Origin of the sequence: Streptomyces aidingensis, assembly GCF_900112355.1 — a bacterium.
GTDB lineage: Bacteria > Actinomycetota > Actinomycetes > Streptomycetales > Streptomycetaceae > Streptomyces > Streptomyces aidingensis.
This window is the reverse complement of record NZ_FOLM01000007.1, coordinates 171,797-229,467: the sequence shown is the minus strand read 5'-3', so window position 1 is coordinate 229,467 and position 57,671 is coordinate 171,797. Positions and strand designations below refer to the sequence as shown.

General features: G+C 73.3%; 45 protein-coding genes, 1 tRNA gene and 3 pseudogenes (2 of these 49 running past the window's edge). 22 read left to right on the top strand and 27 right to left on the bottom strand.

Annotation, left to right across the window (positions count from 1 at the left end; all coding sequences use genetic code 11):
• The 4 genes from BM242_RS14870 to BM242_RS14855 all read right to left on the bottom strand — a co-directional run.
• On the bottom strand, positions 1–1,275 hold the 5' portion of the coding sequence (locus BM242_RS14870; RefSeq protein WP_093839295.1) for an acyl-CoA dehydrogenase family protein. 573 nt of this gene lie to the left of the window's left edge; 1,275 of the gene's 1,848 nt are visible here — the first part of the coding sequence; the start codon lies at positions 1,273–1,275; the stop codon falls past the left edge of the window.
• A 95-nt stretch (positions 1,276–1,370) separates the two neighbouring features.
• On the bottom strand, positions 1,371–2,591 hold the full coding sequence (locus BM242_RS14865) for a beta-ketoacyl-[acyl-carrier-protein] synthase family protein (RefSeq protein ID WP_093839294.1): 1,221 nt from the start codon (positions 2,589–2,591) through the stop codon (positions 1,371–1,373).
• A complete protein-coding gene (locus tag BM242_RS14860) occupies positions 2,588–2,830 on the bottom strand; it encodes an acyl carrier protein (protein ID WP_093839293.1) in 243 nt (80 codons plus the stop codon). Before BM242_RS14860 ends, BM242_RS14865 begins: the two co-directional genes overlap by 4 nt.
• A gap of 74 nt (positions 2,831–2,904) precedes the next feature.
• Entirely contained in the window at positions 2,905–3,924 is a 1,020-nt protein-coding gene (locus tag BM242_RS14855) for a beta-ketoacyl-ACP synthase III (protein WP_175541422.1), read from the bottom strand.
• Between the two features lie 160 nt (positions 3,925–4,084).
• Here BM242_RS14855 and BM242_RS14850 point away from each other — a divergent pair, with 160 nt between their 5' ends.
• From BM242_RS14850 to BM242_RS30265, 8 genes and pseudogenes are all read left to right on the top strand, one after another.
• The gene (locus BM242_RS14850; protein ID WP_093839291.1) at positions 4,085–5,461 is read left to right on the top strand and encodes an FAD-binding oxidoreductase; all 1,377 of its coding nucleotides are present in this window, start codon (positions 4,085–4,087) and stop codon (positions 5,459–5,461) included.
• A gap of 479 nt (positions 5,462–5,940) precedes the next feature.
• Positions 5,941–6,803, top strand: a protein-coding gene (locus BM242_RS14845; RefSeq protein WP_175541436.1) for an IS5 family transposase whose coding sequence is annotated in 2 segments (ribosomal slippage) — positions 5,941–6,289 and positions 6,289–6,803 — 864 coding nt in all. Because the reading frame shifts where the segments join, the coding sequence is not laid out codon by codon here.
• A gap of 275 nt (positions 6,804–7,078) precedes the next feature.
• Positions 7,079–7,276: pseudogene (locus BM242_RS31170) on the top strand (hypothetical protein); the annotation flags it as partial.
• A gap of 2 nt (positions 7,277–7,278) precedes the next feature.
• Positions 7,279–7,659, top strand: coding sequence for a transposase (locus BM242_RS31165; protein ID WP_175541421.1), 381 nt, complete (start codon positions 7,279–7,281; stop codon positions 7,657–7,659).
• A gap of 185 nt (positions 7,660–7,844) precedes the next feature.
• Positions 7,845–8,579: pseudogene (locus tag BM242_RS14835) on the top strand (SDR family NAD(P)-dependent oxidoreductase); the annotation flags it as partial.
• Positions 8,580–8,789: 210 nt separating this feature from the next.
• Complete coding sequence (locus BM242_RS30830; protein WP_281254685.1) at positions 8,790–8,921, top strand: hypothetical protein; 132 nt, start codon at positions 8,790–8,792, stop codon at positions 8,919–8,921.
• A 466-nt stretch (positions 8,922–9,387) separates the two neighbouring features.
• A complete protein-coding gene (locus tag BM242_RS14825) occupies positions 9,388–10,632 on the top strand; it encodes a PQQ-binding-like beta-propeller repeat protein (RefSeq protein WP_175541420.1) in 1,245 nt (414 codons plus the stop codon).
• Positions 10,633–11,030: 398 nt separating this feature from the next.
• Entirely contained in the window at positions 11,031–11,423 is a 393-nt protein-coding gene (locus BM242_RS30265; protein WP_245834089.1) for a hypothetical protein, read from the top strand.
• A gap of 664 nt (positions 11,424–12,087) precedes the next feature.
• Here BM242_RS30265 and BM242_RS14815 read toward each other — a convergent pair.
• The 3 genes from BM242_RS14815 to BM242_RS14805 all read right to left on the bottom strand — a co-directional run bounded on the left by BM242_RS14815 (position 12,088) and on the right by BM242_RS14805 (position 15,094).
• Positions 12,088–12,161, bottom strand: a tRNA-Pro gene (locus BM242_RS14815).
• A gap of 99 nt (positions 12,162–12,260) precedes the next feature.
• Positions 12,261–13,667, bottom strand: coding sequence for a lipase maturation factor family protein (locus tag BM242_RS14810; RefSeq protein WP_093839288.1), 1,407 nt, complete (start codon positions 13,665–13,667; stop codon positions 12,261–12,263).
• Between the two features lie 155 nt (positions 13,668–13,822).
• Entirely contained in the window at positions 13,823–15,094 is a 1,272-nt protein-coding gene (locus BM242_RS14805; protein WP_245834087.1) for an extracellular solute-binding protein, read from the bottom strand.
• 213 nt (positions 15,095–15,307) lie between these two features.
• Here BM242_RS14805 and BM242_RS14800 point away from each other — a divergent pair, with 213 nt between their 5' ends.
• Positions 15,308–16,375, top strand: a complete 1,068-nt coding sequence (locus tag BM242_RS14800; protein WP_093839286.1) for a helix-turn-helix transcriptional regulator — start codon at positions 15,308–15,310, stop codon at positions 16,373–16,375.
• Here BM242_RS14800 and BM242_RS14795 read toward each other — a convergent pair.
• From BM242_RS14795 to xylB, 5 genes are all read right to left on the bottom strand, one after another.
• A complete protein-coding gene (locus tag BM242_RS14795) occupies positions 16,362–17,180 on the bottom strand; it encodes an alpha/beta fold hydrolase (protein WP_093839285.1) in 819 nt (272 codons plus the stop codon). The two genes, BM242_RS14800 and BM242_RS14795, sit on opposite strands and share 14 nt — an antisense overlap.
• A gap of 179 nt (positions 17,181–17,359) precedes the next feature.
• Positions 17,360–18,130: a bestrophin-like domain gene (locus tag BM242_RS14790; RefSeq protein WP_093839284.1), complete on the bottom strand. Its 771-nt coding sequence runs from the start codon at positions 18,128–18,130 to the stop codon at positions 17,360–17,362.
• Positions 18,131–18,140: 10 nt separating this feature from the next.
• Positions 18,141–18,899, bottom strand: a complete 759-nt coding sequence (locus tag BM242_RS29420; protein ID WP_175541419.1) for a hypothetical protein — start codon at positions 18,897–18,899, stop codon at positions 18,141–18,143.
• Positions 18,900–19,019: 120 nt separating this feature from the next.
• Positions 19,020–20,363 (bottom strand): ROK family transcriptional regulator, encoded by a 1,344-nt coding sequence (locus BM242_RS14780; protein ID WP_425443856.1) that lies wholly within the window; start codon positions 20,361–20,363, stop codon positions 19,020–19,022.
• Positions 20,364–20,577: 214 nt separating this feature from the next.
• Positions 20,578–22,011, bottom strand: a complete 1,434-nt coding sequence (gene xylB / locus BM242_RS14775) for a xylulokinase (RefSeq protein ID WP_093839282.1) — start codon at positions 22,009–22,011, stop codon at positions 20,578–20,580.
• A gap of 193 nt (positions 22,012–22,204) precedes the next feature.
• Between xylB and xylA the strand changes: the two genes are divergently transcribed.
• A complete protein-coding gene (xylA, locus tag BM242_RS14770) occupies positions 22,205–23,377 on the top strand; it encodes a xylose isomerase (protein WP_093839281.1) in 1,173 nt (390 codons plus the stop codon).
• A gap of 72 nt (positions 23,378–23,449) precedes the next feature.
• Here the strand turns inward: xylA and BM242_RS14765 are convergent, their stop codons facing one another.
• The 4 genes from BM242_RS14765 to BM242_RS14750 all read right to left on the bottom strand — a co-directional run bounded on the left by BM242_RS14765 (position 23,450) and on the right by BM242_RS14750 (position 28,559).
• Positions 23,450–24,649 carry a CapA family protein gene (locus BM242_RS14765; RefSeq protein WP_425443855.1) on the bottom strand — a complete coding sequence of 400 codons (1,200 nt, stop codon included), beginning with the start codon at positions 24,647–24,649 and terminating at the stop codon, positions 23,450–23,452.
• Between the two features lie 263 nt (positions 24,650–24,912).
• A complete protein-coding gene (locus tag BM242_RS14760) occupies positions 24,913–25,224 on the bottom strand; it encodes an SGM_3592 family protein (RefSeq protein WP_093839280.1) in 312 nt (103 codons plus the stop codon).
• Positions 25,225–25,502: 278 nt separating this feature from the next.
• Complete coding sequence (locus BM242_RS14755; protein ID WP_093839279.1) at positions 25,503–27,869, bottom strand: glycoside hydrolase family 95 protein; 2,367 nt, start codon at positions 27,867–27,869, stop codon at positions 25,503–25,505.
• A 234-nt stretch (positions 27,870–28,103) separates the two neighbouring features.
• Positions 28,104–28,559, bottom strand: a complete 456-nt coding sequence (locus BM242_RS14750; protein WP_245834086.1) for an ATP-binding protein — start codon at positions 28,557–28,559, stop codon at positions 28,104–28,106.
• Positions 28,560–28,698: 139 nt separating this feature from the next.
• Between BM242_RS14750 and BM242_RS14745 the strand changes: the two genes are divergently transcribed.
• The 5 genes from BM242_RS14745 to BM242_RS14725 all read left to right on the top strand — a co-directional run bounded on the left by BM242_RS14745 (position 28,699) and on the right by BM242_RS14725 (position 32,284).
• Positions 28,699–29,565: a helix-turn-helix domain-containing protein gene (locus BM242_RS14745; protein WP_093839278.1), complete on the top strand. Its 867-nt coding sequence runs from the start codon at positions 28,699–28,701 to the stop codon at positions 29,563–29,565.
• A gap of 3 nt (positions 29,566–29,568) precedes the next feature.
• Positions 29,569–29,805, top strand: coding sequence for a DUF397 domain-containing protein (locus BM242_RS14740; RefSeq protein ID WP_093839277.1), 237 nt, complete (start codon positions 29,569–29,571; stop codon positions 29,803–29,805).
• A gap of 97 nt (positions 29,806–29,902) precedes the next feature.
• The gene (locus tag BM242_RS14735; RefSeq protein ID WP_093839276.1) at positions 29,903–30,706 is read left to right on the top strand and encodes an SAM-dependent methyltransferase; all 804 of its coding nucleotides are present in this window, start codon (positions 29,903–29,905) and stop codon (positions 30,704–30,706) included.
• A 395-nt stretch (positions 30,707–31,101) separates the two neighbouring features.
• Positions 31,102–31,914, top strand: a complete 813-nt coding sequence (locus BM242_RS14730) for an SGNH/GDSL hydrolase family protein (protein ID WP_093839275.1) — start codon at positions 31,102–31,104, stop codon at positions 31,912–31,914.
• 184 nt (positions 31,915–32,098) lie between these two features.
• Positions 32,099–32,284 (top strand): hypothetical protein, encoded by a 186-nt coding sequence (locus BM242_RS14725; protein ID WP_093839274.1) that lies wholly within the window; start codon positions 32,099–32,101, stop codon positions 32,282–32,284.
• A gap of 80 nt (positions 32,285–32,364) precedes the next feature.
• Here the strand turns inward: BM242_RS14725 and BM242_RS14720 are convergent, their stop codons facing one another.
• Positions 32,365–33,165, bottom strand: a complete 801-nt coding sequence (locus BM242_RS14720) for a hypothetical protein (RefSeq protein WP_093839273.1) — start codon at positions 33,163–33,165, stop codon at positions 32,365–32,367.
• Between the two features lie 422 nt (positions 33,166–33,587).
• Between BM242_RS14720 and BM242_RS14715 the strand changes: the two genes are divergently transcribed.
• The gene (locus BM242_RS14715) at positions 33,588–35,588 is read left to right on the top strand and encodes a sensor histidine kinase (protein WP_093839272.1); all 2,001 of its coding nucleotides are present in this window, start codon (positions 33,588–33,590) and stop codon (positions 35,586–35,588) included.
• A 79-nt stretch (positions 35,589–35,667) separates the two neighbouring features.
• Positions 35,668–36,060: a roadblock/LC7 domain-containing protein gene (locus BM242_RS14710; protein ID WP_093839271.1), complete on the top strand. Its 393-nt coding sequence runs from the start codon at positions 35,668–35,670 to the stop codon at positions 36,058–36,060.
• Between the two features lie 191 nt (positions 36,061–36,251).
• Here the strand turns inward: BM242_RS14710 and BM242_RS14705 are convergent, their stop codons facing one another.
• Positions 36,252–38,768: a DEAD/DEAH box helicase gene (locus BM242_RS14705; RefSeq protein ID WP_093839390.1), complete on the bottom strand. Its 2,517-nt coding sequence runs from the start codon at positions 38,766–38,768 to the stop codon at positions 36,252–36,254.
• A 212-nt stretch (positions 38,769–38,980) separates the two neighbouring features.
• Between BM242_RS14705 and BM242_RS14700 the strand changes: the two genes are divergently transcribed.
• Entirely contained in the window at positions 38,981–39,769 is a 789-nt protein-coding gene (locus BM242_RS14700; RefSeq protein WP_093839270.1) for a metal-dependent hydrolase, read from the top strand.
• A 40-nt stretch (positions 39,770–39,809) separates the two neighbouring features.
• On the opposite strand, the gene BM242_RS14695 is transcribed toward BM242_RS14700, so the two are convergent.
• From BM242_RS14695 to BM242_RS14670, 6 genes are all read right to left on the bottom strand, one after another.
• Complete coding sequence (locus BM242_RS14695; RefSeq protein ID WP_093839269.1) at positions 39,810–40,046, bottom strand: hypothetical protein; 237 nt, start codon at positions 40,044–40,046, stop codon at positions 39,810–39,812.
• A 221-nt stretch (positions 40,047–40,267) separates the two neighbouring features.
• Complete coding sequence (locus tag BM242_RS14690; RefSeq protein WP_093839268.1) at positions 40,268–41,470, bottom strand: helix-turn-helix domain-containing protein; 1,203 nt, start codon at positions 41,468–41,470, stop codon at positions 40,268–40,270.
• A gap of 262 nt (positions 41,471–41,732) precedes the next feature.
• Positions 41,733–43,511: an ABC transporter ATP-binding protein gene (locus BM242_RS14685; protein ID WP_093839267.1), complete on the bottom strand. Its 1,779-nt coding sequence runs from the start codon at positions 43,509–43,511 to the stop codon at positions 41,733–41,735.
• Positions 43,512–43,531: 20 nt separating this feature from the next.
• On the bottom strand, positions 43,532–45,346 hold the full coding sequence (locus tag BM242_RS14680; RefSeq protein WP_093839266.1) for an ABC transporter transmembrane domain-containing protein: 1,815 nt from the start codon (positions 45,344–45,346) through the stop codon (positions 43,532–43,534).
• A gap of 176 nt (positions 45,347–45,522) precedes the next feature.
• Positions 45,523–47,526 (bottom strand): alpha/beta hydrolase, encoded by a 2,004-nt coding sequence (locus BM242_RS14675; RefSeq protein WP_093839265.1) that lies wholly within the window; start codon positions 47,524–47,526, stop codon positions 45,523–45,525.
• 185 nt (positions 47,527–47,711) lie between these two features.
• Positions 47,712–48,338 carry a TetR/AcrR family transcriptional regulator C-terminal domain-containing protein gene (locus BM242_RS14670; RefSeq protein ID WP_217652494.1) on the bottom strand — a complete coding sequence of 209 codons (627 nt, stop codon included), beginning with the start codon at positions 48,336–48,338 and terminating at the stop codon, positions 47,712–47,714.
• A 92-nt stretch (positions 48,339–48,430) separates the two neighbouring features.
• Between BM242_RS14670 and BM242_RS14665 the strand changes: the two genes are divergently transcribed.
• From BM242_RS14665 to BM242_RS14655, 3 genes are all read left to right on the top strand, one after another.
• Positions 48,431–49,018, top strand: a complete 588-nt coding sequence (locus tag BM242_RS14665) for an anthrone oxygenase family protein (protein WP_175541418.1) — start codon at positions 48,431–48,433, stop codon at positions 49,016–49,018.
• A gap of 126 nt (positions 49,019–49,144) precedes the next feature.
• Positions 49,145–49,534 carry an SSI family serine proteinase inhibitor gene (locus tag BM242_RS14660; RefSeq protein WP_175541417.1) on the top strand — a complete coding sequence of 130 codons (390 nt, stop codon included), beginning with the start codon at positions 49,145–49,147 and terminating at the stop codon, positions 49,532–49,534.
• A gap of 205 nt (positions 49,535–49,739) precedes the next feature.
• Positions 49,740–52,289, top strand: a complete 2,550-nt coding sequence (locus BM242_RS14655; protein ID WP_093839263.1) for a glycoside hydrolase family 9 protein — start codon at positions 49,740–49,742, stop codon at positions 52,287–52,289.
• Between the two features lie 161 nt (positions 52,290–52,450).
• Here the strand turns inward: BM242_RS14655 and BM242_RS14650 are convergent, their stop codons facing one another.
• Both BM242_RS14650 and BM242_RS14645 read right to left on the bottom strand, forming a co-directional pair.
• On the bottom strand, positions 52,451–54,064 hold the full coding sequence (locus BM242_RS14650; RefSeq protein ID WP_093839262.1) for a phytoene desaturase family protein: 1,614 nt from the start codon (positions 54,062–54,064) through the stop codon (positions 52,451–52,453).
• A 181-nt stretch (positions 54,065–54,245) separates the two neighbouring features.
• Positions 54,246–55,502: an MFS transporter gene (locus tag BM242_RS14645; RefSeq protein ID WP_093839261.1), complete on the bottom strand. Its 1,257-nt coding sequence runs from the start codon at positions 55,500–55,502 to the stop codon at positions 54,246–54,248.
• Positions 55,503–55,605: 103 nt separating this feature from the next.
• On the opposite strand from BM242_RS14645, the gene BM242_RS14640 reads away from it, so the two are divergent.
• Positions 55,606–56,847, top strand: coding sequence for an ROK family protein (locus BM242_RS14640; RefSeq protein ID WP_093839260.1), 1,242 nt, complete (start codon positions 55,606–55,608; stop codon positions 56,845–56,847).
• Between the two features lie 74 nt (positions 56,848–56,921).
• Here the strand turns inward: BM242_RS14640 and BM242_RS14635 are convergent.
• Positions 56,922–57,671, bottom strand: a pseudogene (locus BM242_RS14635) (chitinase C-terminal domain-containing protein); its annotated part runs 708 nt beyond the window's last position; the annotation flags it as partial.

The following is a 57,671-nucleotide window of genomic DNA, read 5'->3' as shown; positions in this document are numbered from 1 at the left end:
CTGCGCGATGATCTGCCCGGCGGTGGTGGCCAGCAGCACCTGGTTGTCGCCCTCCGCGGTCACCAGGCCCTGGAGCAGCGACCCGTAGTCCGCGATCCGGTTCGCGCTGAAGATGCCCTGCGCACCGCAGCGCTCACGGCAGGTGGCGACGACGTCGGTCATCTCCCAGGTGGACAGCGCCTTGGTGATCGACACCAGATGGTTCAGCCCGGCGGAGAGGGCGTCCTGCGGCGCCGCCGTGAACTCCCGCTTGGCATGGTTGAGCAGCAGCGTCATCGCGTACGTCCGGGACAGCGCGGTGTACAGCGCGAGCTGGTGACTGCGGTACTCGATGATCGGCAGGTCGTTGCGGCCGGGCGCGTTGGTGAGCCGCTGCGCCGCGAACCGCAGCGCGATGTACACGCTCGCCCGGCCCGCACCCGTCGCCGCGCTGGACACGCACAGCCGGCCGGGCAGAATGCGGTTCATCGCGCGCAGGAAGCGCTTGCGCCGATTGCCGGACGCCGGGCGGAACACGCCGTCGGCGTCGAAGCCGCCCATGTCGCCGTGGAGCAGCTGGCGGCGCGGGACGCGCACGTGGTCGAACCAGGTGAGGCCGTTGTCGAGGCCCTGCACCGGCTTCTCCGGGCACGGCGCGGCGTGCACACCCCTGCACAACTGCTTCCCGTCGCTGATCCGGACGAGGAACGGGTACACGCCGTGGTCCTTGCCGTCCGCCTTCAGCCGTGCCATCACCACGGCCAGCTTGGGGACGTCCTGGAACCCGCTGTAGGACATGTACTTCTGCGCGAGGGCGTCGGGCGTGTTCAGGACGAACGTCTCGGTGGCGGAATCGTAGACGGCCTCGGTGCGCAGGGCGGCCACATTGTTGCCGTAGCCCAGCTCGGTGGCCATGTACGGGCTGAAGGAATCCAGTCGGTCCAGTTCGTCGAACAGGTCCTTCAGGTCCTCGCGGTCGCCGTGCTCCACGACGGTTCCGAAGGCCAGGTTGTAGTGCACCATCAGCAGCGAGAACGTGGAGACGTCCACCAGTGACGGCCATTCGGCCAGCGCGAACAGCCGCCATGGATCGGCCAGGACATCCCGCGGACGTTCCAGTCCGGCGTGCACGGCTCGCGACCGTTCGTAGGCCAGCTTCCCGGCCTCGGTCATGGTCAGCCCTTCGCGGAAGTCGAAGACCGGGTCCAGCAGCAGCTCGTGCAGGTCCTGGTGCGTCTGCTCGTACCTGCCGTCGAAGAGCAGCCGGGACAGTTCGGCGGAGGCCGACGAGGTCATGTGTGGGTCCTTTCCCGCGGCTGTGACTCCCGCGGTGGGGTTGTGAGGCGACCGGCGGAGGGAGCCGCCGCGATCAGGCGGAGCTCAGGAAGGGGTCAGGCCGAGGCGATCAGCAGGGCCGCGTTCTGGCCGCCGAAGCCGAACGAATTGCTCAAGGCCACGTCGACCCGGGCGTGGCGCGCCGCGCCGTGCACGACGTCCACCTCCACCCGCGGATCGACCTCGGCGGTGCCCGCCGAAGGCGGGATCACACTGTGGTGCACCGTGAGCGCAGCGAACGCGGCCTCGATGGAACCGGCCGCTCCCAGCGGGTGCCCGGTGACGCCCTTGGTGGAGCTCACCCGCACTTCCGGGCCGGCCACCCGCTGGATCACTCCCGCCTCGATGACGTCGTTGAGCGGGGTCGAGGTGCCGTGCGCGTTGACGTAGCCGATGTCCCGGCCGGTCAGCCCGGCGTCCGCGAGAGCCGCACGGACCGCCAGCTCGGCGCCCCTGCCCTCCGGGTGCGGGGACGTCACATGATGCGCGTCCGCGGAGGCGCCGTACCCGATGACCCGGGCAACCGGCCGCACGCCCCTGGCCCGCGCATGCTCCTCGGACTCCAGCACGACGACTCCGGCGCCCTCGCCGAGCACGAACCCGTCGCGGGCCCTGTCGAAGGGACGCGACGCGGTCCCCGGGTCGTCGAGCCGCCGTGACAGCGCCCGCATCCTCGCGAACGAGGACAGGTACAGCGGCGTGATCGGCGCCTCGGCACCACCGGCCACGACGATGTCGGCCAGCCCCGAGCGGAGCAGCTCACGGCCCAGGCCGATCGCGCTGGCCCCGGCCGCGCACGCCGTGCAGGGGGCCGAGCACGGCCCGTTGGCCCCGATGTCGATCGCCACCTGGCCGGCGGCCATGTTGAGCAGCCCCATCGGGAGGGTCATGGCGGAGATCTCCTCCGGCCCCTCCTCCAGCAGTACGCGGTGCTGCGCCTCCAGCGTGGCGGTGCCCCCGGCGCCGGAGCCCAGGACCACCGCCACCCGTGAGCTGTCCGCCCACTCGCCCGGGACGAGCCCGGCCTGGTCCAGCGCCTCACGCGTGGCGGCGACGGCGAACTGGGAGTAGCGGTCCCACTGCCAGGCGGTGCGCCCCAGGGCGGCGGGGGCGAAGTCGGGCACCCTGCATGCCATGGACACCGGCAGGCCCTCCAGGTCGGCGTGGTGCGCCGCCGTCGGCCGGCCCTCGACCACACGGTCCCAGCTCTCCTTGACGCCGATACCGGCGGGAGTCACCAGGCCGATGCCGGTGACGGCGGTCGCGTAGCCGGTCATCGGACCGCAGCGCCCTTCTTCTCGACCAGGGCGACGATGTCGGAGACCGAGGAGATCTCGGACAGCTCTTCGTCGCTGATCGCGACGCCCAGGCGCTTCTTCAGGGCGGTGGCCAGTTCGAGCTGCGACAGGGAGTCGAGACCGAGGTCGTCGAAGGTGGCCTCGGGCACCACCGCCTCGGCATCCAGATCGAAACGGGCGACGAAGACCTCGACGACGGACTCGTGGGCGGCACTCATGATGTCTCCTCCTGGAAGGCTGTGGGGGTACGTCAGGTGAAGAGGGAACCGGGGGACGCGGAACCGGGAAGCCGTCAGTCGACGGACTCGGCCCGGATCTCCGGCCACACGAGCGTGGTCGAGCCCCAGGACAGACCGGCCCCGAAGGCGGACAGCAGCACCCGCTGGCCCGCCTTGAGGTCCCCGCGGGCGGCGTAGTCGTTCAGCAGCAGGGGCACGGACGCGGCCAGGGTGTTGCCGACCCTGTCGATGTTCACCGCAACCCGCTCCCCGGGAAGCTCCAGCTCCTCCGCGACCGCACGCACGATCCGGATGTTGGCCTGGTGGCCGACAAACCAGTCGACGTCCGCCGCGGACCACTCGGCGCGTTTGAGGGCCGCCTGCGCCGACTGCGTCATCCGCTCGACGGCCTGCGTGTAGAGAGGACGCCCCGCCATCCGCAGGTACCAGTCACCCGTCGGAACCGTGGCGTGCCCCAGGCCGCCGTCGGCGGAACGCTGCCGGGCACCGCCCGCCGGAATGGCCAGCAAGTCGGCCAGTGCGCCGTCGCTGCCGAGGTCGAACGGACCCAGCGCGCCGGGGGCGTCCGGTTCGCCCCTGCGCAGGACGACCGCGCCCGCGCCGTCGCCGAAGATCGGCGCCGTGGTCCGGTCCGCCGGGTCCACCAGCGTGGTGAACGCCTCCGACCCGATGAACAGCACGGTGTCGGCGGTGCCGGCGGCGATCAGGCCGGACGCGGTGGCGAGCCCGTACAGGAAACCGCTGCACGCCGAGGTCAAGTCGAACGCGGCCAGCGGTCCCAGACCCAGCCGCGACGCCACCTCCGGCGCCACCGCCGGGCAGAGACGCTCGGGCGAGGTGGTCGCCACGACCACGGCGTCCACCCCGGACACATCGGCCGACCGCAGGGCACGCTCACCGGCCGTCACGGCCATGCTCCCCGTCGAGATGCCCTCGGAGACGAACCGCCGCTCCCGGATGCCCGTCCTGGTACGGATCCACTCGTCCGTGGTGTCCAGGGTGCGGGAGAGGTCGTCGTTCGTGACCGTCACGGGCGGGAGAAAGCTCCCGATTCCCATCAGCACTGCCGTCATCGACTCACCCTCCCGAGGACCGCGGACACGGCCTTGACCTGACGTCAAGCAAGGCTGGCCCAAGGCTCGGGGGCCGGGCAATTGGCCGTTGGTACAGGCGCCATGGCCTGTACCAACGGCCAATTGAACGGCTGCTGCCCCGGATGCCAGCCTCACCGGGGTGACCACGACACCGAGTGATCTCGCAGGGCTCCTCCCGGCCGGACGGGTGATCACCGACCCGGCCCTGGTGGCGTCCTTCGCCCATGACGAAGCAGCGGGCGCCCCCTACGCGCTTCCGGCTGCCGTGGTGCAGCCCCATGGCACCGCCGAGGTGGCGGCCGTCGTGGCCCACTGCGCGGAGCACGGCGTGCCGGTCGTGGCCCGCGGGGCGGGCACCGGCCTGTCCGGCGGCGCCAACGCGGTCCGGGGCGCGGTGGTGGTGTCCTTCTCGGCGATGGACCGGGTCCTGCGCATCGACACGGAGGAACGGCTGGCCGTCGTACAGCCCGGCGTCGTCAACGAGGACCTGCGTGCCGCGTGTGCTGCCAAGGGCCTCTGGTACCCGCCGGATCCGGCCAGCGCCCCGTGGTCCACCATCGGCGGGAACGTTGCCACCAACGCGGGCGGACTGTGCTGCGTGAAGTACGGCGTCACCCGGGACTACGTGCTGGGCCTCGAGGTGGTCACCGGTCGCGGCGACGTGGTCCGGCTGGGGCGGCGCACCGCCAAGAGCTCGGCCGGTTTCGAACTCGCCGGTCTGCTGGTCGGTTCGGAGGGCACCCTGGGCCTGGTCACCGAGATCACGGTGCGGCTGCGGGGCGAGCGCGCCCAGGAGCACACCGTCGTGGGCTACTTCGCCGACCTGCCGAGCGCCGGCCGGGCCGTCGCCCGGGTGGTGGCCTCCGGTGTGGTCCCGAGCGCCCTGGAACTCGTCGACCGCTTCTCCCTGCGTGCCGTCGACGAGTGGAAGAACATGGGCCTCACCGACGGCGGCGACGTGCTGTTGCTGGCCCGCTGCGATGCGCCCGGCGCGGTGGGCGCCCAGGAGGCGGACACCGTGCTGGCCTGCTTTGAGGCGGCCGGCGCCACCTGGAGCGCGCGGTCCGGCGACCCGGCCGAGGCGGACGCCCTGTTCGCCGCCCGGCGCCTGGTCTACCCTGCGCTGGAACGCCTGGGCATGGTGCTCAGCGAGGACGTCTGCGTCCCCCGCACTCTCCTGCCCGAGATGCTCGCACGCCTCGCGGACGTCGCCGCGCGGCACGGCGTGCACATCGCCACCCTGGCGCACGCCGGGGACGGCAACCTGCACCCGATGCTGGTCGTGCCGCGCGGTGACGAGCGGGAACTCGCCCGCTGCCGCGGCGTGTTCGAAGAGGTCGTCGACCAGGCGCTCGCGCTGGGAGGCACGGTCACCGGCGAGCACGGCGTGGGCCTGCTGAAGATGCGCGGCCTGGCCGACGAACTGGGCCCGGCGGTGCTGGACCTGCACCGTGGCATCAAGCGGGCGTGGGACCCGGCGGGCATCCTCAACCCGGGCAAGGTCTTCACCGCCTGACACCGGCGCCGCGGCCCCGGCGAAGCGCCGGCTTTCCGTCGCTGGAACACGACCAGGTGAGGGGCCCGGGAGCGGATCGACGGGCCGGTGGCTGCTGCCCTGCGTGGAATCGATCCCGAAGCGCACACGCAGCCCGGCTGACGCCAGGATGGTGATCGACGGGATGCCGGTCCTCGCGGGCCGTGTTCGACAAGGGGCCGGCCGACGCCCCGGAGCAACTGGTCCGCAGCGGGCGGCTCGGAGCCACCGGGGCAGCCGAGGGACATCATGCTCACCGAGGCCTGCTGCACCGAAGGACGCTGCGGCGCCCTCTGTTGGGCACTGTCCGGCGGATCATGCGACTACTGGGATCCGGGGGTGCCCGGTCCCTGCTGGTCAGTGCTGGCGGATTGGGCGGATGCGGCAGTGACGAGCGGTGCGGATCCAGTGCTTGCCGCAGCGGACGGCGAACGGGCACTAGGCAGTTTCGTTTGGATCAGTTGGTCGTTGGTCCGGGTGTGCCGTTGACTGATGCGCAGTGGGCGCGGATCGGGCCGCTCCTTCCGGACCGGACGCCGAAGCGGGGTGGCCGCTGGCGGGACCATCGTGAGGTGATCGACGCGATCGCCCACAAGTTCCAGACCGGCACGCAGTGGGTCCGCCTGCCGGAGAAGTACGGCAACTGGCGAGGCGTCTACAACCGGCTGCGGATGTGGGCCGCCGACGGCACCTGGGAGCGGGTGTTCACCGGTCTGGTGGCCCAGGCCGACGCGGAGGAGGACCTCGGCTGGGCCGTCTCGGTGGACTCCACGATCGTGCGGGCCCACCAGCACGCGGCCGGGGCCCGCGAAAAGGGGCCGCGGCCGGCGAACCGGCCGACCACGCCATCGGCCGCTCCCGCGGCGGACTGACCACGAAGATCCGCCTCGCTGCCGACGGCCGCTGCCGGCCCCTCGCATTCGTTCTCACCGCCGGGCAGGCCGGCGACGCTCCCGCCTTCACCGAGGTCATGGCCCGTCTGCGCGTTCCCCGCGGCCGGGGACGCCCGCGCACCGGACCGGAGGTGGTCCTGGCCGGCAAGGCCTGCTCCTCACGCGAGATCCGCGAGCACCTGCGCAGGCGCGGTATCCGGGCAGTGATTCCCGTTCCCGCCGACCAGCGCAGCCACCGGCTGCGCCGCGGCAGCCGGGGCGGCAGGCCACCGGCCTTCGACCGCGAGTCCTGCAAGCAGCGCAACACCGTCGAGCGGTGCATCAACCGCCTCAAACACTGGCGGGGCATCGCCACCCGCTACGAGAAGACCGCCACCATCTACCTGGCAGGACTCCACATCGCCGGCATCTTCCTCTGGTCCGCCCGGTGATCCAAACGAAACTGCCTAGCCCTACGATCCGGATGCCCGCCGGGCCATCCGGGGCAACACCCGCTGGAACGGCTACCTGGTCCACGTCACCGAGACCTGCGACACCGACGCCCGCGTCAACTTGACAACGGACATCGCCACCACCAGCCCCATCCGGGACACCCAGGCCCTGCCCGGCATCCACACCCGGCCCCACACCCGCCAACTGCTGCCCGCCCAGCACCTGGTCGACGGCGGCTGCATCTCCACCGCCCTGCTGAACAACTCCGCACGCGATCACCGCGTCCAGCTCGTCGGACCGGTCAAGGCCAGGCGGAGCGTGGCAGAAGAAGGAACAGACCGGCTTCACCCGCGACGACTTCACCATCGACTTCGACCGGCGCCAGGTCACCTGCCCGAACGGCCAGACCAGTACCACCTGGCTCGAGGCCCCCGCCACGGCGCCCTGCACAGCCGCCCGGTTCGCCTCCCGTCAGTGCGACCCCTGCCCGGACCGTCCTGCCTGCACGAGGGAAAAATCCGCCCGCACCGCTGCTTCCTCCCTCGTCACCTGCACGAACTCCAGGCCGGCAACCGCACCGACCAGCAGGATCCCCGATGGAGGCGGCTCTGCGCCACCCGGTCCGGCGTCGAAGGCACCATCTGCGAACTCGTCAACGCCCACCAAGCCCGCCGCAGCCGCTACCACGGCCACCGCAAGACCCACGTCCAACACATCCTGACCGGTATCGCCATCAACCTCGAACGCCTCGCCTCACGAGCCCACCCCCACTACCCCAGAGGTCTCACAGCGTTCCAGCGCTACCTCGACTCACGAGACCTGACCTGGGAATGCTGGTGGCGGCAAGGCAAATGAACCAGGCCCTCAAGATCCCCGACAGAGTCACTCACCGGCTCCGCACGGGTTTCGGCAGTCGCCATGCCGCCCAGCCCAGGACTTGATCTAGACCTTGCTCTAGTTCATCGCGTCGTCGGCATGACATCACTGATCAGCAGCCACTCGGCTCGCCTTTCTCTGCCACCAGCACCGCCGAGGACGTCATGGCCGCCTTCGACCTTTCCGGTGCAACCGCCGTCGTAACCGGGGGCTGCTCCGGACTCGGTCTGGAAACCACCCGGGGCCTGGCGGCCGCCGGGGCCCGGGTCATCGTTCCGGCACGCCGACCCGGCCTCGCCCGCGCCGCTCTCAAGGAGGTAGATGCTTGCGACGTCATCCCCATGGACCTGGCGGACCTCGACAGCGTGCGCCCGCCGCCGTACAGATCAATGACTCCCTCAGTAAACTCGATCTCCTCATGGCCGTCGCCGGCGTCATGGCCACCCCTGAGCGGCGCTTCGGACCCGGCTGGGAAGGCCAGCTCGCCGTCAACCACTTCGGACACTTCACCCTCGCCTGCGAGCTCTACCCCCTCCTGGCCACCGCCGACGATGCGCGTCGTCGTCAACAGCTCCGCCGGGCGCACCCTGACCGACATCCGCTGGCACGACCCGCACTTTCGCACCGGCTACGACAAGTGGCTGGCCTACGGCCAGGCCAAGACCGCCAACGCCCTGTTCGCCGTGCAGCTCGACGCCCTCGGGCACATCGACGGCGTCCGGGCGTTCGCTCTCCACCCGGGCAAGATCATCACCGGCCTCCAGCGAGAGATGACTCTCCATGAGCAGATCGAACGTGGATGGGTGGACGAGCACGGCACCGTGATCGGCGCCGACTTCAAGACATCCTCCCAAGGCGCAGCCACCGGCTTGTGGGCAGCCACCTCTCCGCTCCTCGACCGCCCCTCGGCCCCCGCCGCAGCCCACGTACGACACCGGCGTGGGTGATCGAGAAGACCGAGGCCGAGGCCTGGCGACGGAAGGAGAAGTGGTCCGCGAGGCAGATCACTCAGCGCGGCCCTGCGCCTGCGCAACGGAGTCGTCGCGCGGCGCCTGGCGGCCCGGACGAAGCGCGTCGCGAGGATCGCGGAGCGGGAGGCCCCGGGCAGCATGGGGAACTACATCTCCTGGAAGATCGACAGCGTACCGTCCGGCCTCCAGGGCGTGATCGTGTGCGACCACCCCGCCACGCGGCTGGTGCTGGACTGCACCCGCCTGCACCTCATCCGGCCGGGGAGGTAGCGCGCATTGCGGTTCGAGGCCGGAAGCAGGGAGGTCTTTGCCGCCGTGGTCCGCCGCCCGGCACGAGGGCGAACAACTTCCTGGGCTGCGCTCCGGCAGGTCCGGCCGCTGAAGGCCGTCGAGTGACCTGTTCTGGGCAAGACCGGCGACACCCTGGCGGCCGTCCGCGGTCTGTGCGAGGTGTGGCCGGCTCTTCCTCTTGACTCGAACTCGAGGCCGCCCCGGTTGTGCCCTGTGCTCCGGTACGGAGGTCGTCCGGCCGACACCGTCAGTACCAAGTCGTGAGCCGTCACCGGTGTGCGTGCGCCTCGGGCCTTCGGAGAAGTTTTCCGCTTCTCCAGCGGACTCACTGCTTTCGCCCTAGTGTTGTGTGCGCTGTGTCAGCTCGCGCTGTGTCCTGGCTGTTGTCCTGTCGGAGGAACACGTTCCGATGCGCCGTTGCGCCATCTCTCCCGCCCGTAGTCGCTTGCGCTTCCTGGCAGCAGCGGTGCTGCTGGGCCTGATGGCGGTGGGATGCGGCTCCGGCACAGAGGAAGCATCGCCGAAGCCGGAGCCCGAGGCACCGCAGCAGTCCGCATCGGGCGCTCCCGGCGAAACCTCTCAGGCCGCACCCGGCTCCTGGCCTCTTGACGTCAGTCACGGGGAGCGGTTCTCCTCCGACGGGGAAGTGCTGCTGGTGACGGACGAGCTTCTGGAGAACGGCTTCACCGTCGGCGTGACTTACACTTCCTACAGCCTGGCCGACGGTGCGCAGCTCGCCGGTCCCACTGAACTCGATCCGCCCCCGCCGCGCTGCGGTACGGAGTCGGTCGTGCGCTCCGACGGCACCCACGTCGTGCTCGACACCTACACCGTGGAGACACCGGCCCAGGGCTTGGAACCAGCCTCCGAAGAGGTTTTTCTGCGTGCTGTCGACGCACACACACTGGACACGTTGTGGACCAGCCCCTACGAGGGGGGCTGGTGTCACGGAGTGGACGTTCTCGCCGGTCCCCGCTTCGCCGTCGAGAGCGGGTCGGATGGCGCGCAGCATGTCGTGCTCACCACCCCCGTCGGTGTGAACCAGTCCAGCAACGGCGTGATCGTGGATCTCGACAACGGCGAGATGACGCATCCGGACTCCGGTACCGAGCGCTTCCTGGGAGCGGCGGGAGCCTGGGTGTTGGCCGAGTTGCCCGGTGACACGCTGGGGGTCGTGGATCCGGCGACGCTGGAGGTGCACGGCCGGATCGAGAACTACTGCTGTCTGGATGCCATCGAGCGCCACCGTTATGCCGTGGCCGGTGGCCTCCTGGTCGCCCCAGGCGCTGACGAGGCCGTGATGCCTCTTGCCGCATGGTCCCTCCCGACCGCCGAGCCGGAGTGGTCCGGCACCGAGGTCGGTGCGGGTGTGGCCGCTGTCGAGCCGGAATCCGGGCTGGTGATTCGCGGTAGCGCGGCGCGCAACGAGCACGGTGACGCGCTCCTCTACCCCTCGGCGGCCTCAGCGGTGGACCCGTCCACCGGCTCTGAACTCTGGGGGCCGCTGGGCGACGAGTACTGCGGCGTGTTGAACGGTGAAGTCCTCGTCGAGGCGAACGACCAGTTGGTCGGTCTCGACCCGGCCACTGGAGAGCAACTGTGGTACGAGCCGGACCGTGACCGGTGCCCGACGGTTCTGCCTGGCCTGGTGATCCATTACGGCGGCGACGCCGTTGTCGAGCTGCCCTGAAGCAGGGTGGCAGCGCGGGCCGTATGTTAGTGTGACGCACCGGAAATTTCGGGCTTAAGACCGTGTCCTATGTGGTGAGTTGGCCGTTGCCGCGGCATGGGCAGTGGCGGGTGTGTCAATTTAACGGCTGATCTTTGTTGTTGAGTGTCAGTTGTTGGTCGGGGTGAGGCGGCCCTCGTAGGCGATCTGGAAAGCGTTCAAGGGGCCTTCCAGCGCATGTCCACCTCTTGTGAACCGACTCCACGAAAGTCAGGGCTCATCAGGGACTCCACAAAATTCAGAGCAGCTCACCCTACCGGGCACGGGTGCGCTGGACCTGCCCCCATACGAGGGAGCGCAAGGGGGTCTCGCGGTCCTGTCCGACGCAGGAGCGGGCCCAGGAGTGGATCGACGGGCTGGTGGCTGCTGCCCTGCGCGGAATCGATCCCGAAGCGCACACGCAGCCGCTGGCGGCCTACGGCAACGCCAACATGAGGCTGGCGCTGCGGGGGCTGGAGCCGAAGACCACCGACCCCTGTCTGGCGGGGTGGCCGCTGCGGGTGGTGCCGTCCCTCGGGCATCTGCCGGTAACCGGAATCAGCAATGGGGCGGTGGACCGGAGTGTCTATGGCTGGATTGCCGACGGGTACGGGCGCTCCACGGTGAAGAACAGTCTGGCTGTGCTGGTCCGTGTGATGGAGCAGGCCAGGCGGGACGGCCTGATCGAGACCAACCCCGCCTATGCCAGGGGCTGGCAGAGCGAGTACAGCAAGGCCGAGGACGAACTCGACGCCCCCGCTCCCTGGCGCTGAAGGACTGGAACGCGCTGACCGCCCTGGCCGCGGCCCTGGTGGCCCGCTCCTACGACCACTACCAGGGCTGGGGCGAGGTGGTGATCTTCGCCGCCTGCACCGCCGCCCGTATCGGCGAGGTCTCCGGCGTGCGGGTGGGGGACATCGACACCGTCAACTGGACATGGACGGTGCGGCGTCAGACCACCCCCTCCCCGGGCGGGCTGGCGGACAAGCGCACCAAGGGCAAGACCGCCCGCCGTGTCCCGCTGATCGAGGAAGTCCGGCCGATCGTCGCCGCGGATTCTCGCCGCAGGGCCAAACCCGGACGCCCGGCTGTTCACCGGCCACGGCTCCCTGACCACCACCCAGCGCTACCTCCACCCCGACCTGCGCTCGATCACCGCCGTCGGCCAGACCCTCAGCACCCACCTGCGCCCGCCGGGACCACCACTGGCACGCACCCTGCGGGCGCTGTAGGGCAGCGACAAAGCCGTGAGCGCAGCCGGTGCCGGCCGAGTTGCGGGGCGGTCTCGAGCAGGCGTTCCTACTGGTCGGTAATCCCCGAGTGTTCCCCAGTGTAGGGTGCAGTAATCGCCGGGGCGTCAGGTGATGAACCGTCAGGGGCGTGCAAAAAGGTCCGCTGACCTGGGATTTCTCCCAGGCCAGCGGACCTTCGCTCGTGTCGGGACGGCGGGATTTGAACCCACGACCCCTTGACCCCCAGTCAAGTGCGCTACCAAACTGCGCCACGTCCCGGTGTCGGTGTTGACCTGGGGGTTTGGGTGGCCCCGGGCGTGCCGACAGACAGAACCATACATCATGTGGGGGGATGATCGTTAACGTGCGGGGACGGGGTCAGCGGGGGAGCGGGGGGAGGTATTCGCGGACCGGGGTGCGGTGCCACCAGTCGCCGGTGGCGCGGCGTTCCTGGCGGGTGGTGAAGCGGTAGCGGTAGAGACGGGCGCGGACGTGGGCCGGGGGGCGGTCGGGGAAGGGGTTGGTGCGCAGCAGACGGAGGGTGGGCCGGTCGCCCGCCAGGAGGCGCTGGGCCAGGGGGCGCAGCCAGGTGCGGGCGTAGGCGGGGGAGAGGGCGGCGAACCACATCAGCCAGTCCAGGCGCAGGTGGTACGGGGCGAACTGGCGGGGCATGCGGCCGGGGTCGCCGGGTTTGCCGCGGAATTCGTACTCGCGCCAGCGGGTGTCCGGGGTGATCACCGGGTCGTCGGTGCCCTCCAGCACCACCTCGTGGCGCTGCCGGGTGACCGTGCCGAAGGCGCCGTAGGTGTTGACCAGGTGCAGGGAGTCGTAGGAGCGGTTCATCTGCTGGCGGGGGGAGAGCAGGTTGCGGACCGGGCGGTAGCTGAGGACGGCGACCAGCACGGCCAGGACGAGGGTGGCGATCGTGAACCAGGCCGGGGTGGCCGGTGCCGGGGCGGGCGGGGCGAGGAGGAAGGAGAGGTCGGCGGCGGCGAAGGCCAGGACGATGGTCAGCCAGTTCAGCCAGGCGAAATTGCCCGAGGCGATCAGCCAGAGCTGGGTGATGACGACGACGGCGGCGGCGAGGGTGGCGATGGGCTGCGGGAAGAAGAGCAGAAAGGGCACTCCGAGCTGGGTGACGTGGTTGGCGGCTGCCTCGATCCGGTGCAGCGGGGCCGGCAGACGGTGGAAGTACCAGCTCAGCGGGGAGGGCATGGGCTGTGTCTCGTGGTGGAAGTACAGGCAGGTCAGTTTCCGCCAGCAGGTGTCGCCGCGCCATTTGATCAGGCCGGCACCGAATTCCACCCGGAACAGCAGCCAGACGAACAGCAGCAGTGTGACACGGGGCGGGGAGGTCTCGTCGTTGCCCAGGAAGATCGCCAGGAAGCCGGCTTCGAGCAGGAGCGACTCCCAGCCGAAGGAGTACCAGATCTGGCCGATGTTGACGATGGAGAGGTAGAGGGCCCACAGCACGGCCCAGGCCGCCATGGCGGCGGGCAGCGGCACGAGGTCGGCCAGGCCGAGCAGCAGGGCCGCGGAGAGCGCGGCGCCGGTCCAGGCCACGGTCCCGAGGAAGCGGTCCGAGTAGTGCAAGTGGAAGAGGCTGGGGGAGCGGCGGAAGGGCACCCGGCGCAGATAGCCGGGCGCGGGGGTGAGGCCGCGCTCGCCGGCCAGTGGGCGGAACTGGAGGGCGGCGCCGAGGAAGCCCATCAGGTAGATCAGGGCGAGGCCGCGTTGCAGCAGCAGTCTGCCGAGCCAGGCGTCGGGGAGGTCGAACCACTCCATGCGGCATCTTTACCACCGGGGGCGGGGACCGGTGCGGTACCGGGCGGTGTGTCCGGGAGGGGCAGCGGCCCCGGGCCGGCCGAAGCCGGGCCGGCCGAAGCCGGGCCGGCCGTGGCGCGCCCGCCGGGCGGCGCCCGGCCCGGCGGCGGTGACCGTCAGCCGGTGGGGGTGGTGTAGGCGAGGAGGCGGGTGATGGCATCGGACGCCTTCTTGCCGGCCGCCAGGGGATCGGTGCCGGTGAGCACGGCGGTCTGGTAGGCCTTGATGGGGTTGTCGGCCTCCACCCGTCCCCAGCGCGGTGACTGCGGGGTGGCCCGGCCGTTGACCGCGCCGGCCACCATGGCGGCGGTGCCCGGGTCGTCCTGCACCGCGTCTGCGAGCGTGGTGCGGTTGGGCACCAGGCTGCGGCTGCGGGCGAGTTCGGTCTGCCACGTGTCGCCGGTGATGAGTTTGACGAAGTCGTAGGCCAGCAGCGGCTGTGCGGACTCCTCGGTGATGATCAGGTTGGAGCCTCCGGTGAAGACCGCGCCCGGCTTCCCGGCCTCCTTGCCCGGGACCGAGAAGAAGCCGATCACGTCCTCCAGCTCCGGATTGAGGTCGATGACGGTCTGCGCCGAGCCGGGGGTGGAGATGATCTGGGCCACCTCCCCGGAGGCGAAGACCTCCTCGTGGGGCGGATTGGCCTCGTCGGTGTCGACCGGGCCGTCGCCCAGTGCCTGGAGGCCGGCGTAGAAGTCCATGCCGGCGGCGGCCTCGGGGGTGTGCAGGGCGCCGGTCCACCGGCCGCCGCTCTCCACGGCCAGTTCGCCGCCCTCGTCCCAGATGAAGCCGGCCAGGACGTACCAGTTCTGCCCGGGGAGGTAGATGCCCTGCTGGCCGGGGACCTCGTCCAGGGTCCGGGTGATCTCCAGCCACTCCTCGCGGTCCGCGGGCGGCTCTTCGATGCCGGCCGCCTGGAACAGGTCCTTGCGGTAGATGACGACCCGGTTGGCGGCGTAGAAGGGGATGCCGAACTGGTGGCCGTAGACCTTGCCGGGTTCGGCCAGGCCCGGTACCCAGTAGTCGCCGTCCAGGTCGACGACCTGGTTGGTGAGGTCCTTGACGCCTCCGGTGTGCACGTACTGGGCGACCTGGGTGTTGCCGACCTCGATGACATCGGGCCCTTCGCCGGTGGTCAGCGCCTCGTTGACCTTGTCGCCGATGCCGACCCAGTCCTGGAACTCGACGCGGACCTCGACCTCCGGGTGCCGGGCCTCGAAGTCGTCGACGACCTGCCGGACGAAATCCTCCCCGGCGCTGTGGTTCATCATCCAGACCTCCAGCACGGTGGTCTCGTCCTCATCGGAGCCCAGCAGGGAGCAGCCGGTGAGCAGGGCGGTGGCGGAGACCAGGGCGGTGGCCCTGGTGATGCGGGACGGGTACGTCAAGTGAGGGTCCTTGGGAAACGGTTGAGCGAGGACGCGGTGGCGTCCCCATAAATTGGCGTAGACCTGTGCGAGGGTCAAGGCCAAATCCGGGGTGTAACACGATGGAGATGTGCAGGGGCCATCCGGTCGTGCGCGGACGGGCGGGGCCGGACGTCCTGCCCGGGGGCCGGAAAGCGGCCGGAAACTGTCCGCAATGAGGGGCATGCTGGGGACATGGCGAACACCAGCTCCCGGACCCTGCGGCTGCTGTCCCTGCTCCAGACCCATCGCTACTGGCCCGGACGGGAACTCGCCGACCGGCTCGGCGTCTCCCCGCGCACCCTGCGCCGCGATGTGGACCGGCTGCGTGCGCTCGGTTATCCGGTGAACGCCCACCGCGGGGTGGACGGCGGCTACCAGCTCGCGGCCGGCGCCGCGCTGCCCCCGCTGCTGGTGGACGACGAGGAGGCGGTCGCCCTGGCCATCGGCCTGCGGACCGCCGCCCAGGGCGGGGTGGCCGGCATCGAGGAGGCGGCGGTCCGGGCCCTGGCCAAGGTCGTCCAGGTGATGCCGCAGCGGCTGCGGCGCCGGGTGGACGCGCTGCGCCGGGTGACCGTGCCCGCGAGCTGGAACGGTGCCGGGCCCGTGGTGGACGGCGGTGTGCTCACCACGGTCGCCCAGGCCTGCCGGGACGAGGAGCGGCTGCGCTTCGGCTATCGGGCCCGCACCGGGGAGGAGAGTCTGCGGTATGTGGAGCCGCACCGGCTGGTGTCCATGGGGCAGCGCTGGTATCTGGTCGCCTACGACCTGCCGCGGCAGGACTGGCGGAGTTTCCGGCTGGACCGGGTGACCGGACCGGAGGCCACCAGGGAGCGGTTCCGGCCGCGTGAACTGCCCGCTGCCGACGCGGGGGAGTTCGTGCGCCGCAGCATCGGCGCGATCCAGGCCGAGTACACGGTGGAGATCCGGGTGCGGGCGGCGGCCGGCCCGGTGCGCGCGCAGGTCGGCCAGTGGGCGGAGGTGACCGAGGAAGGGCCCGGGGTGAGCGTGCTGCGGATGACCACGCACTCGCTGGACTGGCCGGTGCTGGCGGCCGGTTCGCTGGGCGCGGAGTTCGAGGTGCTGGGACCGCCGGAGCTGCTGGCCCGGGTGCGCGAGTGGTCGCGGCGGCTGGCCCGCGCCGCCGGGCACGGCGAGCCGGCGGACGCAGGCACGGAAACGGGCTCGGAAACGGACGCGGGCACGGAAACGGGTACGGACCCGGACCCGGACGGGCGGGCCGACGGGGTCAGGACGGGGTGAGACCCAGGTCGGCGGCGAACCCGGCCAGATCGGCGGTCACCCGGCCCGGCTCCTCCCAGTGCACGCAGTGCCCGGTGCCCTCGTAGACCACCAGCCGGGAGCCGTGCACGGCCTTGACCTGCTGCTCCTGGTCGGCACGCGGAACGAACGTGTCCCGGTCGCCCCACAGGACCATGGTCGGCACCAGGATGCCGCCCAGGGTGGCCGGCAGATCGGTCTCCAGCAGTCCCCGGAAACCCTGCTGCCACACCCCGGCCGGGGTGTGCACGGCGTCCTCGCGCAGCCGGTCCAGGAACTCCACGGCCACCGGCCGGACGGTCAGTCCGGAGACGAAGGGCTCCACCGCCTCCTGGTCCAGCGGATCGCGCAGCAGGGCGATCCGCTCGCCGAGTTCCGCGACCCCCGGCTTGCCCTCCAGGGTGGCCGGCACCCCGCAGAGCACCAGCCCGGCCACCCGGTCCGGATGGCTGCCCGCCACCATCCGGGCGGCCACCCCGCCGCTGGAGGCGCCCACCAGCACCGCCCGGCCGATGCCCGCGGCGTCCAGGAAGGACACCAGGTCGGCGGCGAAGTCCTCCGGCCGGTAGCCGTCGTCCGGGCGGCTCGCGTCGCGATGACCGCGCTGGGTGGGCGCCCAGCCGTGCAGCGTGGTGGGCAGCCGCCGCAGCACCTGCTCGAACGACGCCCATGATTCGCCGAGCCCGTGCACGAACACCACGGGGACGCCGCCGGGATAGCCGGCCTCGGCGTAGGGCAGCGTGAGCCCGTTGACGAGCCGGGCCTGTTTCATCGCGATGGTGCTCATGTCAGAACCTCCCGCAGCAAGAGTGCCGGATGCTAGTCGCTCCGGCGCGGAAAGGTCCCCCCTTCGGGCTACTCCGGGTAGGCGAGTCGCCCGATTCGTACACGCTCGGTCAGTTCCGTGGGGCGGCGGCCGGCCGGCGGCGAGGGGCCCCGGGCGGCGGCTTGCCGCGGCGGCCCCGGTCACCGGCCGGGGAACGCGTCCGGGAAGAGCGACGTGAACGCCTCGGTGGGTTCCCCGATGCCCCGGACGAGGGGTTCGTCGAAGTACCAGATGAGATAGAGCAGGAACGTGATCAGCGCGCTGAACAGCCCCGCCAGCAGCAGTTCCCGGGCGGAGCGCTGGATCTGCAGCGCGAAGACCATGCCCACCGCCACCGCGCCGCACAGCACCAGGCCGAACCAGACCAGGGTCGGCATGGTCGGCTCGGCCGACATGCCCCGGGCGGCACGGGCCTCCTCCACCGCGGCCAGCTTGTCCAGCATCCCCTGGTAGGCATAGCTTTCGGCGGTGGTCGCGGGTTCGTGACCGGTGACCGTGGTGCGGAGCCGGACCAGCAGTTCGCTGCCGCGGTCGGTGAGTTCGCCGTGGTCCGCCATGTGCGGCCATTCCCGCTCGACGGTGTGCACGACATAGTTCTCGGTCTGCTCCCGGATCCGGTCCCGGACCTCCTCGGGGAACACACCGGCACGGGCGCTGATCTCGTGCAGGGCCTGGGCCTCCCGCCGTACCCATTCGTCGGCGGCGCCGCGTTCCTCCCACACACCGGCGATGGCCAGGCCCAGCATGATGGCGTAGACCACGCCGATCATCATGGTCATGTACTCGATGACGTCCGGGGTTTCCGAGGGGTCGTCGTGGGTTCCGGCGCGACGACCGCGCAGAAGGGCCAGCAGCAGCACGACGCCGCAGGTGGCGGTGGTGATGAGGATCAGGACGAGCCAGTTCGGCACCGGGAACTCCTCAGGCAGAGCGGGTGGTTGCGCCGTTTCCGCGGCCGGCTCCGCCACCTCGTGGCCGCATCGCGGCGGCGGCCAGCACGGCGGGGGCGAGCAGCAGCAGCATGCGGCCGATCAAGGGGGTCCCGGTGTCCGGGGGTTCGCTGCCGGGGGCCGGCCGGGGCGGCACGATCAGGGACACGGCCTCGGTGGGGGAGGGGGCGGGCGCCGGGGATCCGGAGGGTGACGGCGAGGGCTCGGGGGCGGGGTCGCGGGACGGCGACGAGGAGGGGGAGGGGGACGGCGAGGGGGACGGCCCGGCCGGTGCCGGTGAGCGGGTCTCGTCCGGGGAGGGCGCGGGTGCCGGAGCGGCCGGAGCGGAGGGCTCGGGCTCGGGAGACGGCGATGGCGATGGCGAGGGCGATGGCGAGGGTGCGGGGGAGGGTGAGGCCGGAGGCGGATCGGGCTCGGGCTCCGGCTCCGGCTCCTCGGGGGAGGGCGAGGGGCAGCCCAGCCGCACCTCGGCCCGGGCGGTGCCGCCGGAAGCCACGGCGCCGGCGCTGAGGCAGTGGTCGCCGTGGCGCAGCTCCACGAAGGCGGCGGCGCCCCCGGGGCCGGTCCCGGGGCCGCCGGGCCAGGCGGTGGCCCCGGCCCGGGGCTCCGGCCCGGGCGAGGGCTGCGCGGCCTCCCCGGCACGGGCCGGGAGGGCCGGGAGGACGGTCGCGATCAGGACGGCGGAGGCCAGTGAGAGGCCCGCCCTGCGGGCACGCTGCCGGGCTGTCACGGGGGGATTGTGCGCGGCGCGGCCATGCCGCAGCACCGTGCGGCCAAGGGTTCGCCTGATCGGGTGAAGATGTGTTGAAAGGCGGTTGAAGGCAGGCCGATGGGGCGAAGGGCGGGCCGCTCAGGCGGCAGCCGGGCGGACGGGCATGTCCAGCAGGGCCCGCACGGAGGTGCGGGCCGCGCCGAGCAGCGGCCCGTCCGGACCGAGCCGGGACGCCCGCACCTCGACCGGCGTCGGCCGTCCGCCGGAGGCGACCGCGGTGCGCCGGGCCAGTTCGCGGTCGAGCGGCGGCAGCAGCCAGGGGCCCAGCCGGGCCAGCGCCCCGCCGATCACCACCCGGCCCGGGTCCAGCAGATTGACCGCGCCGGAGAGCGCGATGCCCAGTGCGGTGCCGGCCCGGCGCACCGCCCGCAGGGTGCGCTGGTCCCCGGCGGCGCACCGGGAGGCGAGATCGTCGATCCGCACCCCCGGGCCCGGCTCCAGGCCCGCCGCGCGCAGCACGGCCTCCTCACCGGCGTAGGTCTCCAGACAGCCCCGGCCGCCGCAGGTGCAGGGGCGGCCGTCCGGGCGCACCGGGACATGGCCCAGTTCGCCGGCGAAGCCGTGGGCGCCGCGCAGCAGTTGTCCGTCGATCACGACCGCGGCGCCGATGCCGATCTCGGCCGAGACATGGACGAAGCTGTCGCCGCCCGGGGCGTGCGGCACGGCCGGGCCGGTGCCGGCCGGGTCGGCCGCGGCGGTGGGCCCGGACCCCCCGGGCCCCCCGGGCCCCCCGGGCCCCCCGGACGTCGCGGCTCCCCGGACGTCCGGGGCCTGGTCCAGGGTGCTGCCCGGCAGTTCGGGACGGTCGGTCCACAGCTCGGCCAGGGCGCCCAGATTGGCCTCGTTGTCCACGGCCAGGACACCGAGCGCGGCGGGCAGCCGGGCCGCCAGGTCGGTGTCCCGCCAGCCCAGGTTGGGGGCCCGGACCACAGTGGTGCCGCCCCGGGTGACCAGGCCGGGGACGGCGACGGTCAGCCGTTCCGGACGCAGCCCCTGGTCCGCGGCCTCCCGCGCCACCTCCTCCAGCAGCGTGGTGAGCCGGCCCAGCACCGGGCCGGGCCCGCCGCTGCGGCCGTTGATGTCGCAGCGCCCGCGCGCCCGTATGGTGCCGCGCAGGTCCATGGCGCAGGCCGCGAGGTGGTCCACGCCGATCTCGGCGGCCAGGCCGCACGGGCCGCGGTCGGCGAGCTGGAGCACGGTGCCGGGGCGGCCCACCGTGCCGGACCTGCCGGGGCCCTGCTCGACCAGCAGCCCGGCCCGCATCAGCTCCTCCACCAGGGTGGACACCGCGGCCCGGGTGAGGCCGATGCGGGCGGCGGCCTCGGCGCGGGACTGCGGTCCGTGATCGGCCAGCGCATGCAGGACGCGGGCGAGATTCTGCCGGCGCATCTCGGACTGCGAGGGCGGGGCGGGCTGGGCCACTGGTGATCCTCGGGCTACTCGGGCCGGTCGGGGGACCGGCGGCTGGGCGGTGGGAACTCCTCGGGGCGCCGACCGGCTGCTGAGGTCTCCAGCAGGGTTGCCAGCAGGCTACTGGCCTGCGAAGACACCGGGGGGACCGGGCCGGGCGGCCGGGTCCGCCGGGGCGGATCCGGCCGCGGCGGCCCGCCGGCTCGGGGCGGTGGGTGGCCGGTGGTCAGGGGCGCAGCAGCGGGGCGGCATGCTCCAGGGTGGCGGCCAGGCGCTCCAGCGCGGCCTCGTCGCGCTCCACCGGTTCGTAGGACGGTCCCTCGGCGGTGTTCCAGCCCCGGGCGACCTCGGCCGGGTCCTGGCCGAGCAGCAGACCGGCCGCCTGGGCGGCGGCGCCCAGCGCCACCAGTTCCTGGGCGGCCGGGATGCGCACCGCCCGCCCGGACAGCCGGCGTACGGTCTCCCGCCAGGCGGTGCCCTTGGCGCCGCCGCCGATCAGCAGGATCGGCTCATCGCTGTCCGCCTCCTCGCCCAGCACCAGGTCCAGCGCCTGGAGCAGGGCGAAGACCGCGCCGTCGTAGGCGGCCTGGAGGACCTGGCCGCCGGTGGTGTCGCCGCGCAGGCCGTGCACCAGCCCGGTGGCGTAGGGCAGGTCCGGGGTCCGCTCGCCGTCCAGGAAGGGCAGCACCACGGCGCTTCCGCCGGGCTCCACCTGTTCCCGCTCCCGGCCCAGCAGCGCGGCGAGCCGGTCCACGGCCTGGGTGCAGTTCAGGGTGCAGGCCAGTGGCAGCCAGCCGTGCCGGGCGTCGGCGAAGCCGGCCACGATGCCGGAGGGGTCGGCCGGGCGGCGGCCGGTGACCGCGTACACCGTGCCGGAGGTGCCCAGGCTCATGGCGGGCTGTCCGGCGGTCAGGCCCAGGCCCAGCGCGCCCGCCATGTTGTCGCCGGTGCCGGCCGCCACCGGGATGCCCTCCGGCAGCGGCCCGCCGGCCCGCACCGTGCCGGCCTGCTCGCCCGCGCCGACCACCCGGGGCAGCAGCTCGGGGTCCAGCCCGGCCAGCTCCAGGATTTCCCGGTCGTAGCTCTCGGTGGCCGAGGACCACCAGCCGGTGCCGGAGACGTCGCCGCGGTCGGTGGTGCCCTCGCCGGTGCCGTGGCCGGCCAGGCGTCCGGTGAGGTAGTCGTGGGGCAGCCGCACGGCCCGCACCGCCGCGGCCCGCTCCGGCTCGTTCTCCCGCAGCCAGGCCCACTTGGTCACGGTGAAGGAGGCGGCCGGCACGCTGCCGGTGCGCTCGGCCCAGCCCGCCGGGCCGCCCAGCTCCCGGAGCAGCCGGTCGCGCTGCGGGGCGGAGCGGGTGTCGTTCCAGAGCAGGGCGTTGCGCACGGGACGGCCGCCGGCGTCCAGCGCCACCAGGCCGTGCTGCTGGCCGGCGACCGAGACGGCGGCGGCCTGCCGGACGGCCGGGCCGCATTCGGCGACCGCCCGGCACAGGGCGTCCCACCACTGCTCGGGGTCGCTGTCCCCCTCGGCGGTCACCACATGGGGGGCCTGGCCGCGGGCCACCACCGTGCCGGTGGCGCTGTCGACGACCAGGGCCTTGGTGGACTGCGTGGAGCTGTCCACGCCGATGACCAGGGGGCCTTCCGGGGCGGCGGTCATAGCGGTGTCCTCTCTGCTGCGGCTGGTGCGGGCGGCTCGTGCCGCTGTGCGGGGTGCCCCGGCGGAGCCGGCGGGCCGGCCGGGGGGGGGCCGGGCCCACATCATTCCGCGCCGGGTCTTCCGTACCGGGCCCTGGCATACTAATTTGTCAACGGCGATGACGAAATAGTCGGGCACAACCAAAGGAGCCGCCATGTCGTACCAGCCATCCCCCGCGGACAAATTCACCTTCGGCCTGTGGACCGTCGGCTGGCAGGGCCGCGACCCGTTCGGCGACGCCACCCGCGGCGCCCTCGACCCGGTGGAGTCGGTGCACCGCCTCGCCGAGCTCGGCGCGTACGGTGTCACCTTCCACGACGACGACCTGATCCCCTTCGGTTCGGCGCCCGCCGAGCGCGAGGCGCACATCAAGCGCTTCCGCGAGGCCCTGGAGGCCACCGGGCTCAAGGTGCCCATGGCCACCACCAACCTGTTCACCCACCCCGTCTTCAAGGACGGCGCCTTCACCGCCAACGACCGCGACGTGCGCCGCTACGCGCTGCGCAAGACCATGCGCAACATCGACCTGGCGGCCGAGCTCGGCGCCGAGGTCTATGTGGCCTGGGGCGGCCGGGAGGGCGCCGAGTCCGGCGCGGCCAAGGACGTGCGGGCCGCCCTGGACCGCTTCAAGGAGGCCTTCGACCTGCTCGCCTCCTACGTCCTGGAGCGCGGCTACAACCTGCGGTTCGCCCTGGAGCCCAAGCCCAACGAGCCCCGCGGCGACATCCTGCTGCCCACCGTCGGGCACGCCCTGGCCTTCATCGAGAAGCTGGAGCACCCGGAGCTGTTCGGCGTCAACCCGGAGGTCGGCCACGAGCAGATGGCCGGGCTGAACTTCCCGCACGGCATCGCCCAGGCGCTGTGGGCGGACAAGCTGTTCCACATCGACCTGAACGGGCAGTCCGGCATCAAGTACGACCAGGACCTCCGGTTCGGCGCGGGTGATCTGCGTTCCGCCTTCTGGCTGGTGGACCTGCTGGAGTCGGCCGGGTACGGCGGCCCGCGGCACTTCGACTTCAAGCCGCCGCGCACCGAGGACTTCTCCGGCGTGTGGGCCTCGGCGGCCGGCTGCATGCGCAACTATCTGATCCTCAAGGAGCGGGCCGCCGCCTTCCGCGCCGACCCGGAGGTGCAGGAGGCGCTGCGCGCCGCCCGGCTGGACGAGCTCGCCGCCCCCACCCTGAACGAGGGCGAGAGCGCCGCGGACCTGCTGGCCGACCGCTCCGCGTTCGAGGACTTCGACGTGGACGCGGCTGCCGCCCGGGGCATGGCCTTCGAGAAGCTGGACCAGCTCGCCATGGACCACCTGCTGGGCGCCCGCGGCTGAGACGGGGTGCGCCCCGGCCGCGGTCCACCCGGCCGGGGCGCCCGCCCCCTGCCGCCGCCGCGGCGGCAGGGCTCAGCGGCCCAGGGTCAGGCCGTCCTCGGCGGCGCCGCGGCCGAGCACGGCCCGGCCGATCCGGTCCAGGGTGGCGGAGCGGCCGGCGTCGTCCGGGTCGGCGGCAAGCGCCTCGGGCAGCGACACCACCCGGATCGGGTCGTTGTCCACCACGAACGGGATGTATTCGGCGCGTTCCACCGTCCAGCGCCCGTCCTCCCCGGCGGGCGGGGCGAAGGTGAAGCGGGCGGCCGAGCCCAGCTGGCCGCGCGGGTCGCTCATCACCCCGGCGAGCTGGTCGCCCATGCCGTACACCACCCAGGTTCCGTTGACCTTCTCGTATGCCTGGGGCACATGGGCGTGGGTGCCGATGATCAGGTCGATGTCCGGCCGGCCGCCGGAGGCGGAGGCGGTGAGCTCCCGGGCCAGGGAGAGCTGGAGGCTGTCCGGCTCCTCCTGCCATTCGGTGCCCCAGTGCATGCTGACCACGACGACATCGGCACCGGCCGCGCGGGCGGCCCGGGCGTCGGCGACGATCCGCTCCGGATCGATGAGATTGACCAGCCAGGGCTGGTCCTCGGGCACCGGGATGCCATTGGTGCCGTAGGCGTAGGCGAGCTGGGCCACCCGGGCGTCCCCGGCGGTGAGCAGCACGGGGGTGTCGCGTTCCGTGGCGGAGCGGGCCGAGCCGGCGTGCGCCAGGCCGGCCCGGTCCATGGCGTCCAGGGTGCGGATCACGCCCTCGGCGCCCGCGTCCAGGGTGTGATTGGAGGCGGTGGAGCAACTGTCGTAGCCGGTCTCCCGGACCGCTTCGGCGAGCTGCGGCGGGGTCCGGAACGCGGGGTATCCGGTGAACGGGCCGCCCTCCGGGCCGTAGACGGTCTCCATGTGGCAGATCGCCAGATCGGCCCCGGCGACGGTGTCCCGGGCCCCGGCCAGCATGGGGCCGAAGTCGTGTCCGGAACCGCCCGCGTCGGCCCGGGCCTGGCGGATGACCGAGTCGTGGATCAGCAGGTCACCGGTGGCGACCAGGGTGAAGCCGCGGGGGGTGTCGGCGGCGGCCCCGGTGGACTGGGGGCCGGCCGGCCCGGGCTCCGGCGTGCGGGGGCTCCCGCCCCCGCAGGCCGCGGTCAGGGCCGCGGTGGCGATCAGGGCGGCGGTCAGGGCCGCGGCACGCCGGGTGCGGTGCAGGAGGAGGGGCGGGCGCTGGTGCAGGGGCAAGGGTTCCTCCGCGGGACCATCCACAGGGTCTCCACCACAGGGCAGAGACTGATGAGCAGATAGTCGTACTTATTGCCGCGAGGGGAACGGACCCTGCCCCGCACCGGACCGTTTCACCCCGATGGCCCACCACGGGGCGTCAACGCCCTGACCGCGGCCGGACGGCGCCAGGACCGCGGCCGGTCAGACGGCGGCGGCGGGCCCCGGGGTGTCCGGCCCCGGGGCCCGCCGCCCGCCCGGCGCGGGCCGGCCCGCGCCGCCGCTCAGTCCTCGCCGCCCTCGCCGCGGTTGCCCCTGCGGCGGAACCAGTTGCGCAGCCCGCGGCGGCGCTTCTTCGGCTTCCTGCCCTGCTGCGCCTTGCGTCCGGCCTGGCCGCCGTGCACCCAGCCGGCCGGCGGGGAATCCGCGCGCCAGGGCTGGGGGGCGGGCGCCTCCCGCTTCCACCGCTCGCTGAGCATCCGGGTGCGCGCGGTCGGTTCACTCACCTCGGCGCCCCGCACGAAGTTCTCGTCCAGCACCAGGTCGTCCCACTCGTCCCGGTGGGGACCGTCCTGGCCCCGGGGTTCGTTCCCCATGGCTGCCTCCCGTCGACCTCGGTGCCGCTCCACGCCTTTCTCGGATCTCTCGAATCGAGTGGTCGGGGAACGCCTCGCCATGCCGCCCTCAACTGTTCGAACGGCAGGGGCGCGGTGCCGGTTCCGGCCGACCGGACGCGGTCCCGGCGCATGTCCCGCAACACCCGCACGCTGCCGTGTCCCTGCCACGGTAACCGAACGGCCGCCGTGACCTTAAGGCCCGGGAGATCACACCGCGGTCACCGCCCGGCCGCGGCCGGGCGGCCCGGCCCCGGGGCTCAGCCGGCGGGGGAGAGCAGATACACCGCCCCGGCCTCGGTCGGGAAACCGGTGACCCCCGGCTCCGGCCGCTCCGCCGGCACCGCCGCCCCGTCCCGGGTGACGGACAGTCCGGGGGCCCCGGCGTACCGCACCCGGGCGGGACGGCCCAGCCGGGAGACGATCCGGGCCTCGGTCAGCCGGCCCCCGGCCCAGCCCAGCGTGACCTCGAAGCCGTCCCGGGCGAGCAGCCCGCGCGCCCGCCCGGTGGGCAGCGCGCCGGGCAGCGCGGGAAGCAGTTCCAGCTCCCCGGCATGGCTCTGCACCAGCCACTCGGTGATGCCGGCCACCGCCCCGAAGTTGCCGTCGATCTGGAACGGCGGATGCAGGTCGAAGAGATTGGGGGCGGTGCGGCGGGGTGTGAGCTGGTCGGTGAGCAGCTTGAACGACCGGTCGCCGGCGCCCAGCCGCGCCCAGAAGTTGATCTTCCAGGCCAGTGACCAGCCGGTGCCCGCGTCACCGCGCCGCTCCAGGGTGACCCGGGCGGCGTCGCGCAGTTCCGGCGTGGCCCGGGTGATCTGGGCGCCCGGGTGCAGACCGTAGAGATGGGAGATGTGCCGGTGGTCCTGTTCCGGGGCCCCGGCGTCCCAGTCCTCCCGCCACTCCTGGAGCCGGCCCCCGGCGCCGATCCGCATCGGGGCCAGCCGCGCCCGGGCGGCGCGCACCCGCTCGGCCAGCTCCGGCTGCTCGCCGAGGATTTCGCAGCCCTCGGCGACCGCGTCGAAGAGATCGCGCAGAATCTGGTTGTCCATGGCCGGGCCGGCGCACAGCGATCCGCCGGGGCCCTCGTGGTGGGCGTTCTCCGGGGAGACCGAGGGGCAGGTCACCAGCTCGCCGGTGGCCGGGTCGGTGACCAGGCTGTCCAGGAAGAACCTGGCGGCCCCGGCCAGCACCGGGAAGCGGCGGCGCAGCGCGGCCGGATCGCCGGTGAAGCGGTAGTGCTCCCAGATGGCCAGGGAGAGCCAGGCCCCTCCGGTCGGCCACATGCCCCAGAAGGCGCCGTCCGCCGGTGCGGTGCCGCGCCAGGCGTCGACGTTGTGGTGTGCCACCCAGCCGCCGGCCCCGTACATCTCCCGGGCGGTGCGCGCCCCCGCCTCGGCGATCTCCTCCAGGAGGGTGAACAGCGGTTCCCAGCACTCCAGCAGATTGGCCGGGGCGGCCGGCCAGTAGTTCATCTCGGTGTTGATGTTGATGGTGTACTTGCATCCCCAGGGCGGGTCGGTGAGGTTGTTCCACAGCCCTTGCAGGTTGGCCGGCTGGGTGCCCGGCCGGGAACACGCCATCAGCAGATAGCGGCCGTAGGCGAAGTACAGGGCGACCAGCGCCGGGTCGGCGGAGCCGTCCGCGAAGGCGGCCACCCGCCGGCCGGTGGGCAGCCCGGCCGCCTCGGTGGCCGGAAGCTCCAGCGCGGCGCGGCGGAACAGCGCCCGGTGGTCCTCGGTATGGCGCCGCCTCAGCTCCGCATAGGGCCGTCCGGCGGCGGCCAGCAGATCGCCGAGGCAGGCGTCCAGCGGGTCGCCGCCGGGCTGCCGGTTCCAGGAGCGGTGGTCGGTGCGGATCGCGACCAGCAGGGTGACGGCGTCCGCGCCGGTCACCCGCAGCAGACCGTCGGGGGAGGCGGTGGCGGTGCCGCCCTCGGTGACCGCCTGTACCACCGCGCGGAACCGGACGGCGCCCGGCACCCCGTCCCAGTCGCCGCCCCGGCCGTGCAGCGAGACGGCGGCCGGACCGGGGGCGGAGGAGCCCTCGGCGAGCGGGCCGGCCAGCCGCGCGGTGCAGTCCACCGCGCCCGGCCGGTCGGCGGTCAGCCGTACCACCAGCACCTGGTCGGGCACGCTGGCGAAGGTCTCCCGGCGGTGGCGCACCCCGCCCCGCAGATGGCTCACGGTGTGCACACCGGAGTCCAGGTCCAGCTCCCGGCGGTACTCGGTGACCCGGTCCGGGCCGGCGTCCGGGAAGTCCAGCAGCAGGCTGCCCACCGTCTGGTACGGGGGCTGCCGCACTGGGACACCCATCAGGTCCCGGTCGATGAGCCGCTGTGCCGCGTCCCACTCCCCGGCCAGCACCAGCCGGCGCGCCTCGGCCAGGGAGCCGGCCGCCCGCGGATTGACGAAGTCGTGGGGGCCGCCCGCCCACAGGGTGTCCTCGTTGAGCTGGAGCTCCTCGGTGGCGGTGCCGCCGTGCACCATCGCGCCCAGCCGGCCGTTGCCCACCGGCAGGGCCGCCAGCCATTCGGCGGCGGGCTCGGGATACCAGAGCACCGGGCGCGCTGCGGACGGGGCGGGCCCGGCCGCGGACGCGGACGGAGCCGATGCGGACGGAGCCATGGCGGGCGGCCTCCCGGCGGCGGTGTGCGGAAGCGGGGAACGGCGAACGGGAACAGGAACGGGAACGGGAACAGCAGGCAGTCTGTTCGTAAGCGTTGACTTGCGTGTGTTTGCGTGGGGAATCCTGCCATGGCACCCGGCTTCCGCTCCAGAGGGCCGCAGGCAAGCACACCGGCCGGGGGCGGTGCGACCGCCCCCGGCCGGCCACGGCGGGTGCCCGTCCGACGGGCGCGCTCAGGGTACGGCGGGCCGCAGGTCGAGGTCCGCCCACACGGTGTGTCCCCGACCGGACTCCGACCGCCGTACCCCCCAGCCGATGGAGAGCGCCACCACCAGCAGCAGGCCCCGCCCGCTCTCCTCCTCCTCGCCGGCCGGTGCGGGCGGGCCCTGCGGGCCCGGCCCCTCACTGGACACCGCGACCCGCAGCACGTCGTCGTCGCGCCGCAGTTCGCAGCGCACCCACTCGCTGCAGGTGTGCCGCAGCGCGTTGGTGACCAGCTCCGACATCACCAACTGGGCGTTGTCGCAGACGACTCCGGGTGCACACCAGGCCGTGAGCTGCTCGACCGTACGGCGGCGTGCCTCGGCCGCCGAGGTCTGCACGGCGGCCAGCCGGAAGCTCAACAGCCCACCGGGGGCCATGGGTTCGGCGGGACGTTCCACGGGGCGCGCGTCGGAGGAGGTAGGCACGGTCATACTGTGGAGTGCGTTACTGACATCCGGCAAGAGGCAATCTGTATTTTGCAGAATCGTCGCTGACAATCTGTTGGCTCAGCCTCCGTCGCATGGCAAACTGCTCAGCGGTACGGAGAGTTGAGGAAGTGGCGGCATGGCTGGTGGTCAGGGGGTCGGCGCCCCGACGGTGCTGCGGGTGGTGCTCGGCAGGCGTCTGCGGGACCTGCGGGAGCAGGCGGGCCTCTCCTACGAGGAGGCGGCCCGGGCGCTGGATGTCACCCACGCCACCATCCGCCGCATGGAGAAGGCCCAGGTCGGACTGAAGGGCCCCTATGTCGAGAAGCTGCTGCGGATCTACGGCATCACCGAGCAGCAGGAGCTGGACGCCTTCCTCGGACTCGCCCGTGAGGCCAACCGGCCGGGCTGGTGGCACCGTTACCGGGACGTGCTCCCGGAGTGGTTCAGCGCCTTCGTCAGCCTGGAGGCCGAGGCCAGCCAGATCCGGGCCTATGAACCCCACTACATACCCGGACTGCTCCAGACCGAGGCGTATGCCGCGGCCGTGCTGCGCGCCGGTCAGCCGCATGCTCCGCGCGAGGAGATCGACCGGTTGGTCGCCCTGCGGCTGGCCCGGCAGGAGCTGCTGGAGCGCAAGGAACCCCCGCTGCTGTGGGTGGTGATGGACGAGACGGTGCTGCGCCGCGGCATCGGCCGGCCCAACGTCATGCGCGCCCAGGTGACCCGGCTCATCGAGGTCAGCCAGTCCCCCCAGGTCCGGCTCCAGATCATGCCCTTCGCCGCGGGGCTGCATCCCGCGATGTACGGGCCGTTCCACCTCTTCCGGTTTCCCGTTCCCGAGCTCTCCGACGTGGCATGCGCGGAGAACCTGGTGGGCGCCGCGTACTTCGACCAGCGCGACGACGTGTCGGGGTTCCGGGAGGCACTGGACCGGATGTGCGCGCAAGCCGCGCCGGTGCACCGCACTGAGGCCATCCTCAGTGCTCTTCGCAAGGAGATCTGAACGATGGATCGCATATACAACGGCATGCCCGCCCGCCACCTCGGTACCGAGGGGTGGCACAAGCCATGGAGCGGGGGCAACGGCGGGAGCTGTGTGGAAGCGATGCGACTGGCCGACGGACGGATCGCCTTCCGGCAGTCCGACGACCCCGACGGGCCGGCGCTGATCTACACCCACCACGAGATCGCCCGCTTCATCGCGGGCGTGAAGTCCGGCGACGCCGACTTCCTCCTGGTGTGAACGGAGCGGCGAGCCGGCCGCCGGCACCCCGCGGCCGGCCGCCCGCCACCCGGTACCTCCCCGGCACCCACCGAATTCCTACAGACGGAGCAGCCTCGTGACCGACCAGGGTTTCAGCCCCGACCAGATCGACACCACCCGGCCCCACCCGGCCCGGATGTACGACTACTACCTGGGCGGCCAGGACAACTACGAGGCCGACCGCATCGCCGGGGACCGGCTGCTGGCGCTCACCCCCGATGTGCGGATCAGCGCCCGGGCCAACCGCGACTTCCTGGGCCGGGCCGTGCGCCATGTGACCGGGGAGGGCATCCGGCAGATCATCGACATCGGCACCGGCATCCCCACCTCGCCCAACACCCACGAGGTGGCCCACGCGGTGAACCCGGACGTGCGGGTGGCCTATGTCGACAACGACCCCATCGTGGGCGTCTACGCCGACGCCAAGCTGCTCAACACCGCCAACACCGGCTTCTTCCTGGCCGATCTGCGGGACCCCAAGGCCATCCTGGAGCACCCGACGCTGGGGCGGTTCATCGACTTCTCCGAGCCGGTGGCGCTGATGCTGGTGTCGGTGCTGCACTTCCTCACCGACGAGGAGGACCCGGCCGGCATCCTGCGCGCCTTCGGCGGAGTGCTGCCGTCCGGCAGCCGGCTGGTGCTCAGCCACGCCACCGGCGACTTCCACCCGCCGGAGGTGAGCAAGGCGGGGGAGGAGATCTACAAGAAGGCCACCGCGCAGCTCAGCCTCCGTCCGCATGCCGCGGTGCTGGCCTACTTCGACGGCTTCGAGCTGGAGGAGCCCGGCCTGGTGCAGACCCCGCTGTGGCGGCCGGAGGGGCCGGTGGGCCAGGAGCTCAAGGGGGTCGCCTCCTACGCCGGGGTGGGCGTCAAGCGCTGACCCGCGGAACCGACCACGGGGCCCGTCCGGCAGCCGATCGCGCTGCGGCGCCGGACGGGCCGGTCCCGGGGGAGGGCGCGGGAGCCGGAGTGCGGCCCTCCGGCTCCCCCCTCCCCCTTCTCTCCCCCTCTGCCTGCTGCCTTCCTGCCCTTCCTCCCCCTCTTGCTTCGCTTCCTTCTTCTCTTCCGCTCCTTTTCGCCTCGCCTTCGCCCTCCTGCGGTGGCCGGCTTCGCCGTCTGTCCGTTCGAATGCAGCGTGCCGGTGCGTCACTTCTGACGGTCTGTGTCGTTCGTACTGGTGAAAGTTCCAGTTTGTTGACATGAACGCGACTGATGTGTGTTACGCACGGGTAACACCACGGCATCACCTTCCACTTCAGCCAGCCAGGAGGCTCAATGAGGCTGCGCCGCTTCACCAGGGCCGCTGCCACCGCAGCACTCGCCCTCGGCATCACCCTGGGCGGGACCCTGACCGCTTCGGCACAGACTGCCGGAACTCTGGCCGCGGAACACTATGTGGCCCTCGGCGATTCCTACTCCTCGGGTGCCGGAGCGGGGAGTTACGACCCGGCCAGCGGTGACTGCCGCCGCAGCACCCGCGCCTATCCCGAGCTCTGGGCGGCGGCCCACTCCCCGGACTCGTTCTCCTTCACCGCCTGCTCAGGAGCACGCACCACCGATGTGATCAATGGTCAGCTCGGGCCGCTGGACGAGCAGACCACCCTGGTCACCATCAGCATCGGCGGCAACGACGCGGGCTTCGCCGACACCATGACCACCTGCGTCCTCCAGGGCACCAGCGCCTGTCTGGCCCGGGTGGCGCAGGCCAACGAGTACATCGACTCCACCCTGCCGGGACGGCTGGACGCGGTCTACAAGGCCATCCGCAGTCAGGCCCCCCACGCGCATGTGGTGGTGCTGGGCTACCCGCGCATGTACCAGCTCAACGGAAGCTGCTGGTTCGGACTGAGCGAGCAGTCCCGCGCGGCCATCAACAGCGCCTCGGACAACCTCAGCGAGGAGACCGCCAAACGTGCCGCCGACCACGGCTTCACCTACGGCGATGTGCGGCCCGCCTTCTCCGGGCACGAGATCTGCTCCGGGGACTCCTGGCTGCACAGCGTCACCTGGCCGGTCAACGACTCCTACCACCCCACGGCGGAGGGCCAGTCCCGGGGCTATTATCCGGTTCTGAACGGTCTGGCCTGACCCGAGGACGCCGGCGGGTCCGGCGGATCCCGCCGGCCCCGGTGCGCCACGCGCCGGGTCCGGCGGGATCCGCCCGTTCCGGCAGGCAACCCGGAGCGGGTGAACGACGTCTTCAGCACCAGACACCTCCCCGTGGAACCGGCCCGGACCGACCGGAGAAGCGGTGACCGGAAGGGAGCCCGAGATGTCCACAGCCGGGAAGATCGCCGTCGGCGGTGTGGCCGCCGGCCTGCTGCTGCTCATCGTCACCAAGAGTCTGCTGCTCACGCTGCTGGTGATGGTCGGGGTGCCGGCCGTCGCCTATCTGGCGCTCGATCCCTCCCAGCGCCGCAGGCTGCGCCGCGTCACCCGCAAGCAGCTCAACCGCTAGGCCGGGACCGGCGCCGCGCCCGCCGGGGCCCGCGGCGGCCGGCCGCCGTCCGGTGCCGTCCCGGTGCCGTCCCGATGCCGTCAGGAGGGCGGCTCGGGGCGCACGGCCAGGGCGTCCAAACGTTTCAGCAGACCGGGCAGTTCCGGCCCGCGGCCCACCGGGAAGACCTCCCCAGGCTCGTCGTCCAGCAGCACGAAGGCGATGTCGTCGGTGTGCGCCACCACGCTCCAGCCCGGGCCGTCCACGCGCAGCGTGCGCACGTCCCGGCCGGCGAACGCCGAGCGCACCCGTCCGGCCGGCGGCGGGTCGTCCAGATAGCCGTGCAACTGGCGCAGCACCTCCCGCACGCCCTCGTGCGCCGGCGCGCCCGGCTGCGCGAAGTCCTCCTGGTCCACCTGGCCCCGCCACTGACTCCAGTGCAGGGCGATCTCGTCCGCACCCATCCGGCGCTGGGCCGGTCCCCAGGCTTCCGCGTCCGGCGGGGCCAGCGGGGCGAACGGCTCCTCGTCCGGCAGCGGCTCCGGGTCGTGCGGGGCGGGCAGGCCGCGGACCGCGACTCCCACCGGCACCGGCCAGCCCGGCAGCACCGCGGCGATGGTGCGCTCATGGGGCGACAGGTCGTAGGGCATGCCGCAGTCCCAGGCCGCGATGGCGCAGGCGGTGAGCGCCACGTCCTCGGTGGCCACCGTCCAGCGGGCGCCGTGTCCGTCCTGGCCGAACAGCAGGCCGTATCCGTCCTCGAAGGGCTCCAGGCCGAGCGCCTCGCAGGCGTCGGGGAAGTCGTCGCCCAGCACCGCGGGGAAGGCCGCGGGGGTGAGCAGCGCCGCGGTGAGGACGTAGAGCTGATCCTCGCCCGCGCCGTCCGGTTCGGTCCTGTCCACCGGGCCTCCCTCGCTCCTTGGTGGCCGCACATTAGCCACCCGGCATCGCCCAGTCGAGGGCGTCGGGGCGTGACACAAGACCTTCGGGCGGGTCCGCGCGGCCCCGGTGCCACCTGGGAACACGCCGTTCCCCGGACGGTCGTCCGGAGCGGCCGGGCCTGCGGTCGCGGTCCGCGAGCGGACGGAACCGGTCGGTGATCGACTTGCCGCGGGCATGCCCTGACAGGTGACCGGACATCTGCGGGCACCTTCCGTCACCCGCGGCAACGGAGTCCTGTCTCGCCGTAGCGTCCCGGGAATATGACAGACGTCCATCCTGCACATCGCGGACCTGCCGGGGCGCTGGCCCCGGGCGTCCGGCCGTCCGTTCCCCGCCCCGCCGCCGCGCCGTGGCGCGGGACCACCCGGGCCGGGGGCCGGGCATGAAGGTTTCCTCACTGTGGCCACGGCCGCTGACGGTGCGGCTGAGGATCACCGGCCTGGTCCTGGTGCCGCTCGCCGGGCTGCTCGCCCTGTGGGCCTATGCCGCGCTCGGCGCCGCCGAGCAGTTCGGCGACGCCCGGCGGGAGCAGACCGCCGAGGCCGGTGTGCGGGTCCCGGTGACCGCCGTGGTGGACGCCCTCCAGGCCGAGCGGCGCGCGGTCGCCGCCTATCTCGCCGAGCCCGGTGAGCGGCACAGCAGGGCCTTCGGCGAGGCCGCGGCGGCCAGCCGCGCCGCGGCCGGCCGGCTGCTGCGGCCGGACGGCCGGACGGTGGCCGACACCGGGGACCTGCCCGGCCCGGCCGTCTCCCGGATGCAGGGCCTGACCGCCGCCCTGGACAATCTGGCGGTGCTGCGCGACCGCATCGCCGGCGGTGACCCGTCCTGGCCCGCCGCCTACCGCGGCTACACCTCGGTCATCGAGACGGCGCTGCGCACCGAGAGTGCGCTGGACGGCGGCCCCCGGCTCCGGCTGGCCGTGGAGGTGGCCTGGGCCGCGGAGTTCCTGGCCCGGCAGGACGCCCTGCTCACGGCTGCCGCCGCGGCCGGGGAGTTCGCCCCGCAGCAGCAGGACCAGTTCGCCGCCGCCGCAGCCGCCCGGCAGGGGCTGCAGCTCACCGCGACCGCCGATCTCACCGGAGCGTCCCGGACCGCCTGGCGCGAACTCGGCGACGGCGCACCGGCCGCCCTGGCCGGTGTGGAGCGCCGGGTCGCCGAGTCCGGGGTGGCGGACGCCCGGACCGCCGCCGCCGGGACCGCCGGGAACAATGCCCGGATCGGGCACCGGGCGGCCTCCGGAGAGGTCACCCAGGAGGAGTGGGAGGCCGCCGCCGCGCCGGTCCGGCAGGGCCTGGCCGAGGTGGAGCAGGCGCTGCGCGACTCGGCCCGTGCCGCCGGCCCCGCCGGGCCGCTGGCCGCGCTCACCGGCCCGGCGGGTGCCGCCGCCGTCCTCGGCCTCGTCCTGGTCGTCGTCTCCCTGGTGCTCACCGTGCGGGCCGGCCGTTCGCTGGTGCGCGATCTGGCCGGGCTGCGCGCGGCGGCCCTGGACATCGCCCGCCGGAAACTGCCCGGCGCCATGCGCGCCCTGCGCTCCGGCCGTGCCGTGGACGTCGCCTCGGTGGCGCCCCGGGTGCCGCCGTCCCCGGACGAGATCGGCCAGGTGCACGAGGCGCTGGCCGCCCTGCACCGGGCCGCGCTGCGCGCCGGCGCCGAGCGCGCGGAACTGGCCGGCGGCATCGCCCGCGCCTATGTCAGCCTGGCCCGGCGCAGCCAGGCCCTGGTGAACCGGCAGCTCGCACTGATCGACGAGATGGAGCGGCACACCGAGGACCCGGCCGCGCTGGAGGAGCTGTTCCGGCTGGACCATCTGACCACCCGGATGCGCCGCCAGGCCGAATCGCTGATCGTGCTCTCCGGCGCCGCCTCCGGGCGGAGCTGGCGCCGGCCGGTGGCGATGACCAGCGTGGTGCAGGCGGCGGTCGGCGAGATCGAGGACTACCGCCGGGTGGCGGTGCCGGTGCTGCCCGGCGCCGCGCTGGCCGGACATGCCGTGGCGGATCTCACACATCTGCTCGCCGAACTGCTGGAGAACGCCACCCGTTTCTCGCCCCCGCACACCTGGGTGCGGGTGTCCGGGGAACGCACCGGCTCGGACGCCTTCGGCTACCTGCTGCGCATCGAGGACTGCGGCCTCGGTCTGTCCCTGGAGGAGCTGGCGTCGGCCAATCGCAGAATCCGCCGCCCGGACTGTCTGGACCTGCTGGAAACCGACCGGCTTGGCCTGTTCGTGGTGGGCCGGCTGGCCGCCCGGCACGGAGTGCGCGTCGAACTGCGTCCGGCCGCGGGCGGCGGGGTGGCCGCGGTGGTGCTGCTGCCCGCCGGTCTGGTGGCCGCCCCGGCGGAGTCCGGCCGGGTGCGAAGCGGTACCGTGCCTTCCGCATGATGATGCGCTCCGGTGGTTGCTCAGCGACGCGCTGTGGGGAAGGCTGAGATCGCAGTCATCTACGAGAACGGGGAACAGGATGGCACGGAGCACCAGACTCGACTGGCTGCTGGACGACCTCACGCAGCGGATGCCGCAGGTGCGCCATGTGCTGTTGCTGTCCAGCGACGGTCTGGTCACCTCGGCCAGCCGCCAGCTCGACGGGGGGAACTCCGAACGGCTGGCCGCGGTCGCCTCAGGGCTGCACAGCCTGGCCGGCGGGGTCGGCCAGCACTTCCAGTGCGGCGGTGTCCGCCAGACCATGGTCGAGTTCGACGACGGACTGCTGCTGGTGACGGCGGCCGGGGACGGCAGCTGTCTGTGCGTGCTGGCCGGTGCCGAGGCCGACATAGGCCAGGTCGGCTACGAGATGGCGCTCCTGGTCAGCAAGGTCGGCGAGCACATGGGGGTATCCGCCCGCGAGGCGCTCTGATCCCCGCCGCCGGGGGAGATCCGCACGCCCGGAAGGCCCGGATGGTCCGGGCACGCCCCGGAGGTCCGGAACGCCCCGGTTGCCCGGATACTCCGGGTGGTCCGGGCCGTTCCGGCCACTCAGCTCACCGCGGTCACCGAGGTCACTGAGGCCGCCGAGGTCACTCGGGCCACTGCGGCCGGGCCGGCCGTTCAGACCGGCCCGACGTCCGTGATCCGGAGCACCGCCCTGCCCTCCGCGTCCGAGGCGGTCAGATCCACCTCGCCGGCGATGCCCCAGTCGTGGTCCCCGCGGGGATCGGCGAAGGTCTGCCGCACCCGCCACAGACGGTCCTCGGGCACCTCCTCGATGTGCAGCAGCTTCGGGCCGCGGGCGTCCGGGCCGGTGCCCAGCTCGTCGTACTCCGCCCAGTAGCCGTCCAGCGCCTCCGCCCAGGCGTCGGCGTCCCAGCCGGACTCCCCGTCCAGTTCGCCGAGCTCCTCGGTGCGGCCCAGGGCGGCCAGCTCCACCCGCCGGAACAGCGCGTTGCGCACCAGCACCCGGAACGCCCGGGCGTTGGCGGTGACCGGCTTGACCTGGTGATCGGCCCGCTCCTGGGCCTGGCCGGCGTCCTCCTCCGCCGGATTGGCGAGCTGCTCCCACTCGTCCAGCAGGCTGGAGTCCACCTGCCGCACCAGTTCGCCCAGCCAGGCCGCGATGTCCTGGAGATCCTCCGACTTCAGATCCTCCGGCACGGTGTGCTCCAGCGCCTTGTAGGCGCCGGCCAGATAGCGCAGCACCATGCCCTCGGTCCGGGCCAGCTCGTAGTGCGAGACGAACTCCGAGAAGGTCATGGCGCGCTCGTACATGTCGCGCACCACCGACTTGGGGGAGAGCGGGTGATCGCCGACCCAGGGATGGCTCCTGCGGTAGACGCCGTAGGCGTGGAAGAGCAGATCGGCAAGCGGCTGCGGATGGGTGATGTCCATCAGCCGTTCCATCCGCTCCTCGTACTCGATGCCGTCGGCCTTCATCCGGGCGATGGCCTCGCCGCGCGCCTTGTTCTGCTGCGCGGCCAGGATCTGGCGGGGATCGTCCAGGGTGGACTCGATCACCGACACCATGTCCAGGGCGTAGGAGGGGGACGCCGGGTCCAGCAGTTCGAAGGCGGCAAGGGCGAAGGTGGACAGCGGCTGGTGCAGGGCGAAGTCGTCCTGGAGATCCACGGTCAGCCGCACCGTCCTGCCCTGCGCGTCCGGCTCCGGCAGCTGCTCCACCACCCCGCCGTCCAGGAGCGAGCGGTGGATGGCGATGGCCCGCCGGATGTGCCGCAACTGCTGCCGGCGCGGCTCATGGTTGTCCTCCAGCAGGCTGCGCATGGCCTCGAAGGGGTTCCCCGGCCGGGCGATGACCGAGAGCAGCATGGCATGCGTGACCCGGAAGCGGGAGGTCAGCGGCTCGGGGTCGGCCTCGATCAGCTTGTTGAAGGTGGGCTCGCCCCAGTTGACAAAGCCCTCGGGCGCCTTCTTGCGCACCACCTTGCGCCGCTTCTTTGGATCGTCCCCGGCCTTGGCCAGTGCCTTCTCGTTCTCGATCACATGCTCCGGGGCCTGCGCCACCACCAGCCCGGCGGTGTCGAAACCGGCCCGGCCGGCGCGTCCGGCGATCTGGTGGAACTCGCGCGCCCGCAGCACCCGCACCCGGCTGCCGTCGTACTTGGTCAGCGCGGTGAACAGCACCGTGCGGATCGGGACATTGACCCCCACGCCCAGGGTGTCGGTGCCGCAGATCACCTTCAGCAGCCCGTGCTGGGCGAGCTTCTCCACCAGCCGCCGGTACTTGGGCAGCATGCCCGCGTGGTGCACCCCGATGCCGTGCCGGACGTAGCGGGAGAGGTTGTGGCCGAAGCGGGTGGTGAAGCGGAAGTCGCCGATCAGCTCGGCGATCGCGGCCTTCTCCTGCTTGGAGCACATGTTGATGGACATCAGCGCCTGGGCCCGTTCCACCGCCTGGGCCTGGGTGAAGTGCACGATGTAGACCGGTGCCTGGTCGGCGTGCAGCAGCTCGGTGAGGGTCTCGGTGAGCGGGGTGGAGCGGTACTCGTAGCTGAGCGGCACCGGGCGGGTGGCGGAGCGCACCACGGCGGTGGGCCGCCCGGTGCGGCGGGTGAGGTCCTGCTCGAACCGGCTGACGTCGCCCAGGGTGGCGGACATCAGCAGGAACTGGGCCTGCGGCAGCTCCAGCAGGGGCACCTGCCAGGCCCAGCCCCGGTCCGGTTCGGCGTAGAAGTGGAACTCGTCCATCACCACCTGGCCGATGTCGGCGCGCGCGCCGTCCCGCAGCGCGATCGAGGCCAGCACCTCGGCGGTGCAGCAGATCACCGGGGCGTCCGCGTTGACCGATGCGTCGCCGGTGAGCATGCCGACGTTCTCGGTGCCGAACAGCTTGCACAGTTCGAAGAACTTCTCCGACACCAGTGCCTTGATCGGGGCGGTGTAGAAAGTGACCTGGTCCGCGGCCAGGGCGGCAAAGTGGGCACCCGCCGCCACCAGGGACTTTCCCGAGCCGGTGGGGGTCGACAGGATGACGTTGGCCCCCGAGACGACTTCGATCAGTGCCTCCTCCTGGGCCGGGTAGAGCGTGATGCCGCGTTCCTCGGCCCAGGAGGAGAAGGCGTCGAAAAGGGCGTCGGGGTCGCTGTCGGCGGGGAGGCGATCGATAAGGGTCACCACCCCATCTTGCCCGCCGGGCGGGGAGAGACGGGAACCGGGCGTTCTGCCGAAGATCACATGGCGCTACGCTGTCGCCGCACGGGCCGGCCGCCGCGGCCGCCCGCCACCGGAACTCCCGGGCACCGGCGGGTCCTTCCCGGGCCGGCCGGGGGACCGCGGGCACGGCGGCGACCGGGGCACGAAGCAGCGAAGAAGGGGGGCGTTCGGCCATGATGGGACCGGCGCACTCATTGTCCGGGGCGATGGCCTGGCTGGCCGCGGGACTGGGGACGGCCGCCGCCGGGCATCCGATGCCCTGGCCGGTGCTGGTGGCGGGCACGCTGATCTGCGCGGGCGCCGCGCTCGCGCCGGATCTGGACCAGAAGTCGGCCACCATCTCGCGGGCCTTCGGCCCGCCCTCGCGGTGGCTGGCCGGGCTGATCGACCTTCTCTCGGTGACGGTCTACAACATCAGCCGGGGCCGCGGCGACCGCAAGCGCACCGGCGGTCACCGCACCCTGACCCACACCTGGGTGTGGGCGGTGGCCATCGGCGCGGGCTTCTCCGCCGCCGCGGTGTACTGGGGCCGCTGGGCGGTGCTGGTCATCCTCTTCGTGCACATGGTGCTGGCCGTGGAGGGGCTGCTGTGGCGGGCCGCCCGGGTCTCCAGCGATGTGCTGGTATGGCTGCTCGGTGCCACCGCGGCCTGGATCATGGCCGGCGTTCTGGACCGGCCGGGCAACGGCTCGGACTGGCTGTTCGCGGGCGAGCCGTACCTCTGGATCGGGGTGCCGATCGTGCTGGGCGCGATCGTGCACACCATCGGGGACTCGCTGACCGTCTCCGGCTGCCCGATGTTCTGGCCGCTGCCCATCGCCGGGCGCCGCTGGTACCCGGTGGGCACCCCGAAGTTCATGCGGTTCAACGCCGGGGCGTGGGTGGAGAACACGGTGCTGATGCCGGCCTTCATGGTGGTCGGCGCCGGCTGCGCGGTGGGGGCCGTCATGCTCGCCGCCTGACGGCGGGGCCCCGCGGCCTCACTGCGGTCTCACTGCGGTCTCACCGCAGTGCCCCGCGGCGGGACCGTTCGTCGGCCACCGCCAGCCGCACGCCCGGCGAGGAGCGGTCGCCCAGCACCACCAGCTCCTCCGGGGTGAGGTCCCGTTCCCGGCCGCCGTTCAGCGGACGTGCCTGCCAGCGCCCGCCGATGTGGTCCATCAGCTCCAGCAGCCGGCCGGTGGCCTTCTCCCGGACCACCATGCCGACCGCCGGCCCCGGTGTCTGCTGCTCGCTCACCGCCGGCCGCCCCGGCGGTGAGACGTCCTTCCCGGCCCGGTCGCCCGGGTGCCGCTCTCCATGCGTCAGCGCTCCTTCCCGCTTCCGGCCGCCGACCCGGGCCCGTCGAAGCGGGCGCGCGGGTCCTTGCCGAGGGAGCCTTCCCGCGCGCAACGGCCCCGGCATTGCCCGGTTGGCAACGCCGGAGCCGGGGACCGGCTTGACTCAGCGCGACGAGGGTGTTACACACCGCTCCAGCGGGCGAACTCCCGCAGCGGAGCCGAGGGCTTGGGGCGGGCCCGCAGCAGCGTGCCCACGGTCTCGTGGACGCCGGGGTGGTACCGCGTCAGCTGGGGAGCCACCACCCGCGCCTCGTAGAGGGACTCCACCGCCTGCTCGTGCCGGGCGGTCCAGGTGAGGGCCCGCGCCTTGTCGATCCAGTAGTGCGCCGCCCGGGTCGGGGCGTACCCCCTCGGCAGGCGCACCCCGGCCGCCTGGCCGAGCACCTCCTCGTGGTCCTCGCGGTCGTTCGCCGTCGCCATGCGGGACAGGGAGACGTTCAGCGGTCCGAAGGACAGGGCGTAGTCCTCCGTCTCCCCGGTCTGCCGGGCCAGTTCGCCGGCCTGGCCGAGGAAGTCGCCGGACGCGCCCGGGTCGCGGCTGCGCAGGGCCAGGCTCGCCGCCCGCAGCTGGAGGGTTCCGCGCACCGCCCGGGTCGCCGTGGTGCCGTCGTCGTCCAGGTCCCGCAGGGCGCGCCGCATCAGGGCCAGCCCGCGGTCCGGGCGGGAGCTTTCGGCATGGGTGATGTGGGCCCGCTCGAAGCGCTCCACCGCGATCTGCCGGGGATCTCCGGACTTCGGTGCGGCGATGCCCATGCGGGAGAGGGCGAAGCGGGACAGGTCCAGATATCCCAGCCGGAAGGCGATGATCGCCGCGGTCCTGGCGACCTCCGTCTGAATGGCGAACGCGCGTTCCTTCTCATGGCCGGGGCGGTCGTGCAGTTGCGTCAGAAGGGCGGATTCGACAATCAGGCCGGGAAGCTCTTCGGAGATCTCGGCGAACCGCGTTTTGATTCGGAGTTGAACAATTCGCCGGAGCTCCGTTTCCAGTACCCCGAGCGGGCGGGGCGCGGGTTCGTTCTCCGGCGGCAGGTCCCAGCTGTCCAGCGCACTGCTGATGGGGGCCACGATCGCGTCCAGCTGGTCCTTCTGCAGGGTCTGGATGTAGGGCTGGCCGCGCAGCACCGATGCCCCCACTCCGAGGGCCCGGGCGACCGACGCGACGATCCCCGCGGTGGCGTACCGCTTGCCGTGCTCGATCCGGGACAGATGGGCGGCGGAGACATGCGCACGGCGCCCCAGCTCGGTCAGGGAGAGGCCGCGGATTGCCCTGAGCTCCTGAATCCGGGCCCCGATGGTCCTGGTGGAAACTTCATCGTCGGGCATACTGGCTCCCGTTCTGGCGTGACAGCCAGAACGGTACCCCCGGGCCGTATCCGGGGTTCCATGTCGCGCCGTTTTCCGCCATTCGGGCTATTCGCGCCGACCGCTCGGACGGTTTGCCGGGCTTTTCGGTTTGCGCTGCCATATCCGGCGTTGTCCGGCCGTGTGTGCGGGATTGTGCACGGATTCTGCGCACCGGTGCCCGGGCACGCCGGCGGGCGGACCCGGTGCCTTCTCCGGGTCCGCCCGCCGCCGGGCCGGCCGGTCAGCCGTGCCAGGAGCGCCACAGGGCGGCGTAGGCGCCGTCCGCCGCGACCAGCTCGTCGTGGCTGCCGTACTCGGTGATCCGGCCGTCCTCCACCACCGCGATCAGATCGGCGTCATGCGCGGTGTGCAGGCGGTGGGCGATGGCGATCACCGTGCGGCCGTCCAGCACCCGGGCCAGCGAGCGTTCCAGATCCCGGGCCGCCCGCGGATCGAGCAGCGAGGTGGCCTCGTCCAGCACCAGGGTGTGCGGGTCGGCCAGCACCAGCCGGGCCAGGGCGATCTGCTGCGCCTGGGCCGGGGTGACGGTGAGTCCGCCGGAGCCGACCTCGCTGTCCAGGCCGCCGGGCAGGGCCGCGGCCCAGCCCTCGGCGCCGACCGCGCGCAGCGCCGACCAGATATCCTCGTCCGAGGAGTCCGCCCGGGCCAGCAGCAGATTGTCCCGCAGCGGCCCGACGAACACATGGTGCTCCTGGTTGACCAGGGTGACCTGCTCACGCACCCGCTCGGCGGGCATGGCGGCCAGCCGGGCACCGCCCAGGGTGACCCGGCCGGCCCGGGGCCCGTAGATGCCGGCCAGCAGCCGGCCCAGGGTGGACTTGCCCGCGCCGGAGGGGCCCACCAGGGCCAGCCTGGTGCCGGGCCGGATCAGCAGGGAGACCTCGTGCAGCACATCGATGCCGTCCAGATAGCCGAACCGGACCCGGTCCGCGGCCAGTTCCCGGCCTTCGGGCCGCTCGGCGCCGTCCTGCGCCGCGGTCTCCACCTCCCGTACGCCCACCAGTCGGGCCAGCGACACCTGGGCCACCTGGAGCTCGTCGAACCAGCGCAGGATCATGCCGACCGGCTCGATCAGCATCTGGGCCAGCAGCGCCCCGGTGGTCAGCGCGCCGGGCGTCAGCCAGCCCTGGAGCACGGCGAAGCCGCCGAACAGCAGCACCCCGCTGAGCACCATCGCGTGGTAGACGTTGACCGCCGGGATGAGCACCGAGCGCAGCCACATGGTGTACCGCTCCCAGGCCGTCCACTGCCGGACCCGGAGGTCGGAGAGCTCCACCCGGCGCCGCTCCAGCCGGTGTGCCTCGATGGTGCGGCCGGCGTCCACGGTCTCGGCCAGGGCCGCGGCCACCGCCGCGTAGCCGGCCGACTCGGAGCGGTAACCGGCCGGTGCCCGGCGGTAGTACCAGCGGCAGACCGCCAGCAGCAGCGGCAGCGCCAGCAGGATGCCCAGGCCCAGCACCGGGGCGGTGAACAGGATGCCGCCGAGCAGCAGCCCGGCCCACACCACGGCGATGGCGAGCTGCGGCACGGCCTCCCGCATGGCCTGCGCGAGCCGGTCGATGTCGGTGTTGATGCGGGCCAGCAGATCGCCGGTGCCGGCCCGCTCCAGCACCCCGGGCGGCAGGGCGACCGAGCGGACCAGGAAGTCCTCCCGCAGGTCGGCCAGCATCCGCTCGCCGAGCACCGCGCCGCGCAGCCGGACCAGGCGGACGAAGAACGCCTGCACGGCCAGGGCCACGCCGAACAGGGCCAGGGTGCGGCCCAGGTCCAGGTCGCGGACCCCGGCCGCCAGGTCGTCCACCACCCCGCCCAGCAGATAGGGGCCGGCCATCGAGGCCAGCACGGCCAGCGCGTTGACCCCGGCCAGCAGCAGGAAGGCCCGGCGGTGCCGGCGCAGCAGCTCGGCGGTGTAGGCCCGGACGGTGGCCGGGCCGCCGACCGGGAGGGTGGTGACGTGTTCGTGGGTGGCGGGGTCGAACCGGGGCGGGGCGACGCCCACGGCACTCCGGAGGCGGGCTTTCACGCGGTCTCCTCGGCATACTCGGCGGCCGGCCCCGGGCGGGCCGCACCGGGCCCGCCGGGCGGGTCCGGCTCGCGGGTGACCACCGCCCGGTAGGCGGGGTCGGTGCGCAGCAGGTCGCGGTGGCGCCCGGCGGCGGCCACCCGGCCGTCGGGGACGAACACCACCTGGTCGGCCCGGTCCAGCAGCAGTGGGCTGGAGGTGAACACCACGGTGGTGCGGCCGGAGCGCAGCGCCCGCAGGCCCTCGGCGATCCGCGCCTCGGTGTGCGAGTCCACCGCCGAGGTGGGCTCGTCGAGCACCAGCACCTGCGGGTCGGTCAGCAGGGAGCGGGCCAGGGCCAGCCGCTGCCGCTGGCCGCCGGAGAGGGAGCGCCCGCGCTCGGTGATCCGGGCGCGCATGGGGTCGCCGTCCCGGTCCGGACCGCCCGGGGCCAGGGCGGCGAGGACATCGTCGCACTGGGCGGCGGCCAGCGCCCGGTCCGGCGGCACGGCGCCGGAGCAGGGCACGTCCAGCAGTTCGGCCAGGGTGCCGGAGAGCAGCACCGGGTCCTTGTCCTGGACCAGCACGGCGGTGCGGGCGGCGGCCAGCGGCAGCTCGTCCAGCGGGATGCCGCCGAGCCGGACCGAGGGCAGGCCCTCGGGGTCCGCCGGGTGCCCGCCGAGCCGGGCGGCGAGCCGTTCGGCGGCGTCCGGGTTGCCGCAGACCACGCAGGTCAGCGCGGCGTGCGCGGCGGTGAGTCCGCTCGCCGGGTCGTGCAGCTCGCCGTCCGGGGGCACGGCGGTGCCCGCCGGGTCCGGGGCGCCGTCGCCGGCCGCCGGGCGCCGCAGCCCCAGTACCCGTACCGCGCGCCGGGCCGAGGGCCGGGAGAAGACGAAGGCGCTGGCGGCCTCCTGGAACAGCCGCAGCGGAAAGAGCAGGAAGGTGGCGGCGCCGTAGACGGTGACCAGCTCGCCCGGGGTGATCCGGCCGTCCAGGGCCATCCGGGCGCCCTGCCAGACCACCGCGGTCAGCAGCAGGCCCGGCACCAGCACCTGCACGGCGTCGATCAGCGCCCACATCCGGGCGCTGTGCACGGAGGCGGTCCGCATCTCCTGGGAGGCGCGGCGGTAGCGCGCCAGAAAGAGCTCCTCGCCGCCGATGCCGCGCAGCACGCGCAGCCCGGCCACGGTGTCGGAGGCGAGTTCGGTGGCCCGCCCGCCCTTGGCGCGCACCGCGTCGGCGCGGCGTTCGGCGGCCGGCAGCAGCGGGAAGACGGTGAGCACCACGGCGGCCACCCCGGCCAGCACCAGCAGGCCGAGCCGGGGCTGGTAGACGACCAGTCCGGTGCACACGGCGGTGGCGACCACCACGGCCGCCGCGAAGCGGGAGAAGGACTCCACGAACCAGCCGATCTTCTCCACATCGCCGGTGGAGACCTTGACCACCTCACCGGCCGCCACCCGCCGGGTCAGCACGGAGCCGAGCAGGGCGGTGCGGCGGGCCAGCAGCTGCTGGACGCGGGCGGCGGCGGTGATCCAGTTGGTGACCGCGGTGCGGTGCAGCATGGTGTCGGCGGCGGCCATCAGCACGGTCATGGCCAGCAGCAGCGCTCCGGCGGCGGCCAGCCCGCGGCCCGAGCCGTCCACCACCGCCTGCACGGTCAGTCCCATGGCCACCGGGATCAGCGCCACGGTGGCCATGTGGAGGGTGCCCCATCCCAGGGCCTTGGCCTGTCCGCCGAGCTGACGGCGGAAGAGCCAGACGAGAAACCGCATGCCGGACCGTACGTCGGGGTCTCCGGGGTCCGGATGCGGGAGATCACGAATCTGCATGACGTCCCAAGTCGGTGGGGGCAGCGAAGAAGGCAACCTGCTCAGCCTCCGCCCCCGGCCCGCCCGTTCTCAACAGGTTTTCCCGGCCACTCCACCAGAATTGAACGCGATTCCACAGAATTGCGCAGCCGGATGCGGCGGCCGGGACCCCGTGCCCGGCCGCCGCCGGCCGGGGGTCAGGCCGCCGCGGCGCCGGCCCGGCGGTCGCGGAGAATGTCCAGGACCAGGACGGCGAGATTGGCGGCGAGGGCGGCGCCGGCCAGGGTGGTGAGCAGGGCGCCCAGGCCCTGTCCGGCGGCGAAGCCCAGCCAGGCCCCGGCGAAGGATCCCAGGCACGCGACCGCCAGGACCGCGTACCGGCCGCCCGCCGGGCCTCCGCGGCGGGCCGCGGCCCAGTGGACGGTCACCCCCACCGCGGCGCCCACGGACACCACGGCCAGGACCCGGCTGCCGATGAACACCTCCGGACGGAGCACGGACACCAGCAGCACGGCCAGGCACCAGCCGCCCAGCCCGGTGAGGACCGGGGCCAGGGTGCGCAGCCAGACGCCGGCCCGCGGCCCGAAGCCGCCCCGGCGCCGCACCCGCAGGGCCATCCAGCCGAGCAGCGCCGCGGCGGCCAGCACCAGGCCGGCCAGCGTGCCCAGCAGCGCCTTGGCCAGGGTGGGCAGGGCGGTGGCGCCGGCGGTGAAGCGGACCCGGTGGGTGCCGAACAGGGAGTCGTCGATCTCGCCACTGTCGAAGAAGGCGGTCAGCAGCCGCTCGGCCGCCTCCGGCCGGTGGTGCCAGAAGTCGGTGGAGTGCCCGAGCCCGTCCAGAAGCACCTGGCGGCCGTTGGGCAGCGCGGGCAGCAGTTCGCCGGCGGCCAGCCGGGCCGGGGTGGAGAGGTCCAGCGTGCCGCCGATCAGCAGGGTCTCGGTTTCGGAGGTCCGCACCCGCTGGTACTCCGCGTGGTCCGGGCCGGCCGGCCAGGCCTCGGCCAGCCGCCCGCCGCCCCAGAGGAAGTCGGTGGCGGCGTTGCCCAGGATCGAGCCGGGATCGCCGCCGCCCGCGTAGTAGGCCTTCGCCGCTTCCGCGTCGATGGCGCCCGAGGCGGCGAACTCGCCCCAGACGAAGGACTCCGGAAAGGTCAGGTCCGCCAGCAGTGAGACGGCCCAGAGCCCGCCGGCGTCCCCGTCCGCGGCGGCGAGCCAGGCGTCCAGGGTGGCCGGCGCGTTCAGCGGTGCGGCTGCCTCGGTGGTGTGGAACAGGCCCCACAGGGCGGCGGCCCGGACGTTGCCCTCCTTGATGGCCAGGGGGCCCCAGCGGCCCGGCACGTCCTGCGCGGTGGCACGCAGGGTGGCGGCGAGGTCGTCGGTGCGGGCGGCGCACTCCCGGTCCGCGCGGCACAGCTCCGCGTACTCGGCGAGCTGCTGGTCGGTGATCTCCGGGTCCCACACGAAGTGGCCGGGCGGGTTCACCGCGATCATCGCCGAGCGGTGGACGGACTCCGGATACCGCCAGGAGTAGATCATCGCGGTACGGGTCCCGGCGCTCTCACTGACCAGATCGATCCGCTCGTAGCCCAGTGCCCGGCGCGCGGCCTCCAGATCGTCCACCCGCTGCGGCAGCGAGTAGCCGTCGAGATCGACACCCTCCGCGGTGAGCCGCCCGGCGCAGTCGGCGAACGCCTTGCCGTAGGCGCGCAGCGAATCCTCGGCCACCAGGTCGGCCCTGCCCTGCATCGCCGACACCACCTCGGGGCAGTCCAGCACGGTGGACCCGTCGACGCCGCGGTAGCCGACCAGCACCACGTCGTGACGGCCGGTCAGGCGGCTGGCGGCGGGGAAGGTCATGTTGGTCAGGCCGGGGCCGCCCTCCAGCCGGAAGACCGGCTCGGACGGTTCGCCGTCGCCGGTGGCGTGGATGCGGACCACCGGGAGCGCGATCAGGCGGGAGTCCGGGTCCCGCCGGTTCTCGGGGACCACCAGCGTGCCGCAGTCGGCCGGGAGTCCTCCGTCCTCGGTGTCGTAGGTGCACGGTTCGAGCGCGAGATCGCCGGCCTTCGCGCCCGCGGGGACGGCCGGGCGGGACTCGTCCCGCTGCGCCAGGACGCCCAGGCCGAGCGCGGTGAGGGTGATCAGCGCCAGGGCGGCGACACGGGCGAGGGTGAAGCCCCGGAACCGGGCTCTGGGAAGCATGGGGTACCTCGGTGGTGGGTACGCGGAACCGCCCGCCGGGCGGCGGCCGGTGGTACCGAGTCTGGTCCCTGGGCGGCCCTGGCTCACTGGTGCCGCCCGGCCGGTCCCCGGTGGGGAAAACCCCCGTGCCGCACTGCGGTTGGCCACCGGCCGGCGGCGCCGCGCTGGGTGCCGCGCTGCCGGGCTCAGCGGGCGGTGAGGGCCAGGAAACGCCGGACGGCGGTCCGCGCCTGGGCGCTCAGCTCCTCCTCGGCGGGCGCGGGCTCGCCCAGCAGTACCCGGATCTGGAGGTCGCGGACCACCAGGCCGTAGAGCAGCTGGAACGCCTCGCCGGGGTCGTCGATCCGAAGCCTGCCCCGGCGGGCGAGGGCACCGAGGAAGTCCGCGACCAGCGGGCCGGTGGTGTGGCGGCCGTGCCGCAGCAGCAGCGCGGCGAGTTCCTCCGAGGTCATGGCGGCCCGGTTGAGGGCCACCGAGACGTCACCGACCAGCAGTGTCAGCAGGTTCCGGGCGATGGCGGTGAGGGTGGCGGCGATGTCGTCCGCCGGGCGGGCGACCGCCGCGGCCACCGCGGTGTTGACCTGTTCGGCCTGGCGCTCGATCAGCGCGGCGAGCAGGCCCTGCCGGCTGCCGAACCAGGAGTACAGGCTCTCCTTGGAGGAGCCTGCGCGGGCTGCCACCCCCTGCATGGTCAGGCCGGTGACGCCCCGTCCGAGGAGTTCGGCCAGCGCCGCGTCCAGGGCGGCGGCGCGCCGTGCCGCCTGTTCGCCCGCGCGGGGCCGGCCGCGGCGGCCGTGTCCGTCTGCCGTCATGGCGGGTTCCGTCCTTTCCCTTTATCCGAACTTGTGGGTACGATTAAAAGCGAACCCGAGAGTTCGATTCTAAGCCGCCCCGGAGGCCCCGCATGACCCGCTCCCGCACCGTCTCCCCCTCGTCCCCGCCCCTGCCCGCCGCCGCCCCGCCGGGCCGGGGCCGCGCCCGGGCCCGCGGCTGGGCCCTGGGCTCGGCCGCCCTGGCCATGGGGCTGATCGCGGGGTTCTTCTACGCCTACGCCTGCTCGGTGATGATCGGGCTGGCGCGGGTGGACGACCGCACCTTCATCGACACCATGCAGTGGATCAACGCCACGGTGCGCAACCAGTGGTTCGCGCCCTCCTTCTTCGGCGCCCTGCTGCTGACCGCCGTGGCCGTGCTGCTGCACCTCGGGCGCGATGCCCGGGCGGTGCTGGTGTGGAGTGCCGCCGCCCTTCTGCTGTACGGCGCCGCCTTCTCGGTGACCATGGGGGTCAATGTGCCGCTCAACGAGGACCTGGCCGCGGCCGGGGACCCGGCGGCCCTCGGCGATCCGGCCGCGGTCCGGGCCGCCTTCGAGGACCGATGGGTGACCTGGAACACCGTCCGCGCCCTTGCCTCGACGGCCGCTCTGGTGTGCCTGCTGCGGGCCCTGGTGCTGCACGGCCGGGCCGCCGCTGCCGCCGCGCGGAACCGGTAGCTCCGCAACCGCTTTCGTCCACGGGCTGCCGACCGCGGACAACTCGCTGTTACCGTCGGGCTGTTCCGCTGCCTCATGCGAATCGGAGGAAGTATGCGAAGGGAAGCACGAAACCGGGCTGCGGCCGTGGCCGTCGCCGCGCTGGCCCTCGGCGGCATCGGGGCCCCCACCGCCGCCGCGGCGACGCCGGAGCCCCCGCCCGCCTCGGAGCTGACGCTGCGGCTGGAAGCGCTGAGCGGACCCGGTTTCCTCAACCGGGACCTGCCCCGTGAGGTCGTCCTGGAGTGCGAACCGGCGGGCGGCAGCCATCCCGCGGCCCAGGACGCCTGCCGCAGCCTGCTGCGGGTGGGCGGTCAGTTCGAGCGGCTCAGCGGCCAAGGCGCCTGCCCGGACGTCTGGGAGCCGGTGCTGGCCACCGCCGAGGGCACCTGGCAGGGGCGTGCGGTGAGTTACAGCGAGATTTTCGGCAATCTCTGCGACGCCGCGGTGGGCACGGACCACGTGTTCGCCTTCTAGTCCCGGCGGGGACCTGGGGGGGGACGGTTGCGTCTCAGAATTAAACGCACGCCCCATTGACGTGGCGATGACATGTTCGCAACATAAAAGGGCCGCCGTCGGATGGGAGCGCTCCCAAGCAGGCTGCGGGGTCTCTCCGACGCCCGCGGCAACCCTCCGGCGGCGGCTCTCGTCCCCGGACCGCAGGATCGAGAAGGGCCGCACCATGTCACGTCCCACCCCGCACGCCCCCGCCGGGCGGCCACCCGGCCGGAGACGGCCGCGCCGCCGGCCCCGGACGCTCGCCGGAGCGACCGCGGCGGCGGCGCTGGCCGGCGCACTCCTGGTTCCGCTCACCGGCGGCTCCACCGCCCGGGCCGAGGAACCGGCGTTCAACTACGCCGAGGCGCTGCAGAAGTCGATGTACTTCTACGAGGCGCAGCGCTCCGGCGAACTGCCCGCGGACAACCGGGTCTCCTGGCGCGGCGACTCCGCGCTGGAGGACGGCTCCGACGTGGGCCTGGACCTCACCGGCGGGTGGTACGACGCCGGGGACCACGTCAAGTTCGGCTTCCCCATGGCCGCCACCACCACCCTGCTCGCCTGGGGCGGGCTGGCCGCGGAGGACGGCTACCGGGCCGCCGGCCAGCTCGACGAGCTCAAGGCCAACCTGCGCTGGGTGAACGACTACTTCATCAAGGCGCACCCCTCGCCCGATGTGCTCTGGGCCCAGGTCGGCGACGGCGACGCGGACCACAAGTGGTGGGGTCCGGCCGAGGTGATGCCGATGGAGCGGCCGGCCTTCAAGGTGGACCCCAACTGCCCCGGCAGCGATGTCGCCGGGGAGACCGCGGCGGCCATGGCGGCCTCCTCGATGCTGTTCGCCGCCGACGACGCCGCCTATGCCGCCACCCTGGTCCGGCACGCCGAGGAGCTGTACTCCTTCGCCGACCGCCACCGTGGCGAGTACTCCGACTGCATCCCGGTCGGCAGCTTCTACAACTCCTGGTCCGGCTACCAGGACGAACTGGTCTGGGGTGCCTACTGGCTGTACAAGGCCACCGGCGACAGCTCCTATCTGGACAAGGCGCGGGCCGAGTACCAGCACCTGTCCACCGAGCAGCAGACCGACACCCGCAGCTACCGCTGGACGGTGGCCTGGGACGACAAGTCCTATGCCGCCTACGCCCTGCTGGCCATGGAGACCGGCGACGCCGAGTATGTGGCCGACGCCAACCGCTGGCTGGACTACTGGACCACCGGGGTCGGCGACCAGCGGGTGCCGTACTCGCCCGGCGGGCAGGCCGTGCTGGACACCTGGGGCTCGCTGCGCTACGCCGCCAACACCGCGTTCGTCGCCCTGGTCTACTCCGACTGGCTGGCGGACCGGGACGCCGCCCGCGCCGAGACCTACCGCGCCTTCGGCAAGCGGCAGATCGACTACGCGCTCGGGGACAACCCCCGGAACTCCAGCTATGTGGTGGGCTTCGGCGACAACCCGCCGCGCGATCCGCACCACCGCACCGCGCACGGCTCCTGGACCGACAACATCCGGGAACCGGAGGCCAACCGTCATGTGCTGTACGGGGCGCTGGTGGGCGGGCCGTCCTCGCCCGATGACCAGTACACCGACGACCGCGGTGACTATGTGGCCAATGAGGTGGCCACCGACTACAACTCGGGCTTCTCCGGCGCACTGGCCTATCTGACCGCCCGGCACGGCGGCACTCCGCTCGCGGACTTCCCGCCGGCGGCGGAGCCGGACGGCCCGCAGATCTATGTGGAGGCCTCGCTCAGCCAGACCGGGGCGACCTTCACCGAGATCAAGTCGATGGTGCGCAACCGGTCCGCCTTCCCCGCCCGGATGCTGGACCGGGGAACCTTCCGCTACTGGTTCACCCTGGACGCCGGGGCCGGGGCGGAGGACATCACGGTCACCTCGGCATACAACCAGTGCTCGGCGCCGCGCGGCCCGTTCCAGGCGGAGGGCGCGCTCTACTACGTCGAACTGGACTGCCGCGGCACGGAGATCTATCCCGGCGGGCAGTCCGCGCACCGGGCCGAGGTCCAGTTCCGGATCGACGGCGGCGCGGGCTGGGACCCGGCCAACGACTACTCGTACGCGGGCCTGGGCACCGGCAACACCCTGGAGCAGACCCCGCGCCTGACGCTGTACGACGACGGCGAGCTGATCTGGGGCACCGAACCGGACGGCGCGCCCGAGCCGGACCCGGACCCCGAGCCGGACCCGGATCCGGAGCCCGATCCCGATCCGGAGCCCGATCCCGATCCGGAGCCCGATCCCGATCCGGTGACGGGCGACTTCACGGCCCGGGTGAGCTCCGGCTCCGCGGCGGTGAGCAACTCGATGCGCACCCATCTGGACATCGTCAACACCGGCTCGGAGACGGTGGCGCTGAGCCGGCTGACCGTGCGCTACTGGTTCGGTCTGGACGGCCTGCCGGCCACGCAGTGGCAGTCGCACTGCGACTGGGCGGTGCCCGGCTGCTCCTCGGTCGGCCGCACCATCACCCCGGTCCCCGGCGGCGCCACGGGCTCTGACGCCTATCTGGAGCTGAGCTTCGACGGCACCGCGACCCTTGCCCCCGGGCAGTCCACCGGCCAGATCCAGTTGCGGATGAACCGCCTGGACTGGCAGTCCTTCGACCAGAGCGGCCACTGGTCCTATGCCGGGGCGCTGAGCGCCTGGCAGGACAACCCCCGGATCACCGTCCATCTGGACGGCGAGCTCGTCGGGGGCACCGAACCGCACTGAGGGTCCCGCGACCCCAGGGCGCGGGCCGTCCGTTCCCCGCGGGACGGGCGGCCCGCTTCCGGCCGCACCCCGTCCGCACCCCGGCCGCACCTCCTTGCCGCGTTGCCGCGCGCCGGCCCCCGGCGCGGCGCGGCGCCGGAGGACGGCCGGACCACCGTGCGTCAGCGCCGCCCCAGCGCGGCCATGGCGGCGTTGTGGCCCGGAATGCCGCTCACCCCGCCGCCCCGCACCGCGCCCGCCCCGCACAGAAAGACATTGGGGTGCCGGGTCTCGGTGCCCCACACCCCCTCCACCGCCGTCTCCTCGGCCCAGGGGAAGGCCAGGTCGCGGTGGAAGATGTTGCCGCCCGGCAGCCGCAGTTCGCGTTCCAGATCCAGCGGCGATCTGGCCTCGATGCACGGCCGCCCCTCGGCGTCCTCGGCCAGGCAGTCCTCCAGCGGCTCGGCCAGATGGGCCTGGAGCTGGGCCAGCGACGCATCCAGCAGGGTCTGCCGGGCCGCCGCGTTGTCCGCCCGGAACAGCCGCGCCGGGGCATGCAGCCCGAACAGGGTGAGGGTCTGCGCGCCCCGGGCGGCCAGTTCGGGGGAGAGGATCGTCGGGTCGGTCAGTGAGTGGCAGTAGATCTCCGAGGGCGGCGCGGCCGGCAGCTCGCCTCCGGCCGCCTGGCGGTAGGCAGCCTCCAGCTCGCGGTAGCCCTCGGCGATGTGAAAGGTCCCGGCGAACGCCTCCCGCGGGTCGACCGAGCGGTCGCGCAGCCGGGGCAGCCTGCGCAGCACCATGTTGACCTTGAGCTGGGCGCCCTCGGGCGGCGTCTCCGGCGGCAGCGCGTCGCCGAGCAGCCGGGCCAGTTCCTGGCGGGAGGCGCCCACCAGCACCTGCCCGGCAGCCACCACCCCCTCCCCGTGCGCGGTGCGGTAGGTGACCTCGGCGCTCCGGCCGTCGGTGGCCACCGCGACGGCCTCGTGGCCGGTGACGAGTTCGGCGCCGGCCGCGCGGGCGGCCCCGGCCAGCGCGTCGGTGACCGCTCCCATGCCGCCCACGGGAACGTCCCAGTCGCCGCTGCCGCCGCCGATCACGTGATAGAGGAAGCAGCGGTTCTGCCGCAGCGAGGGGTCGTGTGCCGAGGTGAAGGTGCCGATGAGCGCGTCGGTGAGGACCACCCCGCGCACCAGGTCGTCGGCGAAGGTCCGCTCCACGGTCTCGCCCAGCGGACGCTCGAACAGCGCCTGCCAGGCGTTCTCGTCGCCGATCCGGCGGCGCAGCTCCGCCCGGGTGGGCAGCGGTTCGGTGAGGCTGGGGAAGACGCGGGCGGCGACCGCGCCGGTCATGGCGTGGAAGCGCTGCCAGGCGTCGAACTCCCGGTCGGAGCCGGTGAGCCGGGCGAACGCCTCCCGGGTGCGCGCGGTGCCGCCGCCCACCAGCAGCCCGGTGGCCCGGCCGTGCCGCAGCGCGGGGGTGTAGGAGGAGACCTGCCGTTTGCGCAGCGTCACCCGCAGCGCCAGGTCCCGCACGATCTTCTGCGGCAGCAGGCTCACCAGATAGGAATAGCGCGACAGCCGGGCCGGCACGCCGGGGAACGCCTGGGCGGAGACGGCCGCGCCGCCGGTGCGGTCCAGCCGCTCCAGCACCAGCACCCGCCGCCCGGCCCGGGCCAGATAGCCCGCGGCGACCAGTCCGTTGTGTCCGCCGCCGACGATCACCGCGTCATAGCGGTCCGCCCGCGGGGCGCCGGGGGAGGAAGGGGCGGGGGACGGGGGGTGCGCGATGGCTGCCATGTGCTGGTTGGTAGCACGTCGGCAACGCCCGGAGCCAGGTTCCGGGCCCGGTGTCACTCCCGCGCCGTGCCGGACAGGGCACCCGCCCGGGGCGGGTGCCCTGCCGTCCTGCCGCCCCCGTGGGGGTGCCCCCGGCTCCGCCCCCGGCCCGGTGAGTCCGGGCGGCGGCGCGCCGGCCGCATCAGCGCGCGCCGCCCTCACCGGGCCGGGACGACTGGGGCGGAACCGGGGGAGTTCCGGTGACGACGGCCTCGCCGGAGCCGTCGCCGGAGGCCACCGCCTTGGTGCGGTGGGTGCCGAGCACCCCGGCGGTGGCCACCATGACCGCCATGGCCGCCGCCACGATGGCGAACGACACCCGCAGCGAGGTGAGCTCGCCGACCACGCCGATCAGGGTGGGCGCGGCCAGGCCGGTGGTGTAGGTGATGGTGGCGACCCCGGCGATGGCCTGGCTGGGCTCCGGCCCGCTGTGCCCGGCGGCGGCAAAGGCCAGGGGCACCACCACCGCGATGCCCACGCCCAGCAGCGCGAATCCGGCGATGCCGGTGGCCGGCACCGGCGCGGTCACCACCAGCACACCGCCGGCCAGCGCCAGCAGCCCGCTCAGCCGCACCGTGCGGACCGGGCCGATCCGCCGGACCACCGCGTCGCCGGACAGCCGGGCCGCCGCCATGGTGCAGGCGAAGGCCGAGTAGCTGGCGGCGGCCAGGGTCTCCGAGCCGCCGGTCACATCGCGCAGATAGATGCCCGACCAGTCCATGCTGGCGCCCTCGGCGAGGATGGCGCACATGCCGACCGCGCCGATCAGCAGCGCGGAGCGGGGCGGCAGCGCGAACCGCGGCGGGGCCTGCTGCTCCGGCTCGGGCCGGACGTCGAGCAGTCCGCGGCAGACCGGCTGGGCGAGCAGCGCCAGTGCCGCGGCGGTGAGCGCCAGATGCACCCGGGCGTCCACCTGCCAGTGCACCGCGGCCACTCCGGCGGCCGAGCCCAGCAGGCCGCCGGTGCTCCACAGTCCGTGCAGTCCGGACATGATGGAGGTGCCGTAGCGCCGCTCCACCTCCACGCCCTGCGCGTTCATCACCACATCGGCCATGCCGGCGGTGGCGCCGACGACGAACAGCAGCGCGGACAGCCCCAGTACCCCGGGTGCCAGGGCCGGCAGGGCCAGCGCCGCACACCACAGGGTCAGCAGTCCGCGGATGGCCGCCCGCGGCCCGTAGGTGTGCTCGATCCGGCTGGCCAGCGGCATGGCGACGGAGGCGCCCAGGGCCGGGCAGGCCAGCGCCAGCCCGAGCTGTCCTGCGGTGATGTCCAGATGTTCCTTGATCCACGGAATGCGGGTGACAAAGCTTCCGGCCACGGCGCCGTGCACCGCGAAGACGGCGGAGACGGCCCGGCGGGCGCGGCGGGCATCCGTGGAGGGTGGCGAGGACGGCATGGGAGTAAAGTATCAGGAAGGTTGCCTGATAAAAACTCCTTTTTTCGAACGCCCGCGGGACCGTGGCCCGGCCCCGCCCGGCCATCTGCGAGGATCGCCTGCCATGACCACCCCGCGCACCGCCACCCCCAGCACCGCACGGGCGATCAACGACCGGATCGCCCTGGAACTCCTGGTGGAACGCGGCCCGCTGACGGCGACCCAGCTCAAGGAGGCCACCGGGCTGTCCCGGCCCAGCGTCTCGGACCTGCTCGGCCGGCTGCGGCGCGGCGGTCTGGTGGAGGTGGTCGGGGAGAGCGGAGCCGCGCGGCGCGGACCCAACGCCCGCCTCTACGGTCTGGTCGGTGCCCGCGCCCAGGTGGCCGCGCTGGATGTGCGCACCGACAGCGTCACCGTCGAACTCGCCGATCTGGCCGGGCGGAAGCTCGCCCGCACGGTACTGCCGGTCGCCGCGCCCGCCCCGGACGGCGAGATGCACGGCCGCCCGGCCGGGCAGCCGGACGGCGCCACGATCGACGCGGTGCTGCGCACCTTCGAGGAGACCGTGCGCCGGGCCGGGGCCGCCTCGCTGCACACCGTGGTGATGGGCGCCCCCGGTCTGGTGGACCCGGCCACCGGGGCGCTGCGCCGGTTCGGCATCCTGCCCGCCTGGCACCGGGGCCTGGAGGAGGCGCTGCGCCGCCGGCTGAGCGGGCGGGTGCAGGTGGAGAACGAGGTCAATCTCGCCGGGATCGCCGAGCACCGGCTGGGCGCGGTGACCGACCGGGACACCTTTGTGCTGTTCTGGCTGGGAGCCGGCACCGGCGCCGCGGTGGTGCTGGACGGCCGGCTGCGCCGGGGCGCCTCCGGCGGCGCCGGCGAGATCGGCTTCCTGCCGGTCCCCGGCACCGACGCGGCGCCCGCCGCCACCGGCTGCGCCGGCAGCTTCAATGGCCTCGCGGGCAGCGCCGGGGTGTGCGCCCTGGCCCGGGAACGGGGCATGGCCACGGCCGGGGACGGGGTCGGCGCGGCCGAGGAGACGGTGCGGCGGGCGGTGGCCGTGACCGGCGGCGCCGGGCACGGGGGGTCGCCGGAGCCGGCGTTCCTGGAGGAGCTGGCCCGGCGGATCGCCCTGGGCGCGGCCGGGGTGGTGGCCGTGCTCGACCCGGGCTGCGTGGTGCTCGGCGGGGAGGTCGGCCGGGCGGGCGGCAATGTGCTGGCCGGGAAGGTGCGCCGGCGGCTGGCCGAGATGTCCCCGATGCGCACCGAGGTACGCGCCAGCACGGTGGAGGGCTCGCCGGTGCTCGGCGGTGCGCTGCTGACCGCTCTGGACGCGGCGCGGCGGGAGCTGTTCGCCCAGCAGTGAGCCGGGGAACGGCTCCCGCCGCGCGCGGTGCGGGGGCGAGAGTCAGCAGGGACCGGGGGGAGGGCGCGGGGGCGTCAGCAGGGACCCAGGTCCTCCCAGACGCCCCACTGTCCGGTGGTGCCGGGCTCCTCGCCCCGCGTCCACCACTTGGCGCGCCAGCTGTGGTCCTGCCGGCTCACCAGGTCGCCGGCGGTGTAGACGGCGGCCGGGTCCCAGGGCGGCGCGGTGCACTCGCCCGGCTCCCCGGTGCCGCCGCTGTCACTTCCGCCGGAGTCGGTCCCGCCGGAGTCGCCTCCGGTGTCGCCTCCGGTGTCCCCGCCGGTGTCACTGCCGCCGGAGCTGCCGCCCGGGTCGCCCGGCGTGGTGCCGCGGGCCAGGTCGCCCGGGATGCCGTACTCCGTGCCGTCCACCGTCACCGTCCAGTTGGAGGGCGTGGCGGTCGGCAGGTAGTAGACGAAGTCCAGGGCGACGCTCTGGCCCGGGGCCAGCGACTGCCAGCCCGGCAGGGTGAGCGACACCCGGTGGTAGGGGCCGTCCAGTCCGCCGGTGTTGCCGGAGCGGGTGTGGTCGCTGCGCACGATCGCCGACCCGAAGCCCGACTGGTCCCGGGCATTGCCCGGCGCCGAGGTGCCGTAGTCGAAGCGGAACTCCGTCCCGCCGGGCAGGGTGATGTCCGAGTTGTTGGTGATCCGCAGCGTGGGACTGATCGGATAGTTGTTGTCGCCGAGCGCGAAGTCCGTGAACTCCACCCCGATGTCCAGGGTGTGGTCCGGCATGGGGACGGTGGCCCGGGTGGCGCCGTAGGGCGCGGCGGTGCGGAAGGC

Excerpts from the sequence above, each read along its gene's own strand:
- BM242_RS14710 (WP_093839271.1), top strand. The coding sequence starts at position 35,668 with ATGGCACGGAGCACCAGACTCGACTGGCTGCTGGACGACCTCACGCAG.
- BM242_RS14855 (WP_175541422.1), bottom strand. The coding sequence starts at position 3,924 with ATGACGGCAGTGCTGATGGGAATCGGGAGCTTTCTCCCGCCCGTGACG.
- BM242_RS14665 (WP_175541418.1), top strand. The coding sequence starts at position 48,431 with ATGACCCGCTCCCGCACCGTCTCCCCCTCGTCCCCGCCCCTGCCCGCC.
- BM242_RS14655 (WP_093839263.1), top strand. The coding sequence starts at position 49,740 with ATGTCACGTCCCACCCCGCACGCCCCCGCCGGGCGGCCACCCGGCCGG.
- xylB (WP_093839282.1), bottom strand. The coding sequence starts at position 22,011 with ATGACCGCCGCCCCGGAAGGCCCCCTGGTCATCGGCGTGGACAGCTCC.
- BM242_RS14860 (WP_093839293.1), bottom strand. The coding sequence starts at position 2,830 with ATGAGTGCCGCCCACGAGTCCGTCGTCGAGGTCTTCGTCGCCCGTTTC.
- BM242_RS14700 (WP_093839270.1), top strand. The coding sequence starts at position 38,981 with ATGATGGGACCGGCGCACTCATTGTCCGGGGCGATGGCCTGGCTGGCC.
- BM242_RS14680 (WP_093839266.1), bottom strand. The coding sequence starts at position 45,346 with ATGCAGATTCGTGATCTCCCGCATCCGGACCCCGGAGACCCCGACGTA.
- BM242_RS14740 (WP_093839277.1), top strand. The coding sequence starts at position 29,569 with ATGGATCGCATATACAACGGCATGCCCGCCCGCCACCTCGGTACCGAG.
- BM242_RS14730 (WP_093839275.1), top strand. The coding sequence starts at position 31,102 with ATGAGGCTGCGCCGCTTCACCAGGGCCGCTGCCACCGCAGCACTCGCC.
- BM242_RS14715 (WP_093839272.1), top strand. The coding sequence starts at position 33,588 with ATGAAGGTTTCCTCACTGTGGCCACGGCCGCTGACGGTGCGGCTGAGG.
- BM242_RS14745 (WP_093839278.1), top strand. The coding sequence starts at position 28,699 with ATGGCTGGTGGTCAGGGGGTCGGCGCCCCGACGGTGCTGCGGGTGGTG.
- xylA (WP_093839281.1), top strand. The coding sequence starts at position 22,205 with ATGTCGTACCAGCCATCCCCCGCGGACAAATTCACCTTCGGCCTGTGG.
- BM242_RS14650 (WP_093839262.1), bottom strand. The coding sequence starts at position 54,064 with ATGGCAGCCATCGCGCACCCCCCGTCCCCCGCCCCTTCCTCCCCCGGC.
- BM242_RS14760 (WP_093839280.1), bottom strand. The coding sequence starts at position 25,224 with ATGGGGAACGAACCCCGGGGCCAGGACGGTCCCCACCGGGACGAGTGG.
- BM242_RS30830 (WP_281254685.1), top strand. The coding sequence starts at position 8,790 with ATGGGGAACTACATCTCCTGGAAGATCGACAGCGTACCGTCCGGCCTC.
- BM242_RS14810 (WP_093839288.1), bottom strand. The coding sequence starts at position 13,667 with ATGGAGTGGTTCGACCTCCCCGACGCCTGGCTCGGCAGACTGCTGCTG.
- BM242_RS14690 (WP_093839268.1), bottom strand. The coding sequence starts at position 41,470 with ATGCCCGACGATGAAGTTTCCACCAGGACCATCGGGGCCCGGATTCAG.
- BM242_RS14800 (WP_093839286.1), top strand. The coding sequence starts at position 15,308 with ATGGCGAACACCAGCTCCCGGACCCTGCGGCTGCTGTCCCTGCTCCAG.
- BM242_RS14865 (WP_093839294.1), bottom strand. The coding sequence starts at position 2,591 with ATGACCGGCTACGCGACCGCCGTCACCGGCATCGGCCTGGTGACTCCC.
- BM242_RS14755 (WP_093839279.1), bottom strand. The coding sequence starts at position 27,869 with ATGGCTCCGTCCGCATCGGCTCCGTCCGCGTCCGCGGCCGGGCCCGCC.
- BM242_RS14670 (WP_217652494.1), bottom strand. The coding sequence starts at position 48,338 with ATGACGGCAGACGGACACGGCCGCCGCGGCCGGCCCCGCGCGGGCGAA.
- BM242_RS14795 (WP_093839285.1), bottom strand. The coding sequence starts at position 17,180 with ATGAGCACCATCGCGATGAAACAGGCCCGGCTCGTCAACGGGCTCACG.
- BM242_RS14645 (WP_093839261.1), bottom strand. The coding sequence starts at position 55,502 with ATGCCGTCCTCGCCACCCTCCACGGATGCCCGCCGCGCCCGCCGGGCC.
- BM242_RS14725 (WP_093839274.1), top strand. The coding sequence starts at position 32,099 with ATGTCCACAGCCGGGAAGATCGCCGTCGGCGGTGTGGCCGCCGGCCTG.
- BM242_RS14640 (WP_093839260.1), top strand. The coding sequence starts at position 55,606 with ATGACCACCCCGCGCACCGCCACCCCCAGCACCGCACGGGCGATCAAC.
- BM242_RS14675 (WP_093839265.1), bottom strand. The coding sequence starts at position 47,526 with ATGCTTCCCAGAGCCCGGTTCCGGGGCTTCACCCTCGCCCGTGTCGCC.